At 38.7% G+C, this 57,671-nt stretch carries 43 protein-coding genes and 1 pseudogene (1 of these 44 running past the window's edge); 21 read left to right on the plus strand and 23 right to left on the minus strand.

What is annotated here, in order from left to right; all coding sequences use genetic code 11:
* Positions 1 to 270: pseudogene (locus H6F45_RS15170) on the minus strand (hypothetical protein); the annotation flags it as partial.
* Between the two features lie 238 nt (positions 271 to 508).
* Between H6F45_RS15170 and H6F45_RS15175 the strand changes: the two are divergent.
* Positions 509 to 4,876 (plus strand): calcium-binding protein, encoded by a 4,368-nt coding sequence (locus H6F45_RS15175; RefSeq protein WP_190347596.1) that lies wholly within the window; start codon positions 509 to 511, stop codon positions 4,874 to 4,876.
* A 1,166-nt stretch (positions 4,877 to 6,042) separates the two neighbouring features.
* Here H6F45_RS15175 and H6F45_RS15180 read toward each other — a convergent pair.
* Positions 6,043 to 6,393, minus strand: a complete 351-nt coding sequence (locus H6F45_RS15180; protein WP_096569112.1) for a YbaB/EbfC family nucleoid-associated protein — start codon at positions 6,391 to 6,393, stop codon at positions 6,043 to 6,045.
* A gap of 104 nt (positions 6,394 to 6,497) precedes the next feature.
* On the opposite strand from H6F45_RS15180, the gene H6F45_RS15185 reads away from it, so the two are divergent.
* The gene (locus H6F45_RS15185; protein WP_242052636.1) at positions 6,498 to 6,671 is read left to right on the plus strand and encodes an alpha/beta hydrolase; all 174 of its coding nucleotides are present in this window, start codon (positions 6,498 to 6,500) and stop codon (positions 6,669 to 6,671) included.
* Here H6F45_RS15185 and murB read toward each other — a convergent pair.
* Positions 6,637 to 7,635, minus strand: coding sequence for a UDP-N-acetylmuramate dehydrogenase (gene murB / locus H6F45_RS15190; protein WP_096569109.1), 999 nt, complete (start codon positions 7,633 to 7,635; stop codon positions 6,637 to 6,639). The genes H6F45_RS15185 and murB overlap by 35 nt on opposite strands.
* 133 nt (positions 7,636 to 7,768) lie before the next feature.
* Positions 7,769 to 9,229, minus strand: coding sequence for a UDP-N-acetylmuramate--L-alanine ligase (murC, locus tag H6F45_RS15195; RefSeq protein WP_096569106.1), 1,461 nt, complete (start codon positions 9,227 to 9,229; stop codon positions 7,769 to 7,771).
* Positions 9,230 to 9,833: 604 nt separating this feature from the next.
* Here murC and nadD point away from each other — a divergent pair.
* Both nadD and H6F45_RS15205 read left to right on the plus strand, forming a co-directional pair.
* Positions 9,834 to 10,460: a nicotinate (nicotinamide) nucleotide adenylyltransferase gene (gene nadD, locus H6F45_RS15200; RefSeq protein ID WP_096569102.1), complete on the plus strand. Its 627-nt coding sequence runs from the start codon at positions 9,834 to 9,836 to the stop codon at positions 10,458 to 10,460.
* A 358-nt stretch (positions 10,461 to 10,818) separates the two neighbouring features.
* Positions 10,819 to 11,832, plus strand: a complete 1,014-nt coding sequence (locus H6F45_RS15205; protein ID WP_096569099.1) for a type I glyceraldehyde-3-phosphate dehydrogenase — start codon at positions 10,819 to 10,821, stop codon at positions 11,830 to 11,832.
* Between the two features lie 93 nt (positions 11,833 to 11,925).
* On the opposite strand, the gene thiL is transcribed toward H6F45_RS15205, so the two are convergent.
* Positions 11,926 to 12,963, minus strand: coding sequence for a thiamine-phosphate kinase (gene thiL, locus H6F45_RS15210; RefSeq protein ID WP_190347598.1), 1,038 nt, complete (start codon positions 12,961 to 12,963; stop codon positions 11,926 to 11,928).
* A gap of 150 nt (positions 12,964 to 13,113) precedes the next feature.
* Between thiL and H6F45_RS15215 the strand changes: the two genes are divergently transcribed.
* Together H6F45_RS15215 and H6F45_RS27050 are read left to right on the plus strand one after the other, a co-directional pair.
* Positions 13,114 to 14,283: a homocysteine biosynthesis protein gene (locus tag H6F45_RS15215; RefSeq protein WP_190347599.1), complete on the plus strand. Its 1,170-nt coding sequence runs from the start codon at positions 13,114 to 13,116 to the stop codon at positions 14,281 to 14,283.
* A 52-nt stretch (positions 14,284 to 14,335) separates the two neighbouring features.
* Positions 14,336 to 14,464 carry a hypothetical protein gene (locus H6F45_RS27050; RefSeq protein ID WP_277876983.1) on the plus strand — a complete coding sequence of 43 codons (129 nt, stop codon included), beginning with the start codon at positions 14,336 to 14,338 and terminating at the stop codon, positions 14,462 to 14,464.
* On the opposite strand, the gene H6F45_RS15220 is transcribed toward H6F45_RS27050, so the two are convergent.
* Positions 14,455 to 15,456 (minus strand): hypothetical protein, encoded by a 1,002-nt coding sequence (locus H6F45_RS15220; protein ID WP_190347600.1) that lies wholly within the window; start codon positions 15,454 to 15,456, stop codon positions 14,455 to 14,457. The two genes, H6F45_RS27050 and H6F45_RS15220, sit on opposite strands and share 10 nt — an antisense overlap.
* Before the next feature lie 398 nt (positions 15,457 to 15,854).
* Between H6F45_RS15220 and H6F45_RS15225 the strand changes: the two genes are divergently transcribed.
* The gene (locus H6F45_RS15225; RefSeq protein ID WP_190347601.1) at positions 15,855 to 16,733 is read left to right on the plus strand and encodes a tetratricopeptide repeat protein; all 879 of its coding nucleotides are present in this window, start codon (positions 15,855 to 15,857) and stop codon (positions 16,731 to 16,733) included.
* A 104-nt stretch (positions 16,734 to 16,837) separates the two neighbouring features.
* Here the strand turns inward: H6F45_RS15225 and H6F45_RS15230 are convergent, their stop codons facing one another.
* On the minus strand, positions 16,838 to 17,461 hold the full coding sequence (locus H6F45_RS15230; RefSeq protein WP_096569084.1) for a TMEM165/GDT1 family protein: 624 nt from the start codon (positions 17,459 to 17,461) through the stop codon (positions 16,838 to 16,840).
* 544 nt (positions 17,462 to 18,005) lie between these two features.
* On the opposite strand from H6F45_RS15230, the gene H6F45_RS15235 reads away from it, so the two are divergent.
* Both H6F45_RS15235 and H6F45_RS15240 read left to right on the plus strand, forming a co-directional pair.
* Positions 18,006 to 18,305, plus strand: a complete 300-nt coding sequence (locus tag H6F45_RS15235; RefSeq protein WP_187039016.1) for a type II toxin-antitoxin system HigB family toxin — start codon at positions 18,006 to 18,008, stop codon at positions 18,303 to 18,305.
* The gene (locus tag H6F45_RS15240) at positions 18,289 to 18,690 is read left to right on the plus strand and encodes a helix-turn-helix domain-containing protein (RefSeq protein ID WP_190347602.1); all 402 of its coding nucleotides are present in this window, start codon (positions 18,289 to 18,291) and stop codon (positions 18,688 to 18,690) included. Before H6F45_RS15235 ends, H6F45_RS15240 begins: the two co-directional genes overlap by 17 nt.
* Positions 18,691 to 19,002: 312 nt before the next feature.
* On the opposite strand, the gene miaA is transcribed toward H6F45_RS15240, so the two are convergent.
* Positions 19,003 to 19,893 (minus strand): tRNA (adenosine(37)-N6)-dimethylallyltransferase MiaA, encoded by an 891-nt coding sequence (gene miaA, locus H6F45_RS15245; protein ID WP_190347603.1) that lies wholly within the window; start codon positions 19,891 to 19,893, stop codon positions 19,003 to 19,005.
* A 209-nt stretch (positions 19,894 to 20,102) separates the two neighbouring features.
* Here miaA and gyrB point away from each other — a divergent pair, with 209 nt between their 5' ends.
* Complete coding sequence (gene gyrB / locus H6F45_RS15250) at positions 20,103 to 22,040, plus strand: DNA topoisomerase (ATP-hydrolyzing) subunit B (RefSeq protein WP_137668426.1); 1,938 nt, start codon at positions 20,103 to 20,105, stop codon at positions 22,038 to 22,040.
* A gap of 1,460 nt (positions 22,041 to 23,500) precedes the next feature.
* Positions 23,501 to 24,670, plus strand: a complete 1,170-nt coding sequence (gene rpoD / locus H6F45_RS15255; RefSeq protein ID WP_096569065.1) for an RNA polymerase sigma factor RpoD — start codon at positions 23,501 to 23,503, stop codon at positions 24,668 to 24,670.
* On the opposite strand, the gene H6F45_RS15260 is transcribed toward rpoD, so the two are convergent.
* The 3 genes from H6F45_RS15260 to gyrA form a co-directional block, all read right to left on the minus strand.
* A complete protein-coding gene (locus H6F45_RS15260) occupies positions 24,651 to 24,956 on the minus strand; it encodes a hypothetical protein (RefSeq protein WP_190347604.1) in 306 nt (101 codons plus the stop codon). The genes rpoD and H6F45_RS15260 overlap by 20 nt on opposite strands.
* A 39-nt stretch (positions 24,957 to 24,995) precedes the next feature.
* Entirely contained in the window at positions 24,996 to 25,175 is a 180-nt protein-coding gene (locus H6F45_RS15265; protein ID WP_096569061.1) for a chlorophyll a/b-binding protein, read from the minus strand.
* A gap of 195 nt (positions 25,176 to 25,370) precedes the next feature.
* Positions 25,371 to 27,857 (minus strand): DNA gyrase subunit A, encoded by a 2,487-nt coding sequence (gene gyrA / locus H6F45_RS15270; RefSeq protein ID WP_190347605.1) that lies wholly within the window; start codon positions 27,855 to 27,857, stop codon positions 25,371 to 25,373.
* Between the two features lie 342 nt (positions 27,858 to 28,199).
* Here gyrA and H6F45_RS15275 point away from each other — a divergent pair, with 342 nt between their 5' ends.
* Positions 28,200 to 28,598, plus strand: a complete 399-nt coding sequence (locus H6F45_RS15275) for a response regulator (RefSeq protein ID WP_096569055.1) — start codon at positions 28,200 to 28,202, stop codon at positions 28,596 to 28,598.
* A 75-nt stretch (positions 28,599 to 28,673) separates the two neighbouring features.
* Here the strand turns inward: H6F45_RS15275 and H6F45_RS15280 are convergent, their stop codons facing one another.
* Positions 28,674 to 29,558 (minus strand): tetratricopeptide repeat protein, encoded by an 885-nt coding sequence (locus H6F45_RS15280; RefSeq protein WP_096569052.1) that lies wholly within the window; start codon positions 29,556 to 29,558, stop codon positions 28,674 to 28,676.
* A gap of 242 nt (positions 29,559 to 29,800) precedes the next feature.
* On the opposite strand from H6F45_RS15280, the gene H6F45_RS15285 reads away from it, so the two are divergent.
* The 4 genes from H6F45_RS15285 to H6F45_RS15300 all read left to right on the plus strand — a co-directional run bounded on the left by H6F45_RS15285 (position 29,801) and on the right by H6F45_RS15300 (position 34,631).
* On the plus strand, positions 29,801 to 30,388 hold the full coding sequence (locus H6F45_RS15285; RefSeq protein ID WP_137667783.1) for a TetR/AcrR family transcriptional regulator: 588 nt from the start codon (positions 29,801 to 29,803) through the stop codon (positions 30,386 to 30,388).
* Between the two features lie 486 nt (positions 30,389 to 30,874).
* Positions 30,875 to 32,335 (plus strand): efflux RND transporter periplasmic adaptor subunit, encoded by a 1,461-nt coding sequence (locus H6F45_RS15290; RefSeq protein WP_096569046.1) that lies wholly within the window; start codon positions 30,875 to 30,877, stop codon positions 32,333 to 32,335.
* A gap of 174 nt (positions 32,336 to 32,509) precedes the next feature.
* Positions 32,510 to 33,727, plus strand: a complete 1,218-nt coding sequence (locus H6F45_RS15295) for an ABC transporter permease (RefSeq protein ID WP_190347606.1) — start codon at positions 32,510 to 32,512, stop codon at positions 33,725 to 33,727.
* Between the two features lie 139 nt (positions 33,728 to 33,866).
* The gene (locus H6F45_RS15300; protein ID WP_199301828.1) at positions 33,867 to 34,631 is read left to right on the plus strand and encodes an ABC transporter ATP-binding protein; all 765 of its coding nucleotides are present in this window, start codon (positions 33,867 to 33,869) and stop codon (positions 34,629 to 34,631) included.
* Positions 34,632 to 34,760: 129 nt separating this feature from the next.
* Here H6F45_RS15300 and H6F45_RS15305 read toward each other — a convergent pair whose 3' ends face one another.
* From H6F45_RS15305 to H6F45_RS15330, 6 genes are all read right to left on the minus strand, one after another.
* Complete coding sequence (locus H6F45_RS15305; protein WP_190347607.1) at positions 34,761 to 36,857, minus strand: TonB-dependent receptor; 2,097 nt, start codon at positions 36,855 to 36,857, stop codon at positions 34,761 to 34,763.
* Positions 36,858 to 36,950: 93 nt separating this feature from the next.
* Positions 36,951 to 38,486: an energy transducer TonB gene (locus H6F45_RS15310; protein WP_190347608.1), complete on the minus strand. Its 1,536-nt coding sequence runs from the start codon at positions 38,484 to 38,486 to the stop codon at positions 36,951 to 36,953.
* Positions 38,487 to 38,607: 121 nt separating this feature from the next.
* Positions 38,608 to 38,943 (minus strand): cytochrome c6 PetJ, encoded by a 336-nt coding sequence (gene petJ / locus H6F45_RS15315; RefSeq protein WP_137667788.1) that lies wholly within the window; start codon positions 38,941 to 38,943, stop codon positions 38,608 to 38,610.
* Positions 38,944 to 39,285: 342 nt separating this feature from the next.
* Positions 39,286 to 39,618: a cytochrome c6 PetJ gene (gene petJ / locus H6F45_RS15320; protein ID WP_096569028.1), complete on the minus strand. Its 333-nt coding sequence runs from the start codon at positions 39,616 to 39,618 to the stop codon at positions 39,286 to 39,288.
* Positions 39,619 to 40,335: 717 nt separating this feature from the next.
* Positions 40,336 to 40,827, minus strand: a complete 492-nt coding sequence (locus H6F45_RS15325) for a GNAT family N-acetyltransferase (RefSeq protein WP_096569025.1) — start codon at positions 40,825 to 40,827, stop codon at positions 40,336 to 40,338.
* Between the two features lie 117 nt (positions 40,828 to 40,944).
* Positions 40,945 to 42,114, minus strand: a complete 1,170-nt coding sequence (locus H6F45_RS15330; RefSeq protein ID WP_096569022.1) for an RpoD/SigA family RNA polymerase sigma factor — start codon at positions 42,112 to 42,114, stop codon at positions 40,945 to 40,947.
* 752 nt (positions 42,115 to 42,866) lie between these two features.
* Here H6F45_RS15330 and priA point away from each other — a divergent pair.
* On the plus strand, positions 42,867 to 45,518 hold the full coding sequence (priA, locus tag H6F45_RS15335; protein WP_096569019.1) for a primosomal protein N': 2,652 nt from the start codon (positions 42,867 to 42,869) through the stop codon (positions 45,516 to 45,518).
* 182 nt (positions 45,519 to 45,700) lie between these two features.
* On the opposite strand, the gene H6F45_RS15340 is transcribed toward priA, so the two are convergent.
* The 5 genes from H6F45_RS15340 to kdpA (H6F45_RS15360) form a co-directional block, all read right to left on the minus strand.
* A complete protein-coding gene (locus H6F45_RS15340; protein WP_190347609.1) occupies positions 45,701 to 46,822 on the minus strand; it encodes a universal stress protein in 1,122 nt (373 codons plus the stop codon).
* 179 nt (positions 46,823 to 47,001) lie between these two features.
* Positions 47,002 to 47,610: a K(+)-transporting ATPase subunit C gene (gene kdpC, locus H6F45_RS15345; protein WP_190347610.1), complete on the minus strand. Its 609-nt coding sequence runs from the start codon at positions 47,608 to 47,610 to the stop codon at positions 47,002 to 47,004.
* An 86-nt stretch (positions 47,611 to 47,696) separates the two neighbouring features.
* A complete protein-coding gene (locus H6F45_RS15350; RefSeq protein ID WP_190347611.1) occupies positions 47,697 to 47,915 on the minus strand; it encodes a potassium-transporting ATPase subunit F in 219 nt (72 codons plus the stop codon).
* Between the two features lie 28 nt (positions 47,916 to 47,943).
* The gene (kdpB, locus tag H6F45_RS15355; RefSeq protein ID WP_190347612.1) at positions 47,944 to 50,010 is read right to left on the minus strand and encodes a potassium-transporting ATPase subunit KdpB; all 2,067 of its coding nucleotides are present in this window, start codon (positions 50,008 to 50,010) and stop codon (positions 47,944 to 47,946) included.
* 93 nt (positions 50,011 to 50,103) lie between these two features.
* Positions 50,104 to 51,783 (minus strand): potassium-transporting ATPase subunit KdpA, encoded by a 1,680-nt coding sequence (gene kdpA / locus H6F45_RS15360; protein ID WP_190347613.1) that lies wholly within the window; start codon positions 51,781 to 51,783, stop codon positions 50,104 to 50,106.
* A 444-nt stretch (positions 51,784 to 52,227) separates the two neighbouring features.
* On the opposite strand from kdpA (H6F45_RS15360), the gene H6F45_RS15365 reads away from it, so the two are divergent.
* The 4 genes from H6F45_RS15365 to kdpB (H6F45_RS15380) all read left to right on the plus strand — a co-directional run.
* Positions 52,228 to 53,352: a HAMP domain-containing sensor histidine kinase gene (locus H6F45_RS15365; protein ID WP_190347614.1), complete on the plus strand. Its 1,125-nt coding sequence runs from the start codon at positions 52,228 to 52,230 to the stop codon at positions 53,350 to 53,352.
* A 182-nt stretch (positions 53,353 to 53,534) separates the two neighbouring features.
* Positions 53,535 to 54,224, plus strand: a complete 690-nt coding sequence (locus tag H6F45_RS15370) for a response regulator transcription factor (RefSeq protein WP_137668036.1) — start codon at positions 53,535 to 53,537, stop codon at positions 54,222 to 54,224.
* Positions 54,225 to 54,738: 514 nt separating this feature from the next.
* Positions 54,739 to 56,424: a potassium-transporting ATPase subunit KdpA gene (kdpA, locus tag H6F45_RS15375; protein WP_137668037.1), complete on the plus strand. Its 1,686-nt coding sequence runs from the start codon at positions 54,739 to 54,741 to the stop codon at positions 56,422 to 56,424.
* A 189-nt stretch (positions 56,425 to 56,613) separates the two neighbouring features.
* On the plus strand, positions 56,614 to 57,671 hold the 5' portion of the coding sequence (gene kdpB, locus H6F45_RS15380; protein WP_190347615.1) for a potassium-transporting ATPase subunit KdpB. The gene runs 1,051 nt beyond the window's last position; 1,058 of the gene's 2,109 nt are visible here — the first part of the coding sequence; the start codon lies at positions 56,614 to 56,616; its stop codon lies beyond the right edge, outside the window.

Here is a 57,671-nt window from a genome sequence, read left to right on the forward strand (position 1 = left end):
TTGTGGTCTGGTATCCTGTGTTGTTTCATAAATACTTGACCACTTACGACGAAATACTGGAGACAGTGATAAGTCTGCCAGACTGTAGGCGTTGCGTGTCAGCAATATTGCATCCGTCATTTCAAATATTGCGTCTTTTGCCCTACATAAACAATCATAAGCTGCTTGACGGAATTCCATAAGTTGTGTAAAAACATCCATAGCGGTTATATGAGAATTAGTTGTGCTTTTTTCATTTTCCGCTATGGGGGTGTCTGTTCTTACAGGCATCCCTTAATTTTTTTGCAGTCCCTTTCACTAACGATCGCTCTCTTTTAGTCTAAAGTCCAGATCTAAAAATGCCAATCATGTACTAGATAGCGATCGCTTATTTTCCCGTCTGTTGCTTCTGATTTGTAATTTTGTTACGAATTGGGGGCAATTTGCGTAAAATCTCTGCTGAACGCAGTCTATTCTGTCTGTCCAAATACTCTATAACAGTAATTCATCTATATAGGAGCTAACATTTGTGAGTAACGTACAACTAAACAGCAATCAAACAGGTGGACTTTGGCGCGTCCAGAACAATCCAAACAATGATCAATTAGCTCAGGCTATCAACAAAATCAGAAACAGCGCATCTTCATTAGATCGGGGCGGTACATTAGGAGGAGAAACAGCTACTCAAATAGTATATAAAGATTATCTTGATAATCCAAAGATCACAAATGATCAAATTATCCAAATGGTACAACCGGGAAATGTATCAAAAATAACTACTGATCCTAACAATGCCGCAAAAATCAGACAAGAATACCCTGATTATGCCACATCTCGAAATCATCAAGTAGCAGTAGATGTGATGAGTATATTAATAGGTGCTTCGGTATCTGAAAGAGACACAATATCTCAGAATAATCCGGGTTTAGGGTTAACAGGTTCAGATTCAACCCCTTCACTTCTTTATCGTGCTGATCCTAATGGACTTTTAGCACGCAATACAGCTTCCCATGACGTTAGTAGTACCATAACTGATCAATTGGGTATTTCCGGTGTCAATAAAGCTATCTGGGATTTTGATAGCACTACTTTATCCGCAGTTGTGGTAGGGATAAAAAGTCTCTCCAACCGAGAACCCCTTTTCCTTGTTGGTACTAATGGCAATGATTACTTAGTTGGTGGGGCAGGAAATGAGTTTTTAATTGGTCTGAATGGCAATGATTACTTAGATGGTGGGGCAGGAAATGACGGACTTATTGGTGGTAGTGACAATGATTCCTTAGAGGGTGGGGCAGGAAATGACTTACTTAGTGGTGATAGTGGCAATGATTACTTAAATGGTGGGGCAGGAAATGACGGACTTAGTGGTGGTAGTGACAACGATTCCTTAGAGGGTGGGGCAGGAAATGACGGACTTGGTGGTGATAGTGGCAATGATTACTTAAATGGTGGGGCAGGAAATGACACCCTTTATGGTGATAATGGCAACGATTCTCTAGAGGGTAGTACAGGAAATGACATCCTTTTTGGTGGTAGTGGCAAGGATATCTACATCTTTAACAAAGGTGATGGTCAAGATACCATTTCTGATTGGGACACCGCTTCTGGTAATACTGATACTATCCGTTTTGGTACAGGAATTAATCCCACTGATATTACTTTAACTAGAGATCCACATAATCTTTATCTCAGTTATGGCACAACTGATAAAATTACTGTGAAAAATTGGGGTGGTGCTAGTTATCAAATCGAAAAAGTTGAATTTGCGAACGGAATAACTTGGGATAAAACTAAGTTATTAACAGCACCTTTTATGGGAACTGTTAATGATGATTATTTCTTTGGTACAGAGCGAAATGACACTTTTTACGGATTAGCAGGAAATGATTCCCTTTATGGTGGTAGTGGCAACGATATCTACATCTTTAACCAAGGTGATGGTCAAGATACCATTTCTGATTGGGACACCACTTCTGGTAATACTGATACTATCCGTTTTGGTATAGGAATTAATCCCACTGATATTACTTTAACTAGAGATCAAGATAATCTTTATCTCAGTTATGCTACAACTGATAAAATTACTGTGAAAAATTGGGGTAGTGCTAGTTATCAAATCGAAAAAGTTGAATTTGCGAACGGAATAACTTGGGATAAAACTAAGTTATTAACAGCACCTTTTATGGGAACTGTTAATAATGATTCTTTGTATGGTACAGAGGGAAATGACACTTTGTACGGATTAGCAGGAAATGACAACCTTTATGGTAATGATGGCAATGATTCCCTAGAGGGTGGTACAGGAAATGACAGCCTTGATGGTAATGATGGCAATGATTCCCTAGAGGGTGGTACAGGAAATGACAGCCTTGATGGTAATGATGGCAATGATTCCCTAGAGGGTGGTACAGGAAATGACAGCCTTGATGGTAATGATGGCAATGATTCCCTAGAGGGTGGTACAGGAAATGACAGCCTTGATGGTGGTAGTGGCAACGATATCTACATCTTTAACCAAGGTGATGGTCAAGATACCATTTCTGATTGGGACACCGCTTCTGGTAATACTGATACTATCCGTTTTGGTACAGGAATTAATCCCACTGATATTACTTTAACTAGAGATCAAGATAATCTTTATCTCAGTTATGCTACAACTGATAAAATTACTGTGAAAAATTGGGGTAGTGCTAGTTATCAAATCGAAAAAGTTGAATTTGCGAACGGAATAACTTGGGATAAAGCTAAGTTATTAACAGCAACTTTTATGGGAACTGTTAATGATGATTATAATTATGGTACAGAGGGAAATGAAACTTTTTATGGATTAGCAGGAAATGACATCCTTTCTGGTAATGATGGCAATGATTCCCTAGAGGGTGGTACAGGAAATGACATCCTTTTTGGTGGTAGTGGCAAGGATATCTACATCTTTAACAGAGGTGATGGTCAAGATACCATTGTTGATTTTGACAGCACTAGTGGTAATATTGACATCATCCGTTTTGGTACAGGAATTAATCCCACTGATATTACTTTAACTAGAGATCAAGATAATCTTTATATCAGTTATGGTACAACTGATAAAATTACTCTGCCAGATTGGGGTGGTGATGCTGATTATCAAATTGAAAAAATTGAATTTGCTAATGATAGCACCTGGCAAATCATTGATAATGCAAATGAATTAAAGATAGTTAGTTTAAATCAAGCACCGACTAACCTCACCCTCTCTAATACCAACATTGCAGAAAATCAAGCTATTGGTACTGTCATTGGTAATTTTAATACCACAGATCCCGATGCAAATAACACTTTTACCTATAGTTTAGTCTCAGGTACAGGTGCTACTGATAATGCTTTATTTACTATTAGCAATAATCAACTCAAAGCTAATAGTATTTTTGATTTTGAAACCAAAAATAGCTATAGTATTCGAGTCAGAACAACAGATCAAGGTGGTTTAACTTTTGAGAAACAATTAACTATTGGTGTTACTAATGTTAATGAATCTCCTACTAACCTCACCCTCTCTAATATCAACATTGCAGAAAATCAAGCTATTGGTACTGTCATTGGTAATTTTACTACCACAGATCCCGATGCAAATAACACTTTTACCTATAGTTTAGTCTCAGGTACAGGTGCTACTGATAATGCTTTATTTACTATTAGCAATAATCAACTCAAAGCTAATAGTATTTTTGATTTTGAAACCAAAAATAGCTATAGTATTCGAGTCAGAACAACAGATCAAGGTGGTTTAACTTTTGAGAAACAATTAACCATCGGTGTTACTAATGTTAATGAATCTCCTACTAACCTCACCCTCTCTAATACCAACATTGCAGAAAATCAAGCTATTGGTACTGTCATTGGTAATTTTACCAGCACAGATCCCGATGCAAATAACACTTTTACCTATAGTTTAGTCTCAGGTACAGGTGCTACTGATAATGCTTTATTCTCTATTAACAATAACCAACTCCGAGCTAATAGTAGTTTTAACTTTGAAACCAAAAATAGCTATAGTATTCGCGTCAGAACAACAGATAAAAATGGGTTATCTTTTGAGAAACAATTAACTATTGGTGTGACTAATGTAGATAACATTATCACAGGTAATGCTAATAATGAAAACTTTACTACCACAACCGAAAAAGATATCATAGATGCTCAAGGCGGAAATGATATTATTACCAGCGTCTTTGGCAACCTACAACAAAATGATATTATCAATGGAGGCGCAGGTTTTGATACTCTGAATATTACAGGAGGAAATGCCACAAATTCAATCTCTATTGATCTCAACAATACCACTAATCAAGTGAATATTACTGGCACAAAAATTACCAACTTTGAACAGTTTAATTTAAGCAACTTTGCAGGTCAAAGTAACTTCTTAGGTAACAGTGCAAATAATATCTTTAATGGTGGCAATGGTAATGATATTATCAATGGAGGAGATGGTAATGATACCTTAATTGGTGGAGCAGGAAATGATCTTCTCACTGGCGGAAAAGGCCAAGATATCTTAACTGGTGGTTTAGGAAGCGATCGTTTTGATTATCGCAATTTAACCGATTCTTTATTAAGTGGATTTGATATGATCACAGACTTTAACGCCACGACTGGTAATGATTTATTCCGTGTTTCCACCGCACGAGCCGGATTCGTGAATGTCGGAGCAGTAAATACCCTAAATGCAGCAGATATCGGAGCAAAATTAACAGCCACAGCTTTTAAATCTAACTTTGCAGCCCAATTCAGCTTTGGACAAAAAACCTTTGTCGCAATCAATGATACGACAGCAGGGTTTAATGCTGCCACAGATGCCATTATTGAAGTTACAGGATTAACAGGAACAGTGAATGTGAATAACTTTGTGATTAGTTAGAGGATGTTTGAACTCACATTCCACACCCCCGGTGTCACAATTGGTAATTTCGATTTTTTGAACCCTTTTGAAGATACTTTTTCTACAAAAGAGTCGAAATCTGAGGTAGCGATAGCAAAGCGTTACTGCAAGCAGTTCGCTAATCCCAAATCCCCAAACGACCATTTTTCGTTGTGTGACAGTTGAATGTGCGGAATGTGAGGTTCAAACTCACATTCCGCATAAGCGGAGAATAAAAAAATAATTATCTCCAAAAACATTGTTTGGTAAGGGTTTTCAGGATTTTAGTTCAAAGGAACTATAAAATGTTTATTAGGAATTTATCTCATTTATTGAGAATATTTTTGGAGTAAAGTTTGTACAACCCTGAATCTTTCGTGATAATTATTCAGAATTGGATTTTATCTGCGGAATGTGGGTTCAAATCATATGTAGCTATCAAAAAAAGCTAACGCTTTTCTGGAAGTAAAAAATTTAACTTCTAAAACAATATGCTACAAGCAGTGCTTCCCAACTCAAATAGACCTGTCCGAAAATTAAAAAGGCAGTCTGTGTATGGCTTTGAGGATGTTCTCATTTCAGCCAGACTTGACGTAATCATCAGGGCTAGAGATAGTTACTGTTAGTATAGCCCGGAAAAAATGCCGATGGTTATTTCATCATCTGCATACTTTTAACCCACCTTCCGCACCCTAAACTGTCACACAACGAAAAATGGTCATTTGGGGATTTGAGATTGGCGAACGCTACCTAAACTTTAGACCATTTTGTATTAAAATTATCCTCAAAGGTCTTCAAAAATCCGAAATTACCGATTGTGACACTGGGGGGTGCGGAATGTGGGTTTTAACACATATCATAAATAGACATTTCCGGGAATTACAGCTATTTTCAGGTAAATAAACCACATTTTGATTTAGGTTTCGCGTCAACAATGTAGGGGCGTTCGCGAAGCGTGCTGGAAGCATCAGCATTCGGACAATTAATTATCGGTTTTTACCTAAGACTATCATCCGAATGCTTCGCTCTGACTGTGGTCTAAAGACATGAAAACTGCTGTAATGTAGAGACGTTCTATAGAACGTCTCTACAAGGGTTTTAGAAAACGCACATTTAATTTTCGGACAAGTCTAATGACTAATAACTAACGACTAATGACTAATTGACTATAATCCAGGCAGTTCTAGTCCACTAGTCAAATCTTCCATACGTTCCCGCATAGTCGCAGTAGACTTGTTGTAGGCATCTTTCATAGCTGCTGTTACGAGGTCGGAAAGTAGCTCTGAACCTTGTGCTATTGCGTCTGGGGAAATTTCTACTCTTCTGGGTTCTTGGTTGCCACTAACAATTACTTTAACCAGTCCACCACCAGATTCTCCTTGAATTTCCATTTGCTCTAATTCTTCTTGGAGACGCTTTGCACCTTCTTGAACCTGCTGTGCTTTTTTAAAAGCGTCCGCAAGTTCTTTCATTTTTCCTAGGCCAAAACCAAATCCCTGTCCTTTTCCTGCTGTCATAACAAATTTTCCACTTATGCTTTGAATAACAAATCAAATTCAATTATAGTTGGGTTGGGTAATTGGTAATGGGTAATGGGTAATTGGTAATTGGTAATTGGTAATTGGTAATTGGGAAAAATAAAATTGATTACCCAGTCACCAGTCACCAGTCACCAGTCACCAGTCACCAGTCACCAGTCACCAGTCACCAGTCACCAGTCACCAGTCACCAGTCCCCAGTCACCAGTCCCCAGTCCCCTATCAACAAACTGCTTGAAACTCGCCAATCATTTTAACCTCTGGTTCTAACCAAATTGACCAACGTTCTTGTACTTCACGTTGAATATGATTAATGAGACAGAAAATATCGCTGGCTTTAGCTCCACCACGATTAACGATAAAATTAGCATGAAGTTGTGCAACTTGCGCTCCACCGATTTGATAGCCTTTTAAACCAGCTTGTTCAATTAACCATCCAGCAGTGTAAGGCTTAGGATTGCGGAAAACACTGCCACAACTGGGAAAATTATAAGGTTGGGTAGAAAGGCGATGTTGTTTATGTTGTTTGGTTGTAGCTATAACTTGTGCTGGATCTGCACCGGGTTGAAGTTGCAAGGTTGCTTGAGTAACTATCCGTTTTCCCCCTTGCAATAATGAAGTCCGATATTTGTAACCTAATTCCGCTGGGGTGAGAGTTTCTAATGTACCATCAGGAGAGAGCAATTCCGCGCTCACCAACATATCTGCAATACAGCTATTATGCGCCCCTGCATTCATCACAACTGCACCACCAACAGTTCCCGGAATACCCACAGCCCATTCTAACCCTTCCCATCCCAATTCTGCGGCTTCCCATGCCAAGCTAGGAATAGATTCGCCTGCGGCGACAGTTAATTGACCTGTTTCTAGGTCGAAGTGCTTGGAACGGAAATGACGAGTAGCAATCACTAAGCCTGGTATACCTTGATCGCTGACCAACAAATTAGAACCTGCTCCCAGGATTGTTATTGGTAAATCTTGTTCTTTTGCGTACTCAATACTTGCTTGTAATGCTTCTAAGTTGCGTGGAGCAACGTACCATTGGGCTTCTCCTCCAACTCTGTAGGAAGTAAATGCTGATAAAGAAGCCTGGGTTTTAATTACACAATCAGTACCGGGTAAGTAAATTACTTCACTATCAACAGAATTAGTTGTTTGCTGTTTATTTGTAGTCAAAGCAGAAATCTTACAGACGTTTCCAGCAGCCGGGGAAGTTATCATCGTTGCTTTAATTGGTAATTTTTATTACTCTTTTACCGTAAAATTCCGGCAATAAGTTTAACTAATGAAACTATTGCTAGATAGGAAATTCGCACAAGAAACAAAACCTAGAAAACCTAGAACTGTGCTTTGCTTAGGATGTGGCTTTAGCTGGTTCACGAAGTGTAGCAATTACTTCAGGAATCGCTTGATTCAGATTACCAGCACCTAAAAATAGCGCCAAATCACCAGAACGCAGGTTTGACAATAAAAACTCGCACACAGAGGATAAAGTCGGTTGATAAATAACCTGCTGATGCTGCTTCCCTATTTCTGCTGCTAATTGTTCACCATTAATCAGTCCTAAATCTGGTTCTCCGGCGCTGTAAATGTCAGTGAGAACTACTAAATCAGCATGGGTAAAGGATTCGGAAAATTCTTCTAAAAAGGTAAGTGTCCGACTATAACGATGGGGTTGGAAGATGGCAACTACCCTTTGTCCTGGTCTAGCCTGAAGACGTGCTGCGGCCAAAGTAGCACGAATTTCGCTAGGGTGATGGGCATAATCATCAATAAAAGTAATACCAGCCGCTTCTCCCCGGAACTCAAAGCGCCGTCTTGCTCCTTCAAAGGTAGCAATACCTTTAGCAATTTCCCCAAATTCTAAACCCAGGGCGCGTCCTACGGCTACTGCGGCTAGAGCATTGCTGAGGTTATGCCGACTCAAAAGTTGTAGATTTAATACACCCAAGGCTTTACCTTTTTCCCAAACCAAAGCTGTTGTACCATCAGCACGATAGTCAATGTTGGTGACAGTATAGTCAGCGCCGGTATCTGGATGTAGACTATAGCTGATGTTTGGGTTAAGGCGATCGCGCACTGTGTCACAATCAATGCTACCTACTAAAATTTGGCAACCCTCGGCAAATTTTTGGAAAGTCTCAACTACTTCGTCTAATGTTTCGTAGTGGTCAGGATGATCGAGTTCAATATTGGTAATTATCCCGATAGCTGGGGCGTGTTTCACCAGAGAACCGTCAGATTCATCTGCTTCAGCCACTAGATACTTGCTTTCCCCTAATCTAGCATTCCCTTCCCAGGCATTTACTTCTCCACCGACTAAAATGGTCGGGTCAAGACCAGCTTGCCATAGCATATAACCAATCATGCTACTGGTTGTAGTTTTGCCGTGAGTTCCTGCTACAGCAATGCTATAATAATCAGCAATCAAGGCAGCTAAGACATCAGAACGGTGTAAAATTGGACAACCTAATTCTATGGCAGCTTTATATTCCAAATTATTGGTATTAATAGCTGTTGAACAAATTACTTGAGGTAAGTTAGACTTATCAACGGGCAATTTTTCTGGTGAATTTAATACTATTCCATCAGCCGATTCTTGAGGACGAAAGAACTCCAGATTGCTGGCTTCTTGTCTACTAAAAATGTGAGCGCCCAGGGATTCTAACTTGCGTGTAATCTGATTAGGTCGCAGATCAGAACCTGATACTGGTAATTGCCGTTTTGTCAACACATAAGCTAGAGCCGACATTCCTATACCGCCAATCCCAATGAAATGAAATGGTCTACCGCTAAAATCTATCTGACTATTCATCTTTTGTTCCTCTTACACCACACCACAAAATCTTTACATAAGACACGCGTATCATAACAGGATTTGGATTTTTACAGATACTGCTCCTGTAGGATTTTCATATCTGAATAAAGGGTTAATTTTTTACTTTGTTTTTGCTTGTTCAGAAAGATATTACCCTGACGAGAGAGTTTCTCTATTTCTGATATCTTTTTATGATTATTCTGAAAACTGGGGTAACATCGGGAAAAAAATCCTGTAATGTTAAATACATATCGTTGATGGCTTTACTAAAAGTGGCTACGGAAGTCCTTGAGTTACAAACATAATTTGACACTAAGTAGGTAGGCGTTAAAAATGGTCGTTATGGCAAGGCAGGAGGCAGGAGGCAGAAGGCAGGAGGGAAGAGACTTTTAGGTAACTTTACTTTTCGTTACATACGTCTGTTTTTTTGTGCTTTTCTACTTATATCCAGCCAGCAGGTGAATTGACTACAATAATACATTGGTAGGGAAAAGATTATTCAACTAGTTGCAGTAGGAAATTTTAGGAGGCAGGAGGTAGGAAGTAAGAGACAAAACTTTAGCAGTGTGCTTTACTTTACCTGAATATTCCCGCACATCAAATGCAGAAACTAGCAATTTTTGGAGGTACATTTGACCCAGTTCACTGGGGACACCTACTCGTAGCCAAAATGGCTTTGACGCAATTACATCTGGAACAAATAATTTGGATACCTTCAAAAAATCCTCCTCATAAACAAGCCGCACTGTTTGAACATCGAGTAGCAATGCTGGATATAGCTACTAAAAATAACCCAGCTTTTACAGTCTCACTGATTGAGAGAGAATGCTCTGGGACTTCATACTCTATTAACACCCTGATTGATTTATCTGCTTTTTACCCAAATACTCATTGGTACTGGATTATCGGTTTGGATGCTTTCCAAACTTTACCTCGTTGGTATCGTGGATATGAACTAGCACAAATGTGTGATTGGTTAATTGCCCCCCGACAGGTCGGTGGTGAGACTATAGCTCAAACTGAGTCAATCTGCAACCAAGTAGAAAAAAAATTTAGAGAAAAATCACATACAATCAATTGGCAGTTACTGCATACACCTTTAGTAAGAGTTTCGTCAAGTATCATCCGTGAACTTTGTCGCCAAGGCTGTTCCATTGATGATTTAGTACCGAAATCAGTCGGCTTGTACATCGCCACTCACAATCTTTACACTCATAATTCTGAATAAATTCTGTATTTTTTTTGGGATAGAACACTTTATAGTTATAAATACTCCTCCCCTTTGCGATATGATTGGGGTCTGGAACAGAATCAAAACATTTACTCCAATCTACTCATTGAGCGAAAAAATCTAGACTTCAACACTCAAAGGTGTGATAATTACCCTGTTTTTAGGTAATAACCAAGCCTAAAGCATTTGCACAGTAGGGTGAGTTACACCCAATCTTAAAGCCTGTGGACTGGGTAGTGCCGACACTTCCAGAGTGAAGCAGGAAGTAAACAAAGCTCATGAGTAATTTTGAGTAGGTTTTATATAACGGTCAACGATATCAATTTATAGGCATAAATACAGAGGGCAAGACACTGTGATTAGAGTTGCAATCAACGGTTTCGGGCGCATTGGACGGAACTTCGCACGCTGCTGGATAGGTAGAGAGAATAGCCCAGTTGAACTTGTGGGTATCAATGACACTTCCGATCCTAGAACCAATGCTCACCTGCTCAGATATGACTCGATGCTGGGAAGGTTACAAAATGCGGATATTACTGCTGATGATAATTCCATTACTGTCAACGGTAAGACCATTAAATGCGTATCTGATCGCAACCCAGATAACTTGCCCTGGAAAGAATGGGAAATTGATCTGATTATTGAATCCACTGGTGTTTTTACCAGTAAGGAAGGGGCAATGCGCCACGTTAATGCTGGTGCTAAAAAGGTGCTGATTACTGCTCCTGGTAAAAATGAAGATGGTACTTTTGTGATGGGTGTGAATGATGAAGATTATGATCACAACGTACATCACATTATCAGTAACGCCAGCTGTACCACTAACTGTTTAGCTCCTATTGCCAAGGTGCTGCATGAAAAATTTGGCATCATCAAAGGCACAATGACCACTACTCACAGCTACACAGGAGATCAGCGCATCTTAGATGCTTCTCACCGTGATTTGCGTCGCGCTAGAGCGGCTGGTATTAACATTGTTCCCACTTCTACTGGTGCGGCTAAAGCGGTGGCTCTGGTACTCCCAGCTTTAAAAGGTAAGCTGAATGGTACAGCTTTGCGTGTACCCACCCCTAATGTTTCAATGGTGGATTTTGTAGTTCAGGTTGAAAAACCCACTATTACAGAAGAAGTTAACCAAGTCCTCAAAGATGCTTCTCAAACCTATCTCAAAGGCATTTTAGGTTATAGCGAACTTCCTCTAGTATCTTCTGATTATCAAGGTACAAATGAATCTTCCATTGTTGATGCCAACTTAACTTTGGTTATGGGCAATGACATGGTAAAAGTGATGGCTTGGTATGACAATGAGTGGGGTTATAGCCAACGCGTTTTAGACTTAGCTGAGTTAGTAGCCAATAAATGGGCATAATTTAGGTGACAGGTGACAGTAAGAAGGCAAAAGGCAAAAGGCAAAAGGCAAGAGTTTATTCTTTCCAATTACCAATTACCAATTACCAATCACCTAACTAAAATGCTGAAATCCCTGGCTAAGTGTTAAAACTTGGTCGGGGATTTTTTCGTTTTCATGTTGTAAAATTACTGTTGAGCCTGGTGTAATTTTACCGACAATGGCTGCACCTGCACCTAGTTTTTTTACTAATTCTAATGCGGTTTGTGGTGGTAAACAGAGGACTAATTCAAAATCTTCGCCCCCGTATAGTGCATAATTGAGCGATCGCTGTAGTGTGAGCCAATGATTAAATGTTGATGGTAGAGGAATTTTACTTGCTTCTAAAATAGCGCCTACTTTACTAGCACGGCAAATTTGTAATACTGCATCGGCTAAACCATCACTGCTATCCATCCCAGATATGAGGCAGGGAGCAGAGGGCAGGGAGCAGGGAGAGAAAAGTATTTCTTTGAGAATGGGTATGACATCTAAACGTGGTCTGGGACGCTGGTGTGCGGTGATTAAAGCCACCTTTTCTTCTGATTTGAGGTTTTGACCTATTTCGGGATTTAAGAGCAGTTCTAAGCCCCCACGAGAAGCACCATGAATACCTGTAACGACTATGGCATCACCTATTTGAGCGGTGGAACGATGGATAATAAAATCAGGGTTGGCTTGACCAAAGGCGGTTATGGATAAAGTGGTAATGGGCGATCGCACTATATCACCACCAACTATAGGAACGTTATATTTTTGCAAGCATTCTGTCATGCCCTGATACATTCTTTCAACCCATTCAACGCTTAAATCTCCTGGTAAACCCAGTCCAACGGTGATACCCAAGGGAAAAGCCCCCATAGCTGCTAAATCGGATAAATTAGCAGCAGCAGCACGCCAACCAGCATCCTCTGGAGCAGTGGTAACATCACTAAAATGTACACCATCAACTAACATATCTGTAGTTACTACCAAAGATTGCTTTGATTCTGTCGCCAAAACTGCCGCATCATCACCTATCACCTCTGAAGGACAAAAGCGTTGTAATCTCTCTAAAAGACCTTGTTCGCCAATATCTCGAACTTGTAAATGTTCTGCTGGTAAATTAGACATAATTTTGTATTAATTGAAGAGGCAGGAGGCAGGAGGCAGAAGGCAGAAGGCTGAAGGCAGGAGGCAGAAGGCTGAAATTTTGAATATTTGTATTTTCCTATTCCCACTGATAACTGATAACTAATAACTAATAACTAATAACTAATAAAAATGCGAACTATTGCGGAAATTAATGAAAAAATCAACCAAAAACGCGCCGTAGTTTGGACGGTTGAAGAACTGAAAAAACGAGTAGCGGAAATCGGTATCACCAAAGCTACTAAAGCAGTTGATGTTATTACCACCGGCACTTTTGAACCAATGGAGTCTAGCGGTGCAATTATTAATTTAGGACATACTGACCCACCGATCAAAATTCGCCGCTGTTGGTTAGATGGTGTACCAGCATATTCTGGATTTGGTGCAGTAGATTTATACTTGGGTGCTAGTTGTGCTGTGGAAACGACAGAGGGTGAAGAACTGAGAGAACGTGGCGGAGGCCATGTAATTGAAGATTTAATAGCAGGTAAACCTATACAAGTAAGGGCTTTAGGACAAGTTACCGACTGTTACCCCAGAGCAACTTTTGAAACTACTATCACCTGTGACACTATCAACCAATTTTATTTATTTAATCCGCGCAATCTTTATCAAAACTTTATTATTGGGGTAAATGGAGGCGATCGCCCACTGCATACCTATCTAGGACCCCTCCAACCCCGTTTAGGTAATGCAGTTTACTCCAACCCTGGGGCAATTTCTCCCTTATTCAATGATCCCGATTTACAACTTGTGGGAATTGGGACAAAAATCTTCTTAGGTGGTGGAATAGGTTATGTAGCGTGGGAAGGTACGCAGCATTTCCCCTTACAAAAGCGGTTAGCTAATCGAACACCCATTGGACCATCGGCCACTTTAGCCTTAATTGGTGATGCCAAACAAATGGATGCGCGGTGGGTGCGGGGTTGTTACTTCAAAAGTTATGGACCATCTTTGATGTTAGGTGTGGGTGTGCCACTTCCGGTTTTAAACGAAACAGTAATTGAACGTTGTGCAGTCCAAGATCAAGATTTAGTAGCGCCAATAGTAGACTTTTCTATTCCCCGTCGTGTCCGTCCCACCTTTGGTTTAGTTAGTTATGCTCAACTAAAATCGGGAAAAATTCCCATAGAGGGTAAAGCGGTGCGAGTTGCTCCTTTAGCCAGTATGTTTCTCTCACGACAAGTAGCCGTAGAGTTGAAACAATGGATAGAAGCCGGCACATTTACCCTCACAGAATCAGTTGCTCCCATTCCTAGTGAACGAGCTTTTCTACCCCAGGACAGATGGACAGACTTTTAATGGTGATTGGTGATGGGTGATTGGTAGATTGGTGATTGGTGATTAGTGATTAGTGATTGGTGATTGGGAAAATACAAATAATTTTCCCCCTGCTCCCTGCTCCCTGCTCCCTGCTCCCCTGCTTCTTCCCCAGTCCCCAGTCCCCAGTCCCCAGTCCCCAGTCCCCAGTTTCTATTCTTGAGGTTTCGGCTTTTTCACTGGCTTAGGAGCAGGTGTTTTTGGTACAGGTTTAGACACCGCAGAGGTTTCCCCACCTATTTTCTTGATGGGACGTGGAGTTTCTCCATCGCGTCTGGGGGGAAATGGTTTTCTGCCACCAGCACGGGGTCCACCTTTGAATGGTGGTTTGCGTTTTTTGGGTAAATCAGCGATCGCTTCAGCAGTTTCTACTATCAATACATCAGCTTCGCGCTTGACTTTGAAATCCCAAAATTTGCCCACAGCTTTGGTAGCCAGCACACCCCGCATTTTCAACTTAAAATACTTGGGTTTGTCAGTTGGTTTCCGTGGAGCTTGCTTGATTTTAACTACCAAACTCTTAGCGTCAAAAGATTGGTAAACTACCTCACCACGCACAGAAAATTCTCCATCAGGAATTTCTGATGAAGCTTTTACGGGCTGGGAAATTTCTTCTTTAGCAGCAGTTTGGCGAGTAGATTTCTTGGCAGCACCATTTTCGGGTCTCTCTAAAGCTTGTGAACCCGATTTTTTGCCATCCTCATCTGGGGAATTTTTAGCCAGATTTTCTGGTTCCCAAACTCCAACAATTTGGATGTGTAGTGAGTCATTTTCTTGTCTGGTGCGGGGATAAACTACCCAGAGATGTTGTTTTTCTAAGTCCAGGTGATTTTTGACTAAACTCATAATCCGCCCTAAAAGGACGGCATTTAGCTCCACACCATCAGATGTGATCAGTGTTCCTTGGGTAAACTGTTCACTGCTGGGAGAGTAGCGCCCCCGGACTAAACCAATGGCTCGGTATTGCAATGGTTCGCTTGGAGGTGGGATCGGTTGTTGGCGATGAGCCAAATTCCCATTAATATCACTCTCGTTAGGTTTAACAGGTGAACTATCCGGTTTTGATGACTTAGCTGTTAAGTCAATTTTAGCTGGAGCCTGGTTAGAGGCTGTAGAATTGGAAGATTCAGGAGACGGCATCAGGTCGGAATTCATAAAAACTCCTTGCGGCGGAGACACATCCCATTATGGGATTTGACAAAAGCAGATGGAAAGAGCGTTTTTATGGCTGATAAAAGTATATTTCCTTTTAATCTGGCCATTATAGAGTGGGTTGTGCGAACACAAAGGCGCGAAATTTCTCATTTAGAGACTAAATGTGTCATTTAGCGCCTTTACTCTAGTTTCGGAAGCATAGCATAGCTATAATTCTGAATGCTCCTCCTAAAGTCATCACTTACTTTAACAGTCTAGATAGTTTTTTGTTATAAAATTCACAGTGAAATAACCGTATTCCGCAAAGTTTTGGAAAATTTTAACTTTGTGCTTTGTGTAAATATTAATTTCATTAATTTCGATTTATTTCCCTCAAATTTACCAAAAGGAAAAAAATTGTGTCTCAACCACGTAATCGGTGGATAATTCAGGTTGTCTTACTTCTGGCAGTTGCGGCGTTTATTGGGGTTTCTATTATACCCATCATTGGGGCTTTCAATGATTCTCAACCCTTAGCACAAAATACTAGCAGCAACTCTACTAATTCTAGTTTATCTCAGCAAAAGTCAAAGTTAGCAGATGAAATTCGCGGTTTGGAGCTAGTTTTGCAACGAGAACCTGAAAATCAAGCTGCACTTAAAGGTCTTTTACAAGCAAGGTTACAATTACTCAATCAAAAAGGCAGAGGTGAAGTTAAAAATGCTGATATCCAAGCGGTAATTGAACCTTTGGAAAAGTTGGCTAAATTGAATCCACAGCAGTCGGAGTATGCGGTTTTACTAGCACAAGCAAAGCAGCAAATGGGCGATAATGAAGGAGCAGCCCAAACTTATCGCTCTATTTTAGCAACCAAACCCGGTGATCTCAAGGCTTTACAGGGAATGGTAAATTTACAACTCAGTCAAGAGCGCCCAGAAGCTGCTATTGGCTTGTTACAAGAAACTTTATCTACAGCAACTCAAGCAAATTCCATTCAGTCTGGAAGTGTTGATGTTGTTGCTGTACAGATACTTTTAGGCAATGTTTACGCTTTACAGAAAAATGAGACTCAAGCTATCTCTTTATACGAGCAAGCAATTAAAAAAGATCCTCAAGATTTTCGTCCTGTGTTAGCAAAGGCGATGCTTTTAAAAGAACAGGGTAAGCTCGATGAAGCAAAACCTTTGTTTGATAGTGCTACGGCTTTAGCTCCTGCTCAGTATAAAGATGAAATTAACAAGGCAGCAGCGCCTAGTCCTACCCCCGCAGCATCACCGGAAAGTACACCGAGTCCATGAGGATGGGCATTGGGCATTGGGAAAAATACAAATAATTTCCCCCTGCTCCCTGCTCCCTGCTCCCTGCTCCCCTGCTTCTTCCCCTGCCTTTTGCCTCCTGTCTCCTAGTTTCCTTCTATGGCGGCGACGATACCGAAGATAATAAATAAAATGCCTCCCAGGAGGGTTATTTGTTTTTCGGAAATTCTACCTGCAATTAATTTACCACCAATGACGGCGATCGCTGCACAAATTGAATGTCCTAATATTGCTCCTGCTGTGACACCGATGGCGTTGTTACTTGCTGCTAGGGCTATGGTGGCTATTTGTGTGCGATCGCCCCATTCGGCTATAAATGTTAATACAAAGGATTTCAGTAATATTGACCAGGTACTTTTCTGCTTACTGTCTAACTCCGCCTTTTCTACTGCTTCTTTTGCCTCGTCCATCACTTCTTCATCGGCTTTAGCTGGCATTTTCCAAGCATCGTAAAGCAGTTTTAAGCCAAAAGCGATAAATAATACTATTTCTGCATAGTGTACATATATTTTTGAACCTTGTGTTAAAACTGACAGTATTTGCCCAAATATCACTGATAATACTGTCATTGCTGCTAAGGCTGCTGTTACCCCTGCAAACACTATTTTTCTGGAGTGCTGCATAGAGAGAATGACGGCGATAAAAAAGGTTTTATCACCTAGTTCGGATATGGTAATTAATAATAAACCTGCGGTGAAGGCTGTTAACACTCTCTGTTGCTCCTGTAGGATTTTTTACCTGTGTGGAGCTTCTAATGAGAGTTTTTATGACCTCACTGAAGCTCACACACTGTTTTTGTGTGAACTCAGTGAAGGTCTCGCTTTCAAATACTTTTTTATTCGCCATCTGAACCAGGCTCATCACCAGTATGTTGATTCAGATGCACTGGCTTTTGCCAGCAGCTACTCCCCTTCTATTTGATGTGTATTATACCTTGATTGTCGTTGGGTGTCAAGGGTTTTGGAGGAATGAACCGCAGAGGCGCTGAGGAAGCGAAGGGAAGAGGGTTTTAGGGTTTTTTTTGGAGTTTTTCGAGATTTAACCACGTTCACCGGAGGTGTTACCGAAGGATAGAAGCGAAGGACACGAAGAGAAGAGGGTTTAAGAGAGATTTTTCGTCAGGTTTGATAGACTATTGACATTTTGCTTTCATTTTGAGAGTATAATGAGTTTCGTTATAAACCAAAAGTGAAAGCGGAACGATGATCTACACATACACAAATCAGAAAAAGTTAAAAACTAAACCCAAAATCTATGCACTTAATTTCCATTCGCACCCTCCGCAATGATGCAGCAAAATATCCTGATATCAAAAAACAAATTGAAGATTGGAATACAACTGTTAAAAAAGCTGAATGGCAAAATTTAGAGGATGTGCGTAAAGTTTACCGTGATACTGAAGCAGTTGGTAATTTCACTGTTTTCAATATCAAAGGTAATGATTACCGTTTAATTGTCGGGATTAATTATGCAACACAAAAGGTTTTCTACAAATACTTGCTAACTCACGCTGAATATAGTAAAGAGAAATGGAAAAATGATGATTACTTTTGATAATAAAACCTATAGTCAATTACTAGCAGAGGTCGCTCCTCAAGTAATTGAAACTGAGGAAGAGTATGAACGTCTTTTAAAAGTTGCTGAATTTCTAACTTTTAAGAAAAATCTGACTCCAGAAGAGCGAAAATTAGATAAATTGCTTGTGAAATTAATTGAAGATTATGAGGAAGAAAATTATCCAATGGATAAATCTACACCTCATGAAATATTACAACACATCATGGAATCTAGTGGCCTTCGTCAAGCTGACTTAGTGCGTATTCTCGGTTCTAGTAGTGGTGTGGTTTCGGAAATGGTTAATGGTAAACGTTCCATTAGTAAAGCACAAGCTAAAGCTTTGGGAGAATATTTTAAGGTTTCTCCTAGTTTGTTTATTTGAATTTCGGTTTTTTAGGATTTTTGTCTGAATCAGGATGTCCAGGATTTAAGGATTTTCAGGATTTTTATTCAGGGATTTTTTAATGATGTAATTTGCAAAAATACAAAGATTCACAAAATATCATAGTAGAATAGTCAAATGCTGAAAATTCTTAAATCTTATAAATTTTAAATCTGCCGAAAACTCACATCCTTAAATCCTGTATGTCCTGATTCTGACAATCACAACATTATGAAAATTCGGGAATTTGATAAATCCTGAATCCTACTAAAAATCACATCCTGTAAATCCTTAAATCCTGGATATCCTGATTCAGACAAACTCATTTATTCTTTCCCAAACTTGTTCTAATAAATCAGAATCCGCAACATTAAAATATTCCAAATTAGAAGTTTGTCTAAACCAAGTGCGTTGACGTTTGGCAAATTGTCGTGTGTGCAAAGCTATTAAATCTGTTGCTTCCTCTAAATTAATTTCTCCTGCTAAATATTGTTTGATTTCTTGATAACCTAAAGTATTCAATAATGGCAAATCAACACCATATTTTTGACATAAATCTTTAACTTCTGCCACTAAACCATCTGCTATCATTTGTTCTGTACGTTGGCGAATCCTTACATCTAAAATTTCTGGTTCACAATCTAAATAAATTTGTAAAATTGGATAATTTGGGGGGTTTTCTCCCTGTTGCTCAGACATGGGACAGCCCGTGACATAATATACTTCTAATGCTCTTAATGTCCGCACTAAATCGTTAGCATGAATTTTTTGCACTGCTATAGGATCAACTTGTTTTAACATCTGGTAAAGTTGATGTTGACCTAATGATTCTAGTTGCGATCGCAATTCTGGTTGTGGTGCAACTCTGGGGATTTTCATTCCCTGCACTATAGCACGTATATATAAACCTGTCCCACCTACCAACAATAATGGAGAAACTCCCAAATTATCTATTAACTGTTGTGTCTGTTCCTGATAATCTGCTACTGTCATTGTTTCAGTCGGTTCACAGATATCAATCAAATAATGGGGGATTAATTTCTGTTCTTCCCGCGTTGGTTTAGCGGTTCCAATGTCAAACTCGCGGTATACTTGACGGGAATCAGCACTGAGAATGACAGAACCTAATCTTTCTGCTAAACTTAACGCTAATCCAGATTTTCCTGTAGCTGTCGCACCACAAATCACAATTAATTTAGTCATTAGTAATTAGTTATTAGTCATTGGGTTATATTAATCTTCATCAGTCCCCAATCACTAGTCCCCAGTCCCCAGCCTATTCCACCCCCTATATAAATTTGCTATTAAATTGCTCTAGAGACGGCATTAAGGCTTTTGTGTTATAATTTTGGGGTGATTTTACTTTTTTAGCCTTTTGGCGAATTAAACCCCTTTTTATCAGGAGAATTTTCATGACGAGCAGTTACAGTGCCGATCAGATTCAAGTTCTGGAAGGTCTGGAAGCCGTCCGTAAACGACCAGGGATGTACATTGGTTCTACAGGGCCGCGAGGACTACATCATTTAGTTTACGAGGTAGTGGACAACTCTGTTGATGAAGCTTTGGCTGGTTATTGTACTCATGTTGAAGTGGATATCAATGCTGATGGTTCTGTTACAGTTACAGATGATGGTCGGGGTATTCCTACGGATATTCACCCGAAAACTGGAAAATCAGCTTTGGAAACGGTGTTAACTGTTCTTCATGCTGGTGGTAAGTTTGGTGGCGGTGGCTACAAAGTATCTGGTGGTTTACACGGTGTGGGTATTTCTGTTGTTAACGCCCTTTCTGAGTTTGTAGAAGTAACTGTTTGGCGTGATCACAAGGTACACAACCAACGCTATGAAAGGGGTATACCTGTTACTGATCTGCAAGCAAAACCACATAAAGAACCCCAGACCGGTACTTCTGTTACTTTTAAACCAGATGAGCAAATTTTTACTACTGGTACTGAATTTGATTATATCACTTTAGCAGGTCGTCTGCGGGAGTTAGCCTATCTCAACGCAGGTGTAAAAATTACCTTTACAGATCATCGTTTAGAAGTTATCAAAAGTGATGCACCCAAGGTAGAAACTTATGAATACAAAGGCGGTATTAAAGAATACGTCGCCTACATGAACCGGGAAAAACAACCTTTACACGAAGAAATTATTTATGTGCAAGGGGAAAGGAATAATGTTCAGGTGGAAGTTGCCTTACAATGGTGTACTGATGCCTATACTGATAATGTCTTAGGTTTTGCTAATAATATCCGTACTATTGACGGCGGTACTCATTTAGAAGGTTTAAAAACTGTTCTGACTAGAACTTTAAATGCGATCGCCCGCAAGCGGAATAAAATTAAAGAAAATGAATCTAATCTCAGTGGTGAACACGTCCGCGAAGGTTTAACCGCAGTTATTTCCGTTAAAGTCCCTGATCCTGAGTTTGAAGGACAAACTAAAACTAAACTTGGTAATACGGAAGTCCGGGGTATTGTTGATTCTTTCGTAGGAGAGGTTCTGACTGAATACCTAGAATTTCATCCTACTGTCGCTGATTCTATTCTAGATAAGGCTATTCAAGCTTTTAAAGCCGCAGAAGCAGCACGTCACGCAAGAGAGTTAGTTAGAAGAAAATCTGTACTGGAATCATCCCCTTTACCCGGTAAATTAGCAGATTGTAGTTCTCGTGACCCCGCTGAATCGGAGATATTCATCGTGGAAGGTGATTCAGCGGGTGGAAGCGCGAAACAAGGACGCGATCGCCGAACTCAAGCTATCCTGCCCCTACGTGGTAAAATTCTCAACATTGAAAAAACCGACGACGCAAAAATCTACAAAAACAACGAAGTTCAATCTTTAATTACAGCATTGGGTTTAGGCGTTAAAGGTGAAGAATTTGATGCCTCACAATTACGCTATCATCGTGTGGTAATTATGACTGATGCTGACGTAGATGGGGCGCACATCCGAACTTTGTTGTTAACATTCTTCTATCGTTATCAGCGATCGCTCATTGAACAAGGTTTCATCTATATTGCTTGTCCACCACTATATAAAGTAGAACGGGGCAAAAACTACCAGTATTGTTATAGCGATCGCGAATTACAACAACACATTGCCACCTTACCAGCTAACGCTAACTATACCATCCAGCGTTTTAAAGGTTTAGGGGAAATGATGCCCGAACAACTGTGGACAACAACCATGAACCCAGAAACCAGGACACTAAAACAAGTAGAGATAGAAGACGCAGCGGAAGCAGATCGAATATTTACCATTTTAATGGGCGATCGCGTTGCACCCAGACGGGAGTTTATTGAAACCTATGGTTCTAAACTAAACCTCACAGATCTAGATATCTAATTTGTTATCTTGAATCTAGTTATAGAACTCGCCCTACATCCAATGGATGTATGGGTGAGATTAATTACTAATAGCTGTGTTAAAATACTAGTATTTAACAAGCCGTTCGCCTACATCCACCGCATCAAGTACGATCAAGTATCTCCACCAAGTTCCGATACTTTATCGGGCGTGGTTTTGGCTCACTCGATTTTCTTATAATGAAGCAAGTTTTGGAAAATAAATGTAGTATACTTATAAAATACTTATAAAACAAGTAAAAATACCCTGCTTGGCAAATAAAAATAGCAGTCATTTAAAATATTAAGGTGCTAATATATACCTTTATCCGGTGAAACTACTAACAATATATTTGCCAATATTGTCATATACCGCTATGGTAAAGAATATAGATTTGCTGTTAGCGTATCGAAGACAGCGAAAGCTCCGAAGGCAGCATAGCGTCGCCACTTACTGATAGCTGAAAGCTGGCGATTTGTATTATGTATCCTATGCACTTTTTTCATAAGTAGGTAAATTGTTTAGCATATCCAATGACAAATTATTTCTCGACTGATTAAAATATCTTTGTATACAATAGGAACAGTTTGTCAAGCTGCATAGGGTTGAAATCTTCACATTGCGCTAATGTGTTAATAAGGCCGAAAAGAGAAAACTCTAAATTCATCTGTCAATCGGCTTATTCTCCCAAAACCTTAACTCCTTAGTTGAGGTTATGAACATAGCATATACAAGGCTTGGTGTCTGGAAACAAGCACCACCACTGTTACACTATTGCCCTATATACTCAGCGGTTAGCCTAGTTTTGCTATCTCAAATAAGTAATTTATGAAGGAATGGTAAACATGGGGGTGCATCAATAACTGCTAACTTGAGTGAACCTCCAATGTGCTGTTGCCAGGAAACTCAGAAAACTATTGTTTTACTTGGGGTTGAAAATCTCCCCATAGCAAGTGCGCCTACCTTTTAATCTAATGAGAATGCCACTGCAAATTCAAAAAGTTTCCAACAAGATTTAATGGTGTGACTACCGTTTTTAATGTCTTTTTGATAAAAGTGGCTTCATCTTGGTAAATGAGTTCGTTATTAACACACAAAAAGATTACAATTTCTGTGAAACAGGCTACAATCAGAACAGTCTTAACAGGTAAATCTGCCCGCAGTCATATCCATTATGTCTGAAGTGGTTAATTTATTGATTAAGGTGTATCTGGTTATAGACCAGTGAATCAGAAGTTCTGTATAACGGCAACAGCGATTAGTTTTACTTTTTCAGAGCAACTCACATAAAAGTGATTTTTTGCCATTAAAGTAAACAACTGCGCCTCCATTGAGAGGAAATGGGAAAGATCATAGGCAAATTAGCCAAAAGCCTATATTTCGGTGAAAAAAAGCTCGATCACAAGAGCAGTAACCACATTTTGAGTAATTGATTCTGCAAGGAGCATGAGGAACGCGGCATGAACCAGGCTAACAACGTACTCGATATTGATTATCGGCCTGACCTAGAAATAAATACGCCTGATATCGAAGAAGAACTCTTATTAATCGAGGATGAAGAGGACTTACTGCTAGTTGATGACGGCGATATTGATGATTTTTTAGAGCCTCAGACTGATGAGGACGACGCAAAGTCTGGAAAAGCCGCTAAATCGCGTCGTCGGACACAAAGCAAGAAAAAACACTTTACCGAAGACTCGATTCGCCTTTACCTGCAAGAAATCGGTCGGATTCGTTTATTACGCGCAGACGAAGAAATTGAACTGGCGCGGAAAATCGCTGATTTACTGGAATTAGAAAGAGTAAGGGATCATCTGTACGAACAGTTAGAACGAGAACCCGAATTTAAGGAATGGGCAGAAGCGGTACAACTGCCATTACCAACTTTCCGTTATCGTCTGCACGTAGGCCGTCGGGCGAAAGATAAAATGGTGCAATCGAATCTGCGGCTTGTGGTTTCTATTGCTAAAAAATATATGAATCGTGGCTTATCCTTCCAAGACTTAATTCAAGAAGGTAGCCTGGGTTTGATTCGGGCAGCAGAAAAATTTGACCATGAGAAAGGTTATAAGTTTTCTACCTACGCTACATGGTGGATTAGACAAGCAATTACAAGAGCGATCGCTGATCAATCTCGTACTATTCGTCTACCAGTTCACCTCTACGAAACTATATCACGGATCAAGAAAACTACCAAGCTATTATCTCAAGAAATGGGTCGCAAACCTACGGAAGAAGAAATTGCGACTCGCATGGAAATGACTATTGAGAAACTGCGGTTTATTGCTAAGTCAGCCCAGTTGCCCATTTCATTAGAAACACCCATTGGTAAAGAAGAAGATTCCCGTTTAGGCGATTTTATTGAATCTGATGGCGAAACACCAGAAGATCAAGTTTCTAAGAACTTACTCCGTGAAGACCTAGAAAAAGTCCTCGATAGTCTCAGTCCTCGTGAAAGAGATGTGTTGAGATTACGCTACGGCTTAGATGATGGTCGCATGAAAACCTTGGAAGAAATCGGACAGATTTTCAACGTTACCCGTGAACGCATCCGCCAAATAGAGGCCAAAGCACTCCGCAAGTTACGTCACCCCAATCGTAACAGCGTCCTCAAGGAGTATATTCGGTAAGGGGACTGGGGACTGGTGACTGGTGACTGGTGACTGGTGACTGGTGACTGGTGACTGGTGACTGGTGACTGGTGACTGGTGACTGGTGACTGGGGACTGGTGACTGGTGACTGGTGACTGGTGACTGGTGACTGGTGACTGGTGACTGGTGACTGGTGACTGGTGACTGTGAAAACAAGAAACAGGAAATATTTATCTTTCTCCTGACTCCTTGAACTTCTGACTCCTTGAACTCCTGCCTTCTGACTCCTAAAAACTGAAAAACCTGGTAGTTAATTACAACCACCAGGTTTTTTAGTTTACAGAAAAATTTGCATTTCAAAATTTACAGAATACCCCAGAAGTGCAGGAAGCCTTGGCCAGAGAACAACTCAATTAAAGTTGCTGCTAAAAAGCCAATCATTGCCAAGCGACCATTCCAAATTTCAGCTTGGGGAGTAAAGCCCCAACGCCAAGCATTGCGATCTTCAGGTACAGAAGTAATAGTTTTTGTTGCATTAGTCATGGTTCGCACTCCAAACTATATTTACTAAGCTTTATTGCCTTATGTAAACTAATATAACAATTTTTTTCAGAAATGCAATATTGATTTATGTTTGTGTAGAGATTTGTGAACATAATTTAACAAATCTTATAAATTGATTAGCCAACAGGTGACAAGAATGTTGTCACCCTGAACTTCCAAGCTAAACTTCTAAATTTATGATCGCACCTCAAAAACGCTGATAATTACCTCATCTCGGTTGACTTGTAAAACACTTTCACCCTTAGCATCTCTATCTAGCATCGGCACAGAGTCCACAGGTATTCTGACCACTCGCTCCTTATTAGTAACTATTGCCACCTCTGTACCAGGGATAGCACGTACCATTCCCGCCAAATGATCAGTTTTGTTATGAAACTTGAGGATTTGTAGACCTAAATCACCACGATTAGCTGCTCTTAAATTGCTGGCGGGTATTCGCTTGGCGTATCCTTCTTGAGTAACCAGCAATAACTGATCATCTTTACCAACATTCGCACAGCCGACCATTTGCTGATTTTTTACCAAGCGAAAAGCTTGTAAACCCATTGCCGCACGTCCCATAAGAGGTAACTGTTCATCATTAACGGCAAATCGCAACAAGCGGCCGCCAGAACTAGCTAAAATCAGATGTTGACCTGTGGTGGTAAACTCAGTAAAAGACAATTCATCATTATCTTTGAGTTTTAAAATCGTAATTCCGCGCCGACTGAGATTAGCAAATTCCTCCAAAGCCAGACGCTTAATGCGCCCTTGTTTTGTCAGCAGTACAATTTGATTAATTTCAGGATCTTCTGGCAGCACAAAGCGGCTAACAATACCTTCTACATTGGCTTGAGCCGTACTGGTAAGCATGGTAATTAATGGTGTTCCCCGTGGAGAACGTCCAGTTGTGGCGGGAATATCTCCCACTTTCACAGGGTAAACTTTGCCCCCAGTATTGAGGATGAGCAAATCTTGATTGGTATCAGTTACCGCTGTTTGAATAATGAAGTCATTTTCATGCAAACTGTTTTCAGTTTTTGGTTTCTTCCCATGAGGAGAAAGACGACGTACATAACCGCGTTGAGTAAATTCTAAAATAGCTTCTTCTGAGGGTTGTTCAGATTTGGAATTTTCCTCTGTTTCTGTTTTGCCCTTTTCTTGTTTAACTGGGATATCGCTGATGGAAGAAATTTTAGTTCTTCTAGCATCTTCATATTTGCGTTTGAGAGTTCGCAAATCCTTTTTCAAAGACTTCAGTAATTCCCGTCGGTCTTCCAGTAATCTCCGCAATGAGGTAATTTGCGCGTTGAGGTCACTAAATTCCTGCTGTAAATTTTGTTGTTCTAAACTGGTGAGACGGCGTAATGGCATGGCTAAAATGGCATCCGCTTGTACTTCACTCAAATCTAATTGGCTACAAAGAGTCATTTTGGCTGTACTACCATCGGTAGCTTGCCTTAAAATAGCAATTACTTCATCTAAGTTAGATAAAGCTGTTAATAAACCAGTGACGATATTTAAACGATTTTCAGCTTTACCTAACTCATAACTGTAGCGACGATTAAGGGTATGTTCTCGGAAATTGAGAAATTCCTGTAACATTTGCCGCAAGCTTAACTGGCGGGGTTGTCCATCCACCAAAGCCAAAAGAATTGCGCCAAAGGTAGTTTGTAGGGCTGTTTGGTGGTAGAGATGTTGGAGGACATCCTGGGGGTTGGTATCGCGTTTGAGTTCAATGACTACTCGCATTCCTTCACGATCGCTCTCATCTCGCAAATCAGAAATGCCGTGTAAACGACCTTGATTGACCAAATCAGCGACTTTTTCAATCCAGCCAGCTTTATTCACTTGATACGGTAATTCTGTGACGATAATCGCTGTCCGGCGCTTACTTCCCCTAGTTGGCATAACTTCTTCTAGGGTAGCTACACCCCGGAGAACGATCCCACCTTTACCGGTAGTGTATGCTTCTCGAATGCCTGAGTTACCAACAATTTCCCCACCTGTAGGAAAGTCAGGTCCAGGAATTAGCTCAAATAACTTCTCATCCTTTAAATCTGGATTATCAATTAAAGCTATTAAACCATCGACTATTTCCCCTAAATTATGGGGTGGAATATTTGTAGCCATTCCCACAGCAATACCAGCACAGCCATTAAGTAAGAGAAATGGTAACTGAGCAGGTAATACTGTGGGTTCTTGTTGTGAATTATCGAAATTTCCGATAAATTCTACAGTTTCTTCGCCAATTTCTGCCAGCATTCCTTCATGACTCACTGGTGCAAGGCGCGTCTCTGTATAACGCATTGCTGCTGGTGGGTCATTATCCACACTGCCAAAATTACCATGTCCGGCTAGTAAGGGGTAACGGCTGGAAAAATCTTGTACTAACCTGACCAAAGCATCATAAACAGCTTGATCCCCGTGGGGATGGTATTTACCTAATACGTCACCAACTACGCGAGCGCATTTGCGATAAGGTCTATCTGGTGTTAAACCGAGTTCGTGCATGGCATACAAAATCCGCCGATGCACAGGCTTTAAGCCATCACGCACGTCCGGTAATGCTCGCCCAACTATCACACTCATGGCATATTCTAGATAAGACCGTTGCATCTCGGTGTGCAGGGGTGTTGGAATTACCTGTCCCGTGGAGAGAAGGTTTAACTGTTGTGCCATGAGTTTTTTCCCTGAATTCTAACTATACAAAAATCGCTGTAACTTACCACTGTAACAACCACAGCATTACCAATGAAATAGCATTCCTCACACAATTTTGATTCTCAGAGGATAAAAAACCGTAGTATTATCCTTGATGTTGGGGATACACATTGATTATTAAACGGGTGGCAAATATTATTTGCTGCATAACGTCTTATACCAAATTGGTAGCGGTTATACTGTTTCAAATTGTGGAAACACCTTAACCATCAACACTTTCCCATCGAAAATCCCAAAGCAGAAATCCAATATTGCTTGTAATCCTCCCATATTCACCCTAATTTAAATTCTTAAATTCTCATGAAAACAGTTTTGATTGTCGAAGATGATCTGATTAATGCTCGTGTTTTTTCCAAGATTTTGACCAAACGTGGTGGCTTGGGGGTAAAACACACGGAAGATGTGGAAGAAGTAATAAAAATTGCCCAAGCTGGGGAAGCTGATTTGATTTTAATGGATGTTTCTCTGTCACGTAGTATTTATCAAGGCAAGTCTGTTGATGGTATCAAAATTACACAAATGTTAAAATCTGACCCACAAACCGCAAATTTACCTGTGATTTTAGTGACTGCACACGCTATGGAAGGCGACCGCGAGAACTTTCTTAAACAAAGTGGTGCTGATGGCTACATCTCAAAACCAGTTGTTGACCATCAGCAATTTGTTGAGCAAATCATGGAACTTCTCCCCAAAAACTAGCTTTGAGTATTGATAACTGATATTAGCAACGTTCACCCATCAAGATTTGGCAATATTTGTATTTTGGGAAAGAATCTACTGTGCAGTCGGTGGATCGGGGATGATTACATCTTCCTGTGGATATAGGGCTGATTGCATTTGAGGTAAATCCAAGAACTTTTTGGCATCTAGTAACAGGCGTGTACCCCAAAGGTTTTGTTTAAGAAAGTCTAATTCTGCATAGCGTTGGTCTATGCGGAGTGCTTCTTGCCCTATTGCTAAACCTTGTTGGCTATCGCCTTTAGTATACAGTGCTACTGCTAGTGCTAATAAAGGTTCTGCTGCTTTTTTGTCAATAGCAATTGCCTCTTGCCATTTCTTTATTGCGCCTTCAACATCCCCTTGTTCGTATTTAATTAAGCCAATGTTGTTAACTGCTGGCCAGAATTTTTTATCCTGGGATACAGATTCATTAAATTTGGCGATCGCCTCTGGTAAACGACCGAGCATATAATAAGCATTACCCAGATCAAACAACCCTTCTGGATCATTGGGTTGTAACTTCAACCCAGCTTGATAATAGTTGGCTGAAGCTTGATAATTTTCTTTCTGAAAATTAGCTGAACCTATAGCAAAAAGAACATCCGCATTTTTGGGATTGAGAGTTTGTGCCTTTTTCAAAGCTGCGATCGCTGCATCAAACTCTTTTGTTTGCAGATGTAATCCACCTAACAGGAACCATACTTTATCATTTTTAGGAGCTAGTTGAGTCGCCAGCCTCGCTCTTGGCAAGGCCATATCAATTTGCTGAAACTGAGCTAATTGAGCAGCTTCTTGAGCCAAGCTCAAACCCTGCTTCTCTAACTTAGCTGTATCAATCTCTACTGTATGAGGTATTAGCGCCTGTGCGTGAACTGCTTGGGGCAGATTCCATAAACCACAGACAATTAGAAAAGAAATAAAATTAAGGTGTTTTGGCACACTACCGCCTCTTAGCCACAAATCAATTTATCTTTACCGTTAGCTTAGACGATTTCCACTGTAGACGACAGGTAAATTTTACAGAATAGTGGTGATTGGTGATTGGTGATTGGTGATTGGTGATTGGTGATTGGTGATTGGTGATTGGTGATTGGTGATTGGTGATTGGATGAATAACCCAATTCCCAATTGACATTAATTGTGAAAATTTGTTATATTAATAAGTAATAACATACTTATTTATGCCACGGACACCAAAAATTACCAATGAGCAAATATTAGATGCAGCCCGTGAAATATTTCTTGAGCAAGGTTTTGGGGCTTCAACCTTGGAAATTGCTCAAAAAGCTGGAATTTCAGAAGCGTCTATTTTCAAACGCTTTTCCACTAAAGAAGAACTTTTCTTTGCATCAATGGGTATTCCTGAAAAATCACCTTGGGGAAAGAAACTTGACGCTTTGGTGGGAAAAGGAAATCTGAAACAAAATCTTATAGATTTGAGTCTAGAGATTCTAGAATTTAATCGTCAAGTAATGCCACGTTTGATGATGTTGCGATCGCGTGGTAATTTAATCCCAGAAATGTTCAACCGCGCAGATTCTAGACCTAGCCGAGATTTGAAAACATTTACCAATTTTCTAGAAAGGGAAATAGCACAAGGAAGACTGCGCCCCTGCGATCCCCAAACTATTGCTATGATATTGTTAGGATCACTGATGAATTATGTTTTCTTAGAGCATATACACCCCACAGGAGAACGACCTACAGATGAACTCTTATTTGTCCAGAATCTCATAGAGATAGTTTGGCAGGGAATTTCACCTACTTAATCTCAATATTAATTGCACAAGTGAGTGTAATATTTTTAGCCAATTAATTTGGGCAATTATTCAACAATGGACAATTAACAATGAACAATTGACAATTACCTTTCCCTGAAAGTCAGAGTCTTGAAAAAGCGGAATTTTTGGCTTTTTTACCCTGTAAAGAGGAGGTGTTAAACCTTGAATGAAACAATTGTCAATTATCAACTGTCAATTATCAATTAATAAGTGATTACTTACATTTTATTGTTGTGGTTTGAGATTGGTGATTAGTGATTACACCCACGTTTCGTCTTTCCTCAACACCAGTAAAATTCACCCTATGATGTGAGGGCGCACCATTCTCTAAACTTTTAGTATAAATAAGAACTTACATCTATTCATCTTAGTTATTTGTCAGTTAATAGCAAAAGATTGTTTAGTATTGAGATCAAAACTTGATAAATTGGGTAATTTACGAAATTTTAGACAAATAAGAAGGCAAATAATAATATGACTAGCTACACAGAAATTCCACTGATAGGCAAAAAAGTTAAGTATCCATTACGCTGGCTGATGGGTTTAGTCGCTGCTGGTGTTTTCGTTGTGGGGACAACAACAGTCCTAAAAGTAGTAAACCGGGAAAACAGCAAACAAGACATTTCTCAACTCACTGTTCCCGTGGAAGCAAAAAGCGTCACAGTGAGAATTACAGCGAGTGGGAAAGTGCAACCAGTACAAAGCGTGAATATTAGCCCGAAAAGTCCGGGATTATTAGCAGAATTAAACGTTGAACAGGGAGAAACAGTCCAAAAGGGGCAAATTATAGCCCGCATGGATAATTCCGAAATCAAGATGCGGATACTTCAGTATCAAGCTAACTTAGAACAGGCCAAGGCACAACTAGCAGAAAGCGAAGCAGGGAGTCGTCCTGAAGAAATTGCCCAAGCAAAAGCGAGATTAGCACAAGCGCAAGCTCAACTAGCTGTAATTCGTGCTGGTAATCGTTCGCAGGAAATTGATCAAGCTAGGGCGGCTGTAGATGCTGCTAACGCTCAGGTAGAACTAACTCAATCCAGGGTAAAGCGTTACCAAGCTTTAGCTAAAGAAGGTGCTATTTCTCAAGATACTTTAGACCAGTACATTACTGAAGATAGAAGAGCAAAAGCCAGTTTAGAAGAAGCAAAAAAGCGATTATCTTTGCAAAAAGCTGGAAACCGTGATGAAGATATCAAAAGACAACAAGCAGTTGTTACCCAAGAAAGGGAAGCATTGCGAAAGTTAGAAAATGGTAGTCGTCCTGAAGAAATTGCTCGTTTGAGAGCAGCTGTAACAGCTGCCAATGCTCAATTAAGACAGCAACAAGTACAGTTAGAAGATACAATTATCCGCGCTCCCTTTTCTGGAATTGTTACCCAAAGATATGCCACATTAGGAGGTTATGTTAGTCCTGCTATTTCTGCTTCTAGTAATGCTTCTGCTACTTCCACTTCAATTATTGCTTTAGCTAGAGGTTTAGAAATTTTGGCGAATGTTCCTGAAACTGATATTGGGAGAATTAAACAAGGACAAGAAGTAGAAATTGTCGCTGATGCTTATCCTGATCAGGTGTTTAAAGGGAGTGTACGTTTAATTGCTCCTGAAGCAGTTGTAGAACAAGGTGTAACATCATTTCAGGTGCGGATAAATATTGATAGTGGTGTGGATAAATTGCGTTCTGGTTTAAATGTGGATGTGACATTTTTGGGCGATCGCATTAATGACGCTTTAACTATACCCACTGTCGCTATTCTCACGGAAAATGGCAAAACAGGGGTATTAGTACCAGATGAAAATAATAAACCCCAGTTTCGAGAAATTACTATTGGTACACAAATTAAAAATGAAACTCAAGTTTTAGAGGGTGTAAAAACAGGTGATTTAATATTTATTAATCCTCCAAAAGATTACAAGATTAAAAAAGAGAAAAAATAGGTGACAGGAGTCAGGAGTCGTAGGGGCGAAGCATTCGGAAAATAACCTGTGATAAAAATTGATAATTGATCGCCCGAATGCTTCGCCCTTACAGGAATCAGGAGTTAGGAGTTAAATAGAGAAAGAAGAATAATTCTGAAAATCCAAAATCTAAAATCCAAAATCAAACGTCTTATGAATTTTCTAGAAAGTGTACAAATGGCAGGTAAAACCCTGATATCTAATAAACTGAGAAGTGTTTTAACAATGCTGGGGATTATTATTGGCAATAGCTCAGTAATTGCGATGATTGGTATTGGTGAAGGTGGACAAAAATTTGTATCTGACCAATTAAATTCCTTAGGTCCAAATGTTGTATTTGTGATTCCTGGTAATGAAGAAGTTCAGCGAGTTTCTAGGGATGTTGTGAGAACTTTAGTTTTAGAAGATGCGAATGCAATTGATACTCAAGTACCGACCATAGCAGAAACAACAGCAGAATTAAATAGTAGACAGGTTGTTACTTATAAAAACAGAAATACCAATGTGAATATTATTGGTACAACTCCTAGTTTTTTGAAAGTACGTGATTTTGAAGTAGCAACAGGAAGATTTTTCACCGACATAGATATGAAGCGCAGTAACCAAGTTGTGGTTTTAGGTGGGAAATTAAAAGAAAAACTTTTTGGTGATAAAAATCCTATTAGTCAACCAATTAGAATCAAAAATACCAGCTTTCAAGTAATTGGTGTTTTAACAGAAAAAGGTTCAAATTTGGGTGTAAATTATGATGATTCTGCATTAGTGCCCATTATGACAGCAGCAAATCGTTTAGTGGGTAAAACCTCACCTTATGGTTTAGAAGTAACTTATATTGTTGCTTCTGCTAAAGATGCTGATAGTGTGGATGCAGCAGAATTTCAAATTACTAATTTACTGCGACAAAGACATAAATTAGTGGGGGAAAATGACTTTACTATTCGTACCCAAAAAGATGCTTTAGAAACAGTCGGTCAAATTTCCGGTGCTTTGACAATTATGTTAACAGGAATTGCGGCTATTTCCTTATTTGTTGGTGGTATTGGAATTATGAATATTATGTTGGTTTCTGTAACTGAACGTACCCAAGAAATTGGTTTAAGAAAAGCGATAGGTGCTACCCAACAAGATATTTTACTTCAGTTCATGATTGAAGCAGTTATTGTTTCTGTCATTGGTGGTGTAGTTGGTACTGCTGTGGGAGTTGGGAGTATAATGTTAGTCGCTGCTGTAAGTCCTTTAGAAGCAAGTATTTCTTTTGTTTCTATTACTATGGCGGTGGGTATTTCTGGGGGTATTGGTTTATTTTTTGGGGTTGTTCCTGCGCGTCGTGCTGCACAACTTGATCCTATTGTGGCGTTGAGGAGTGCGTGAGTAATTGAAAATGTCTGAATCAAGATTTCCAGGATTTAAGGATTTACAAATTATCAATGAATTCTGCAAGAGTTCTATTATAATATTGTAATTACAAAAAACTACTTTTGTAAACTAATCATTAGAAAATTAAATCTCTATGTCTAACACTCTCACTCTTAACGATTCTCTTTCTCCTAACTCTGAACCCAAACCAGAAATTATCCGTTTAGAAAATATCTTTAAAGTCTACGGAATGGGAGAAACAGAAGTACAAGCATTAAATGATATCAACTTGGCAATTAATGAAGGTGAATATTGTGCCATTATGGGTCCTTCTGGTTCGGGAAAATCAACAGCGATGAATATTATCGGTTGTTTAGATCGTTCCAGTTCGGGTAATTATTATTTAGATAATATCAATGTTGCCCAAATGAATGATCAGGACTTAGCACACATTAGAAATAAAAAGCTGGGTTTTGTATTTCAACAATTTCATTTATTACCCCAACTTACAGCTTTAGAAAATGTGATGTTACCAATGGTTTATGCTGGGGTAAAACCCAGTGAAAGAAAAGAACGTGCTGCGGAAGCATTAATAAAAGTAGGGTTAGAAAAACGTTTAAATAATAAACCTACTCAGTTATCAGGAGGACAACAACAAAGAGTAGCGATCGCTCGTGCAATTGTCAACCGTCCTGTTGTACTCTTAGCAGATGAACCTACCGGTGCTTTAGACTCTCGCACAACTCAAGAAGTTTTAGATATTTTTGGTGAATTAAATAGCACGGGAATTACAGTTGTGATGGTGACTCATGAAACGGAAGTTGCTAGTCAAACCAATCGCATTGTTTGGTTTCGTGATGGAAAAGTTGTACACTCTCACTTAACACCAGAAGAGTTACATCAACTGGTAGCTTCTTAGAGGATGTTTGAAAAGTCTCTCATGATGTATCAAATATTTTCAGATCCCCCTAAAACCTCATTGAAAAGGGGGACTTTAAAGAATTTAGTCCCCCCTTTTTAAGGGGGGTTGGGGGAATCTAAAAATCAACTATATACTAGAAGTTAACCCCAAACGAAAAGTAAAACCAGGACTATAGATACGATTCACCTTTTCATATTGTTCACCGAACAAATTTTCCAAGTAAAAAGTCAATCCTAAATTTTGACTCACAGGAATACGACCACTCAAATCTAAATTTACAAAAGAAGGTGAAAAATCTGTAGGTCTCTCACCAGCAGCGGTATTAGCAAACACAGCCCGACGAGTACCACTATTATAAGTCAGATACAAATTAGCTTCCCATCCATGCTTTTGATAACCAATTCCACCTTGCAGCAAAGAATAAGGAATCAAACCTAATTGTAACCCTTTTTCCGTTCCCGTTTTAATTTCGGCATCTGTATAAGTGTAGTTGATAAAAGTAGACCAATCACGAGCTAATTTTAATTGCAAAGCAGCTTCTAAACCATTAGTATCTACCAAACCCACATTTGTCCATGTTCTAGTACGATTATCAATAGCCAAACGATTATCCAAACTACTACCAAAATAAGTCAACTGCGCCAGCAAATTACTAGATAAATTAAAATCCACTCCCGCAGTCCAAGTAGAACCAGTTTCGGGTTTTAAATTTGGGTTTGGATTCCAATTATGAACATTATCAAAAACATATAATTGATCTAAACCAGGATTACGTTGCGCCCCTGCCCAACTGCCACGGACAGCAACCACAGGATTCATGGCATAACGGAAACCAAAACTAGGATTGAAATAACTATCAAACTGACTGTCAAAGCTTTGTCTTAAACCCAAATCAATCAGAAAATCATCACTAACTTTCCAAGTATTTACCGCAAACAAAGCCGTATTTAAAACACTTCTATCTTCCTTTTCATTTTGATCAGCAAGACGACCTATACTGACAACATCACCATTTAAATCAGTGTTTTTTAAATCTAAACCCCAACGCAATTGATTATTGTCGCTCAGTTTCCACTCATGATCTACCCTAGTAGTAATTTGTTTAGTATCTAAAATTCCTGTACGATAAACTGTTCCTCCTGTTCCCGGTCCGTATGTACTAAAGTAATTTTGATTATAACCGATAGTAGTTGTTAAATTTGAATCGTTATCTTTACCCAGTCGAGTTTTCCAGGATAACCCAATATTTAAACTATCATGATCTAATCTATCTCTTTGTAAAGGAAAACCAAAATAAATTAAACCCCTACGACTACTGAGGGTCTTAAAATCTAAATTCACAGAATTTTTAGCATCTAAATCTAAACCAATACTACCAAAATAGGTACTGGTGGCAGTATCAGCATTAAATAAATAACCATCCGCAGGATTACGATTTGCTGCACCCACAGGAACACGATAACGGTTGTCTATAAAGAATCTTTCAAAACTGAAATTGTATTTGACTTTATTAGCAGAACCAGAATAAGTAACCTGTTGATTATTTAAATTTAAAGATCCAAATTCTGCACTACCAGTTAATTTTGGTTTACTAAAACCTGCTTTGGTGATAATATTTACAATCCCACCAAAAGCCGAAGAACCATATAAAGATGAAGCCGCACCGCTATATAATTCTACCCTTTCAATTGCCTCTACAGGAATACTATTTAAGTCAGTAGCACCATGATAGGTGCTAATATCATTATTAAATGGTCTGCCATTAATTAAGAATACAGATTGATTAATCGAAGCACCGCGATAATATGTTCCGGTGTGAATATCAGCACCATGTCCCACATTATTAATAGCAAAACCAGGCATTTTTTTTAAAACATCAGCAACGCTAGTAGCACCTTGTTTTGCGATTTCTTCTTTTTCAATTACATGAGTTGGTGTAGATTCGGGTAAAGCGTCTTTTTCTCCTATCGCTTCAATGGAAATATCTGTATCCTCTGTAGGTTCTGTAGGACTTAAATCTGTTTCTGTGTTTTTTTTAACTTCGGTTTCCGCAGGTTGTTGAGTTAATAAGTTCGCATTTGTGGCAGGTAGTTGAATTTCATTTAAACTAGGAATATCTGAATTTACTACCTGATCTTTAGTTTTATTATTATTAGCGACAGCAGGAAAAGCTACCAGTAAACTCAGTAAAAAAACTGGCAGGAAAACAAAATTATTATTCATCTTTCTCAACTCACACTTGGTAAAAACAAATGTAGGTATTCTCTCTGTTTATATAAAAACTGTCAAAAGACAAGCTGTCATATTTCAGATCACCTAATTATTTTCTAAATCACTATTAGACTCAGAAGAGGTAGAATCAGGTGGTGTTACTTCCTGGGTTTTACTTTCATCAACCTGATTTTCTGTATCAGATTTGACTGGTTCTAGTGAAGATGTAGATTCTTGAGGATTGGTAATTTTTGGTTTTGGTTGAGAAGCTTCTCTCTGTCTTTCTCTTTGTCTTTCTTTGATTTGACGATGACGCTGTGACCCTTGGATTGCAAAATTAATTGATGCTGTCACACCTTGTCTACCACCATCTAAAGGTGTTAATTTCCACTCTTGTACAGCTTGTTGAGCAGCTTCATCTAGTTCACTATCACCACTAGAACGAATTAACCGCACAAAGGTAACATTACCATTAGCATCCGTATCAAGAGCAACTTCAGCACGACCTTCTATACCCCGCCTTCTGGCTTTATTGGGATATTTGATATCACATCTAATACAATCTGCACGATTTAATTTTGTCCCATTGACAGGACGTGGTTTTGGTGCGATCGCAATATTTCTCTCACCATTTCCAATACCATTTCCAGTACCTTTACCTGCACCATTTCCAATACCATTTCCAGTGCCATTTCCAGTACCTTTACCTGCACTATTTCCAATACCATCTCCAGTACCGCTACCCTCACCATTTCCAGTCCCATTTTCTGTACCTTTACTTAAACCAGACCGCAAACGATTACCTAAATTACTTAAACTATTTTGACTAGATGAAGTAGTAAAAGTATTGTTGGAACTAACACTAACACTGCTAGGAGTTATTAACTTTGGTGCTGGAACATTTGAAAGTTTTGTATCTGGTATGACAGTTTGTTCAGGTTGTTCAACTGTGGGTTGAGTGGTTGTTTCAGTTTCTACTTTTTCAGTTATTTTTTCAGTTATTTTTGAAATAGGTGTAGTTGTTAAACTTGGTTGTGTTGTCGTCGGTTCAGGAATAGTTTTAGCAATAGGTGTAGTTGTTAAACTTGGTTGTGTTGTCGTCGGTTCAGGAATAGTTTTAGTAATAGGTGTAGTTGTTAAACTTGGTTGTGTTATCGTCGGTTCAGGAATAGTTTTAGTAATAGGTGTAGTTGTTAAACTTGGTTGTGTTATCGTCTTTTCAGGAATAGTTAGTGTTTGGCGTTGTTTGACAACAAAATTTTGAGTAGTTTTCAGTTGGGTTTGTTTAACTACAGGTTGAATAGCAGCATTACTCACGCTCAAGGTAGTTTTTTCTGGAAGAGAACTTTTAAAATTGTTATTACCACCACTACCACCACTACCACCACTAGCAGAATTTATCTTTGGTTGAGAGTTTTTTATCTCTTGTGGTTTGGCTATTATTTCCGGAACAGTTTCCACAATTGTGATTTCAATTGGTTCTTCTTGAGTTTGAGAAACTCTTTGTATAAATTTGCCAATCCCTAAAGCTAAAACCCCAATATGAAATACTAAAGAAGCGATGAGACTACAAAATAAAAAAGATTTAAGTGCTTTAGCTTCTTTTTCTCGCTGCTCTACAATTACAATCGAAAAACCCATATTTTAATTATTGTTTATGTTTTTATAATTTATTAGTTGTTTCTACTTATCTAATAATTGGATTAATTAGCGAGACAAAAAGCCCCGCCAATAATTATTTCAATTCAGAAAGTAAATTGTATTACTTCCAATTTTTATCTGCTTGTTCCAACACATAAGCAGCTACATTTTCAATGTTTTCGGTTTTTATGCGCTTACCAAAGGCTGGCATCGCACCCTTGCCGTTTGTAATTTGAGTAATAATAGCTTCATCAGAGTACATACCGTACTTTTCCAAAGCTTCTTTTTTCAAGCTTTTAGCAGCATTAACTAAATTTTTACCCCCCGCATGACATTGAGCGCAATTAGCTGTAAATACTGCTTTTCCAGCAACTGTATCTGCTGCTAAAGCGGGACTACTGAAGGCAAAAGTGAAGATGGTTATGCCTAACAGTAATACGGAAATTATCTTTTTCATCTCGTGTTCTCTCTACAACAATCGTTGAGTTGGTGCAATATGCTTCATAATTTTCTTTGGATTCTGTTGTATCAGTCAAACGACAAGCTGTAAAACTTGGAGGTCATTTTGGCAAAATTTACCTGACGTTCTTTTTATATCACGGGTTTGCAGTAAATGTAAATTTATGTAAAGGTCAGTGTTTCCTAGCCTCTACAGATCACTTTTTCAGCAACCGCTAAATAGTAATTCTGATTCATAATTTTTGAATTATCAAGCATTATTCCCAACTGCCAAAACAGTTGGGAATCTCTTGTCTTACCCTTTCAGGTATAACTATTATTAACTCACTGACAAATCTATTTACCAGCCAGCTTCCGCTTTTTCCATGACGTAAGCAGCTACATTGGCAATATCATCAGCTGACAAATTATTTTTGAAAGCTGGCATAGCATTTTTACCGTTTGTAACTTGAGCAATAATAGCAGATTCAGAGTAAATATTGTACTCTTCTAAGTCTGCCTTACTCAAACTTTTAGCAGCATTAACTAAATTTTTACCACCTGCATGACAAGAAGCACAATTAGCTGTAAATATTTTTTCTCCAGCACCAGTGTCAGCAGCGAAAGCAGGATTAATGAAGGCAAAGGTGAAGATAGTGATGCCTAATAGTAATACAGAAATAATCTTTTTCATTTTGTGTTCTCTCTACAACAATTGCTGATTAGGAGGTACTTGCTCCATAATTCTCTTTTTATTGTCTTGTATAAATCAAAAGAATAACTGTAAAAATTGAACTAAATTATTGAGCATAATAGATGTAATACTTATTATTGCAATGGTTGGGAATATATATTAATTTATATTAAACATAAATTTAAGTCACAAAAAAATCATTCTTAACTAAAAATTAAAAATTCATATCTAAAAAATGCTAAGATTAATGCTAATAATTATGTCAAAATAATTAAACATAAAATAGGGTTTGCTGATAGCGTAGCGTGGCGTTAGCCATATAAATCAGAAAACTTTACAGGTAAAGGGTTTTAGCTATTTTGACTTGTACTGAGCGACTTGTACTGAGCGCAGTCGAAGTAAGCCGAAGTGCTTTCAAAAAGTGCCAGCTTTTATGAGGTGGCAAGTGAAAAACCCTGCACTTAATTCCTACTTAAAGAAAAAATCCTTCCTATCCAACTCTTGAAACTGTCACCGTGGCGTAGTACCTGTCACCTGTCACCTAGCCTTCACAGATAACTTTTTCAGCAAACCCTAGTTAGAACATCAATTTATCATGAAAATCTTAGTACACAAGGGTTTTACTCTGACTCCTGACTCCTGACTCCTGCTATATTTTTCAGGCTTTTACTGACGGAAATCGACTGATGAAGGCTGAATGCTTAGGTGAAAAGATGTTTATTGATTCGCTAATCTAGTAATTGCTGGTTCACTGACTCGGCAAATTCGCCAATCTTCTAAAATATCAGCCCCCATAGTCCGGTAAAATTCCTGTGCAGAAACATTCCAATCTAAAACACTCCATTCTAAGCGCCCACAATTTCTTTCAACAGCTATTTTTGCTAATTTAGTCAGCAGTGCTTTACCAATACCTTGACGACGATATTCAGGTAAAACAAAAATATCTTCTAAATAAATTCCTGGCTTGGTGAGAAATGTAGAATAATTGTGAAAAAATAAAGCAAAACCCACAGCTTTACCTGTGACTTCTGCTAAAATCGCCTCTATATATTTTCGTTCACCAAATAAATGCTCATTTAATGCTTGAGCATTACCAGTGACAGCAGCAGATAATTTTTCATATTCTGCCAAGCCCTGAATTAATTCAAATAATACAGCACTATCACCAGGTTCAGCAAACCGGATAATTAAATCACTATCAAAAGTCATGAGTCTTATTCTCTAGTCCACAATCTCTAGTTTACAGGGGACTGGGGACTGGGGACTGGGGACTGGGTTAACCTCTCCTGCCTCCTGCCTCCTGCCTCCTGCCTCCTGCCTCCTGCTTTAAATTAACCAACCTTTTAAACGTTTAGCGATATGAGGACGGCGTAATTTTCGCATCGCTTTACTTTGAATTTGCCGTACTCGTTCACGGGAAAGGTTAAACATATTCCCCACTTCTTCCAGAGTACAGGGTTCGCTGGTTGTCAGTCCATAGCGTAAAGAAATTACGTCTTTTTCCCTGGGGGTGAGAACATCACCTAAAACCTCCCATATCTCCTGACGCATCATATTTTCATTCATTTTTGCTTCTGGAGATTGGTTATCTTCATCTTCCAACAAGTCCATCAATTCTGTATCTTCTTCTTTACCAACACGGTGATTTAAAGATAATGCTTGCCGGCGTAGTTGTTGCAGTTGACGCAGTTGTTGAACGCTTATTTCCAACGACTCGGCCATTTCCGCTTCTGTCGGGTTGCGAGCGAGTTTTTGTTTAAGTTCTCTTTGGGCTTTTTTAAGTTTGTTGAGTTTTTCAACAATGTGAATTGGTAGGCGGATAGTGCGGGCATCATTAGCTATAGCCCGTGTAATCGCCTGTCGAATCCACCAATAAGCATAAGTCGAAAACTTATAGCCCTTATCGGGATCAAACTTCTCTGTAGCGCGATTTAAACCCATAGCCCCTTCTTGAATTAGATCTAGAAAAGGCACTCCCCGATTAAGATATCGTTTAGCAATAGATACTACTAATCTCAAGTTAGAGCGAATCATTTTCCGCTTCGCTACCCTACCTTGATACAACCGACTTTCCAGTTGTTTTTCCGTCATATCAAACTTAGCAGCTACCTCGCTTTTGCTGGGGTTGTGTCCCAGTTCTGCTTCTAAAGCAGCTTGTAAGTCTTTTACTTCTTCTAAAAATCTTACCCTATGCGCCAACTCTACTTCTTCGTCAGGTTTCAGGAGAGGATAACGCGCCATTTCCTTAAAAAACGCGCCCACAGCATCGTCATGTTCGGTTTTATTATATCCCGAAGGACGTGCCGCTGCCATTTCATCCCCATCTCGTTCATCTGACTCCAAATTTTCCACAATTGAAGAGTCTTCAAATACTACTGCATCTAAACTATCAAGTGATGGTTCTTCATGATCAGCAGCGTTATCCAGTATTTCCATTGTTCCCAATTCAGCAAGATTCATAGTTTCCTTTTGGGATAGTTGCTTGGTTTGGTACATAAATTTAGTGACAGCTGCTCGTTTGAGAATAGTTAGTTTTTACCGACATATACACCCATTTACCCAGCCAAATACAATCTTCTTGAAAATTCTTGATTCGGAAAGAAAATATGTATCTGTCTGCCATATTTTGGTTACATCTAGATACAATTTATATGGTCTTTGCACCCAAAATACCATCTTTCCCCACTACCAGCAGACATATTTCTAATTTTTTTCTTCATCACCAAATATGTCAAACCCCCCTCAAACATTCTCCAGCTTAACAAATATAAAAATTCCATCTAAAGACCCTATACGTTAAATTTTTATGTATTTCCATGAAGTTTTGTTTGATTTGGAGTAAAAAAGTTAAAGCTTCCTAAGTTAAAGCTTCCCAAATGATCCAAATTACAAAAATGGTAGCTTAAAATCCGGACAATCTTGATTGTATCAAAGCATCTCACATACAAAAACTATTGAATATCTATCAATAGGTGGAAAAACTCTACTACCTATTTAGTAGACAAAAACAACTCATTATTATCGGATATACTTTCATTTGTGTAGTTAGCATAAAATATTTATTGCACGTATTGTAGAAATTATTTTGTCTATAAGATGACATATAAACAAAGTTATCAACTATCATGAGTAATAAAAGTATTGCGAAATACAGTTTGTTTGTAGTAAAATAGTAGTTAAACGTTAAGTGCGTCTGGTGAATTTGATTCATTCAGATGAGCAAATATCTATTAAAAAAGCCAAAAATTATGTATATTCAGGATGTAAGTTTATCCTCTCTATTGGTAGCTGAACCAGGATCATCATACCAGTCCAAAACAAATCTTTATCCTTGGATTGAAGTATTGGTAGATTTGTCAAAAACTTTAGCGCCGACGACAAATAAAACACCAGAAGAGAATGTAGCAATTGATGAAACAGTAGAAAAAGATTTATTAAATGATGCCATACCAGAACAGGAATTATCAGTTGATGAACTATCTAACAAGGAGCTATTGATTTATAAGATACCAGAACATTTAGATATTAAACCGGGTGATATTTTAACAGTTCCCTGGAGGACACAACTGTTAGGAGGAATAGCGATTCGTTTATTATCCCAACCACCAGCAAATTTAGGACTAGAGAAAATTCGGGAAGTACAAGATGTAGTCAGCAAAGAATTTTTCTCTAGCACCTATTGGGAATTACTGAATCGCATCGCCGCCTATTACTACACACCATTAATTCAAGTCATTCGGGTAGCATTACCACCAGGATTATTAGGGCGATCGCAAAGTCGTCTGCGACTAAAACCAGAAAATATTCCCAATGGTGCAGCCGAATTTTTACGTTCTCAAGCTGCCAAAGAAATACTGACAATACTTGAATCGCAACCAGATGGAGATTACAGTTTTCAATACCTCAAACGTCAAGTCAAAGGTTTTTATTGGGCAAAAAAACAATTAATAGATAGAAACTGGGCAGAAAGCTATTTCAAATTCACTCAATCTAAACCACAAATGAAACTAGCAGTAACGCTAGTTGATCATGGAAGATACATGAATCTCACTAAACGGCAACAAGAAATATTGAAAATACTGGGAGATCATGGTGGTGAATTATGGGTGACAGAGTGTGTAGAGATATGTCAAACTACACTACCTACTTTAAGAGGATTAGAACAAAAAGGTTGTATTGTCATTGAAGAACGGGAAAAACTACGCAGAGAACAAGGACCCAAAATAGCCGGGGATCAAGCCAAATTATTAACACCAGCCCAAACTAATGCTTTAGAAACCATCAAATCATTAAACGGATTTGCTCAAATTTTATTACATGGGGTAACAGGTTCAGGAAAAACCGAAGTTTACCTACAGGCGATCGCCCCCCTACTCAACCAAGGAAAATCAGCCCTAGTATTAGTCCCAGAAATTGGCCTCACACCCCAACTCACAGATAGATTTCGCGCCCGTTTTGGTAACAAAGTGCAAGTTTATCACAGCGCCCTTTCCGACGGTGAACGCTACGACACCTGGCGACAAATGTTTACCGGAGAAGCCCAAGTAGTCATAGGAACACGCAGCGCCATCTTTTCCCCCTTACCCAACCTGGGATTAATTATCCTCGACGAAGAACACGACAGCAGCTTTAAACAAGACTCACCCATCCCCACTTACAACGCCCGCACAGTAGCCCAATGGCGTGCAGAACTAGAAAACTGCCCCCTAATTTTAGGTTCTGCTACCCCCTCCCTTGAAAGTTGGGTAAGTATCAAAGAAAGCAGGGGAGCAGGAAGCAGGGAGCAGGGAGAGATCAACAACCCAATCACCAATCACCAATACCTCTCCCTTCCTGAACGCATCAACTCCAAACCCCTACCACCTATAGAAATAGTGGATATGCGTCAAGAGTTGAAAGAAGGAAATAGATCAATATTTAGTAGATCCCTACAACAAGCTTTAGAAGAATTAAAACAAAGGAAACAACAGGGAATATTATTTATTCATCGTCGGGGACATAGCACCTTTGTTTCCTGTCGTAGCTGTGGTTATGTGCTGGAATGTCCCAACTGTGATGTATCCTTGGCTTATCATCATGTAGAAGAAGGCGCACCCCAGTTATTAAAATGTCATTATTGTAATTATGGTCAACCACACCCTAAAAACTGTCCTCAATGTAGTTCACCCTACCTCAAATTCTTTGGTAGTGGTACTCAAAGAGTAACCCAGGAACTACAACGCCAATTTCCCCACATTAAACCAATTCGTTTTGATAGCGACACCACCCGCAAAAAAGGCGCACATCGCACCCTGATCAGCCAATTTGCCAACGGTGAAGCAGACTTATTAGTGGGTACACAAATGCTCACCAAAGGTTTAGACTTACCCCAAGTTACCCTTGTAGGAGTAGTTGCGGCTGATGGGTTGCTACATTTATCAGATTATCGCGCTAGTGAACGAGCTTTTCAAACCTTAACCCAAGTTGCAGGAAGGGCGGGAAGAGGAGAAGATCCCGGTAGAGTAATTATCCAAACATACACCCCAGAACATCCAGTTATTGAAGCAGTGAAAACCCATGATTATCAATCTTTTTGTGATGCAGAATTAGAACAAAGGGAAGCACTTAATTATCCCCCCTATGGCAGATTAATATTATTACGTTTGAGTAGTTCTGATCCCATAAAAGTGGAAAATATAGCCCAACTCATAGCGACAAATTTTAGCGAACAAGAAGGACTAGAGATATTAGGACCAGCACCAGCTAGTATTTTACGAGTAGCTAATCGTTATCGCTGGCAAATACTATTAAAATTTGCTCCTGATGCACTGCCTAATTTACCAGATTGGGAAGAAATCAGAAAACTTTGTCCTGCTTCAGTCAGCTTAACTATTGATGTCGATCCCATTAATATTATGTAGGGGTTACTGAGAAAGTCTTTCCGTTGAGGTAGGGAATAGGGAATAGGGAATAGGGAGGAAAATTTTAGATTGTAGATTTTAGATTTTAGATTGAAGTTGACAAAAACAATCCAAAATCCAAAATCCAAAATCAATAACTCCTGACTCCTGACTCCTGACTCCTGACTCCTGCTATATTGTTATCATTTTTCAGTAGCAATAATATGTAAATCTATTTTTTTATCTCTGATTAAATCCATTAATCGCTGAGTAAAAGAACCTTTAATAAATCTTTTCCATTTAGGTTGTTGACTTTCACCAATAACGATTTGTGTAATGTGATGGGTAGCAGCAACCTGAGCTATTTCTTTAGGAACATTACTACTTTTAACGTGCAGAAACTCACCACCAAACTCTCGACAAAGTTTTTCACAAGTATCAATGTGTAAACTTTCTTGTTTAGTCAAAAAACGTTCAGTATCAGCAACAAATACAGTATAAAGTGGGGCATTCATATAATTAGCAAGTCGCGCCCCCCGACGTAATAATTGCAAAGAATTAGGATAAGTAGAAACACAAACTAAAACCCGTTCATGAATATTATAAACTTGTCCAGTAGTAATTGAAGTATTTGCCTCCTCCTCTACCGTATCTGCAACTTCTCTTAATGCTAATTCTCGCAAAGCTATTAAATTTCGACGTTGAAAAAAGTTTTCTAAAGACTGTTCAATTTTATCAGCAGCATAGATTTTTCCTTCAAGCAAACGCTCTTCCAAAGTTTCTGGAGTCACATCAATTACAACCACCTCATCCGCTTCATCCAGTACCCGATCTGGTATACGTTCTCTAACTACAATACCTGTAATTCTAGCAACTAAATCATTTAAACTTTCCAAATGTTGAATATTCACAGTAGAATAAACATCTATGCCAGATGCTAAAATTTCTTCTACATCTTGATAGCGTTTTTCTCGTTCAGAACCCGGTATATTTGTGTGAGCCAATTCATCAATTAACACCAGTTGGGGAGAGCGTTCTAAAATTGCCTCCGTGTCCATTTCTTGCAGTTTAATATTCTCTTTAATAATGGATTTTCTAGCAATAACTTCTAATCCTTCAGCTTTGAGAGCAGTTTCTTTGCGTCCATGAGTTTCTAAAATGCCAATAACAACATCAATCCCCTCTTGTTTCAGTTGATGTGCTTCCTCTAGCATTTTATAAGTTTTACCCACACCGGGAGCCATGCCAATAAAAATTTTATGTTTCCCTCGACGAGCAGGACGGATATAATGACTATCAGGGGATCGAGTAGAAGAATAAAACATGAGTTAATTTCTTAATAATTAGAGACTTTCAAATAAAAAAATATTCTATTCAATTCAATTAATTTATGTGGGGTAGGCATACTTCGACACGCTCAGTACAAGTCTTGCCTGCCCTTAAATTCCGACGGGCTATCAGCCCATCCCACAAGATTGAGGATAATTTATTTTCTGGAAATACCTTACCTGATTTTATCTAATGCTAGATTTAACTTAAAAACATTCACTCCTGGTTCACCAAATATATCTAAAAAACGCCCATCTGTGTTTTGAGAAATTAAAGTTTCTAATTGCTGGGGTTCAATTCCTCTAGCTTTAGCTATTCTGGGAATTTGCACCTTTGCACTTTCAGGAGTAATGTGAGGATCAAGACTAGAACCAGAAGTGTAAACTAAATCAGCCGTCGGTTGAATTTCTGCTTTTCTTAGTTTATTAATTTCACCTTCATTACCATTAATTCTTACTAACAATGCGGGATTACTAGGAGCTAAATTACTAGCACCAGATACACCAGTTTTCAAAATACCAGCCTCATCATTTTTGGGGTCAGCAGTGCTATAGTTAGTAGTGCTAGGACGACTCCAGAAATACTTTTCACTGGTAAAAGGTTGACCAATCAAAGCAGAACCAATCACCACACCTTGGGAATTTGTAATTAAACTGCCATTTGCTTGAAAAGAAAAAGCAACCTGTCCTGAAATTAACATAAATAAGGGATAGATAAAGGTTGTTAGCACCCATAAAACTAAAGTTGCACGAATCGCTTTACTAACTTGAAATCTCTGACGCATATTAAAACCTCTCCATTTCAAAAATATTAAAGTTTTTGTTGGGTTGCGCTATCGCTTAACTCAACTTACGAATTACAAATTAGTAATTAAAACCTCTCAGGTTGAAAAATCACAACAAATAAATAAACACAAAAACTGAGGGTGACAAGTCCTAATAAAGTAATTGTGTAAGCAAAAAAACGTGATTCTGCTCCCGGTGTTGCTGCTCGTACTATTGGTGCTAATAAGACATTAACGCAAAGTAATAAAAACAAAATCAGAGGAAAACGATTACGTTTAGAAAATGCCAGTGATAAATATTCCATAATTCTCAAATCCCAAATCTAAAATTGATTAAGCTAAACCCACAGACACAATTAAAACATCAATAATTTTGATAGCGATAAAAGGAGCAACCACACCACCCAAACCATAAATAAAGATATTTCTTTGCAAAAGTTGATCAGCAGTTAAAGGACGAAATTTCACACCAGTTAATGCTAAAGGAATCAAAGCCGGAATAATTAAAGCATTATAAATTAAAGCTGATAACACAGCAGATTGGGTACTTGCTAAACCCATAATATTTAATCCATTCACACCAATACCAGGAAAAATCGCCGGAATAATTGCAAAGTATTTAGCGACATCATTAGCAATAGAAAAAGTTGTTAATGCTCCGCGAGTAATGAGTAATTGTTTGCCAATAGTAACGATATCAATTAATTTTGTAGGATCAGAATCTAAATCTACCATATTAGCAGCTTCCTTTGCCGCTTGTGTACCAGAATTCATCGCCACACCCACATTTGCTTGAGCTAAAGCTGGTGCATCATTCGTACCATCTCCAGTCATAGCAACTAATTTTCCTTGAGCTTGTTCACTGCGAATGACTTCAATTTTATCCTCTGGAGTTGCTTCCGCAATAAAATCATCAACCCCTGCTTCTTGGGCAATAACTGAAGCTGTAAGGCGGTTATCTCCTGTTAACATTACAGTTTTAATACCCATTTTTCGCATTTGTGCAAATCGTTCTTTAATCCCTGGTTTGATAATATCTTTGAGGTAAATTACACCGTAAATTTCATCATTTTGACAAACTGCTAAGGGTGTACCACCTAATTTAGAAACTCGCTCATAGGCTACATCAAGTTCTGGTGTTAATTGCCCATTTCGAGAACGCACAAATCCTTTAATTGCATCTACCGCACCTTTGCGAATTTCCACACCATTGGGTAAATTAATTCCACTCATGCGCGTCTTGGCAGAAAATTCTATACCCTCCGCAGTTTGGGGGTTAAAATCTAATTTTGCTCCTAATGATTCTGCTAATTTAACAATAGATTTTCCTTCGGGAGTTTCATCAAAAATACTGGATGCTAAACAAATTTTCGCAATTTCATCTAAAGGATGATTTTGGATGGGAATAAATTCTTCAGCCATGCGGTTGCCTAAAGTAATAGTTCCCGTTTTATCTAAAACCAAAGTATTAATATCTCCACAGGCTTCTACAGCCCTTCCAGAAGTAGCTATGACGTTAAATTGAGCGACTCTATCCATACCCGCAATACCAATGGCACTCAGTAAACCGCCAATTGTAGTAGGAATTAATGCCACTAATAAAGCAATTAATACCGCAATACTCACAGGTGATTTAACATAAACTGACACGGTAGGTAAAGTGGCAATTACCACTAAAAAAACTTGAGTTAAAACTGCTAAAAGCACAGTTAAAGCAATTTCATTAGGGGTTTTAGTTCTCGCTGCACCCTCAACTAAAGAAATCATTCGATCAATAAAACTTTGTCCCGGATCTGATGTAACTTTAATGATTAATTCATCAGAAGTAATGCGTGTTCCTCCAGTGACAGAACTAGCAATATCTGTTCCTGGTTGTTTTAATACTGGTGCAGATTCTCCAGTAATAGCAGATTCATCAACAGAAGCTACTCCAGAAATTACTTCTCCATCTGCGGGGATCACATCACCGGAAATAACTTTAATTTGATCACCACGACGTAAAAGACTAGAATTAATTTCTTGAATAGAACCATCAGGAAGAAGTTTTCTAGCTGTAACATCTGATTTTGTCGCTCTTAAAGAATCAGCTTGAGCTTTTCCTCTACCTTCAGCAACAGCTTCTGCAAAGTTAGCAAAAACAAGAGTGAAGAATAAAATTATGGTAATTAAACCATTAAAAAATCGCGGATTATTCCCAGAAGTAACACCAAAAAGATGAGGATCAATAGTTACCAAAGCTGTAATAATTGTCCCTACCCACACCAAAAACATCACGGGATTTTTGATTAGATGGCGGGGGTTTAGTTTAACAAATGCTTGTTTAAATGCGCTAGGATAAAGCCCAGAAATTTTAATTTTGGGTGTATGTTTACGTTCTTGTCGGGTTTTTGTAATTTTCATATCTTTTTTATTGGTGAGGTTAAGATCCCCGACTTCTTGATTAAATCTTTTCTATAAATTCTGATTTTTTCTCAGAAGTCGGGGATCTGAAGTTTATTTACTAATCAAAAACCATTCAGCAATCGGACCTAAAACTAATACAGGAAAAAAAGTTAACGCCCCCAGAATTAAAATTACTCCCCCTGTAACTCCAGTAAATAAACGAGTGTCAGTTCTCAAAGTACCGGCAGTTATGGGTACTGGTTGTTTTCTAGAAATACCATCTGCTAATAACAATAATGCGATAATGGGAATATAACGACCGACTAAAATACTGACGCTAGTGCTAAGATTCCACCACAGGGTATTATCCGCCAAACCTTCAAACCCAGAACCATTATTTGCAGCAGCAGAAGCATATTCATAAACTACTTGAGAAACACCATGAAATCCTGGGTTACTAATACCTGAAATAGCATCAGGAAAGGCAAAAACTATCGCCCAAGGAATTAAAACAGCAAAAGGATGAACTAATAACACTACGCTGGATAAAACTATTTCTTGTTTTTCAATTTTTCGCCCTAAAAATTCCGGTGTTCTCCCTACCATTAATCCTGTGAGAAATACTGCCAAAATTAAGTAGATAAATAAATAAGCTGTACCTGTTCCCTGTCCTCCCCAAATAATTTGTAAAAACATATTTACAAGGGTAGAAAATCCCCCAGTAGGCATTAATGAGTCGTGCATTCCGTTAACTGCGCCACACATTGTTGCTGTTGTCATCACTGCCCAAAGTGCTGTTTGCGCGAAACCAAATCTTACTTCTTTTCCTTCTAAATTAGGTTGTTGTAATCCTAATACAGAATTAACAAGAGGATTACCTTGATATTCACCAATAGCTGTGATCATGACTAAGAAAACAAAGATGATAAATACCATCCAATATACTAACCATCCTTGTTTGATATTATTAGCAAATACCCCATAGGTGTAAATCAAGGCTGAAGGAATAGAAATCATTGCCCAAGTTTCTAATAAGTTAGAAAAACCATTGGGATTTTCAAAGGGATGGGCTGAGTTAACACCAAAAAAACCACCCCCATTTTCACCAATTTGTTTTATAATTTCCAGGTGGGCAACTGGTCCGCGAGCTATAGCTTGTGTTAATCCTTCTAATGTTGTTGCTGTTGCTACTCCTGCTATGGTTTCTGGTACACCAGCTATGATTAATAATAATCCCCCTACAATAGATAGAGGTAATAAAATTCGGGTAATTGATTTGGTTAAATCAATATAAAAATTACCTAATTTTCTGCCTGTTAAACCGCGAATAAAGGCAATTCCTACCGATAAACCTGTAGCTGCTGATGTGAACATTAAAAAACCTATAGCGAAGGTTTGACTGGCATAACTAAAGGTTGTTTCTCCAGAGTAATGTTGTTGATCTGTGTTAGTTAAAAATGAGATGGTAGTGTGTAATGCTAAATCCCAACTTGGTGCTTTTAATCCTGTAGGATTAAGCGGTAAAAATCCTTGAGTAATAAATATACAAAATACCAAAATTGCCATGACAATATTGCTATAAAGTACGGCTTTTGCATATTGCCAACCTGTCATTTTATCTTCAATAGTAACTCCAATCAATTTGTAAATTATTCTTTCTATGGGATTTAAAACTTTGTCTAATACTGTTCTTTGTTCTAGAAAAACATGAGCAATATATTTTCCTAGTAAGGGAGTGGTGGCAATGACAATTATTAATGTCAATGCTATTTGTAATAAACCTTGTATCATGAATGATTAAAACTCCTTAAAGACTAAATCAAATAGCTGTGATCTGGGGAGCATCCCAATTAAAAAAATGAACACAGCGATACTAAAAACTCTCTTAAACCTTCTTACCTTTGTGTCCTTTGCGTTCTTTGCGTTCTTTGCGGTTCAATCGTATCAAGTAGTAATTTCAAGATTCCAAAACAATAAACTTACACATTTGGGATACTGCCGTGATCTGGGCTTGATGAATTTATATGATTATTGATTTTGAGGTAGAAAACAAGGGATACAAGGATATAAAAAATGTTTATTTTTTCTATTTATGTGTTTATTGCCAGGTATATATCATTGTTTAGGGCGTTTAGTTAAAATCTAAACGCTACAGCAGAATTCAGGAGTCAGGAGTAAAAAGGGTCGTTTTTATATAAAATGTAAATTAATATCATGATGTCATTTGGGTGCAAAATGAAAAATTTACAGCTTAAATTATTAACTAATAAATTGTATACGGGGAAAATTTTGATAATTATTACTATATTTATCTGTTTAGTGTTGTTAGAATATTCTACCCCCAATGATTATGTTTTTGGCTATCTTTATAGTGGATCAATTGTCTTAGTTAATTATTGGTTTAGAGGAATAGCAACAATAGGTGCTACATTTTTGGCTGTTTTTTTAACTATCTTCAATATTTGGATACCTGGAAATGAATCAATTCAGTTTTTTACTATTGCTAATCGGGTAATTGCAGCTATAGCATTGATAGTTACAGGATTTTTAAGTCAAAGATTGAGAATCACACAACAAGCTGTTTCACTCACTCAAACCCAATTAGAAAATCAAGCACAATTAATGAGACTACGAGAAGATTTCGCCTCTACACTTACCCATGATTTAAAAACTCCACTTTTAGGGGCAATTGAAACTATAAAAGCTTTTCAACAAGAAAAATTTGGTGCGGTTTCACCAAGTCAAGAAAAAGTTTTAGCAACAATGGCACGTAGTCATCAAACATCTTTGGTTTTATTGGAAACTTTGTTAGATGTTTATCGTAATGATATTGACGGATTAAAGCTAAATTTAGCACCTGTGGATTTAGCTGTTTTGGCGGAAACAGCAGTTTCTACTTTGATGGAATTAGCAGCAAATCGTCGTATTCATATATCATTAAACTATGGTGATTCTGATTGGAAGCGATCGCTCTGGGTGCTTGGTGATGCACTACAATTACAACGGGTTATTGATAACCTGTTAATTAATGCTATTAATCATTCCCGAAGAGGCGATCGCGTTGAAGTGGTCTTAGAATCCCTACTTTCCTATCAAGTTGTAAAAATTATGGATACGGGCGCTGGTATCCCTCCAGAACATTTTTCCCACTTGTTTGAGCGATTTTATCAAGTACATGATGATTATGGCAGTCTTTCCCAACGTCAAGCTAAAGGTTCAGGATTAGGACTTTATTTATCTAGACAAATTATTGAAGCCCATCACGGTATAATATGGGCAGAAAACAGAGTTCCCAATGGAGCTATTTTTGGCTTCAAGCTCCCTGTTTTACCATTTCAGGGGAGCATCCCAAATGTGTAAGTTTATTTTTCACTGGGGAAATAAAGTGATCCAAAACTTGATATGAACCGCAAAGAACGCAAAGGACACAAAGGTAAGAGGTTGTGAGAGATTTTTTAGTGTTGCTGCGTTTATTTCCCAAAATTGGGATACTCTCTATTTCAGTCTGCTGAAGTTTTAAATATATCTAATATCTAGGTAAAATGTCTTCTACCACTATTAAAATTCTGCTTGTTGAAGATGATGAACTTTTTCGTTTAGGTTTGCGTGTACGATTGCAACAGGAAATTGGTTTGGAGATTATCGCTGAAGCTGAAGATGGAGAAACAGCTATTGATTTAGTTAATAAATATTCCCTGGATGTGGTATTATTAGATATTGGTTTACCAGGAATTGGCGGTCTTGATGCTTGTTATCAAATTAAACAAAAATACCCTAATTTACCAGTTTTAGTTCTTACTTCCCATTCTCAAAAATCTCTAATTACACAGTTAATTACTGCGGGCGCTCAAGGTTATTGTCTCAAAGGTGTAGCTGCGGAAACATTGATTTTAGCTCTCCGTTCTGTCGCGGCTGGTGCATCTTGGTGGGATGAAATAGCAACTCAAGCAATTCGTTCTTCCTTGACTTTAAATTCTGCTCATTTATCTTCAGAAAATAACTCAAAAACTCTCAATCCTCTCACCCATCGAGAAATAGAAATTCTCCAACTTTTAGTGGCAGGAAAAACTAACCATCAAATAGCAGAAATTCTTTATATTACCACCGGTACTGTGAGGGTTCATGTTCATGCTATTTTACATAAATTGGGAGTTGGCGATCGCCAGACTGCTGTTACCGTAGCTTTACAAAAACAGTTAATTAGTCATCCAGTAAAAATTCAGAATTTATAACAATAATCAAATCTAAAATCAAAAATCAACATTGGCATAACCAATAACCCTTGTATTCCTGTTTACAATCTCTATGTGCCAACATATATAATTTCCCTATATCTTCTTGCACAACTAATAATTTTTACCAAAACTCGGAAATAGAGAATATAATTATCTGCTAACCTTTGTTATGGTTGGCATCCGATATATTAAAAGTGTAGTCTTATACTAGGAACCAATAAAGATGTAATAAAATTATCAGGAGTTTTTATATTTTTGAAAGTATAAGCTTACTGCATTTTTTGTATAAAAAAATATCAGTAATATAACCAGCAAAATAGATGAGTAATAGTAAAAATGAAATATTCTTAATACTAAATCCCACAAACATCCAGAAAATAGTAAAACAAGATTGATAAATTGAGGTGATATTGAGACATTATCCAAACCTAGCAATCTAATGTAAGAGTAACTTCGGTGATTTTTTCAATATTGACTGGCTATAACTTCAGTGTAATCGAGTAATAAATAAATGGGACAAGGTTTTTTACAAATTGCGTTAACCCTATGTATTGTCATAGCTATCACACCCCGATTGGGACAATACATAGCCCGTGTTTTTTTGGGAGAAAGCACAATACTTGATCCCATCATGAACCCGATAGAAAAAATTTTCTACCTAGTGGGGGGTGTAAGTAAAAAAGAGGAGATGACAGCTTGGCAGTATATCCGGGCAGTCATCAGTAGTAACTTAATCATGGCAATTTCTGTGTATTTACTAATCTCTTTTCAGGGAATACTGCCTTGGAATCCCAACGGTTTAGTAATGCCTACATGGGATACAGTGCTACATACTACCATATCCTTTTTGACTAACACTGACCAGCAACATTACATAGGGGAAACAACATTAAGCTATTTTAGCCAAACAGCAGCTTTAGGCTTTTTAATGTTCACCTCAGCAGCAACTGGTTTAGCAGTAGGAATAGCATTTATTCGGGGGTTAACAGGTCGAAAGTTAGGGAATTTTTACGTTGATATTACCCTTGCCATTACTAGGATATTGTTGCCCCTTTCAATTATTGGGGCGATCGCTCTCCTGGCTTTAGGTGTACCACAAACATTAGAAGGTACTTTAGTTGTCCAAACCCTAGACGGAGGAACACAGTACATAGCCAGAGGTCCTGTTGCTTCCTTTGAAATTATCAAACTGTTAGGCAACAACGGCGGCGGCTTTTTTGCAGCTAACTCAGCCCATCCCTTTGAAAATCCCAATGGTGCTTCTAATTTACTAGAAATCATTGCCATGATGGCAATTCCCTCATCCTTAATTTATACCTACGGTGTATTTGCCAATAACCAGAAACAAACTTGGTTACTGTTTTGGATGGTGTTTGTAATCTTCATAGTTATGATCTGGGTTACAGCAGTGGGTGAACTGCAAGGAAATCCCATTATTAACCAAGCTTTAAATACAGAACTACCGAATTTAGAAGGAAAAGAAGTAAGATTTGGCTGGGCAGAAACAGCATTTTGGGCGGTGACAACCACCGCTACCATGACCGGTGCAATTAACGGAATGCACGATTCCTTAATGCCCCAAGGTATATTTTCTAGCTTATTCAATTTATTTGTACAGATAATCTGGGGAGGACAAGGAACAGGAACAGCCTACCTATTTATTTATCTGATCCTGACCGTCTTTATAACTGGGTTAATGGTAGGACGCACCCCCGAATTTTTAGGACGCAAAATAGAACAACGGGAAATATTTCTGGCCAGCGTCGTCCTACTGATTCATCCGATCATAGTATTAGTGCCTAGTGCGATCGCCCTAGCTTATCCCATATCCCTATCAGGAATCAGTAACCCCGGTTTTCACGGTATTTCCCAAGTAGTTTATGAATACGCATCAGCGGCAGCTAACAATGGTTCTGGACTAGAGGGGTTGAAAGACAACTCTTTATGGTGGAACTTGAGTAGCAGTTTCAGCATATTAGCAGGGCGTTACATTCCCATTATTGCCCTGATCCTATTAGCTGATAGTATGTCCCGTAAACCAAAAGTTCCCCAAACTCGTGGTACTCTCAAAACCGACTCTTTCCTATTTACCAGCGTTACAGCTTTTGTAGCCATAATTTTAGCCGTCCTCACTTTCTTCCCAGTTTTAGCCCTTGGTCCAGTCGCCGAAGGTTTAAAATTAGCATCTGGAAGTTAGGGTACTGGGGACTGGTGACTGGTGACTGGGGACTGGGAGAAAAATTTTAGATTTTAGATTTTAGATTTTAGATTGGGGATAACAAAAACAATCCAAAATCCAAAATCCAAAATCCAAAATTGAATTACCAATCACCAATTACCAATCACCAATTACCAATCACCAATCACCAATCACCAATCACCCTTTATGAACTCTGCTGCAACTACCCCAAGACCGAAATCTTCTCGTTTGCGTCCCCGCGATCGACGTATCAAACGTAAAAAAACACGGCGGATTAGTACCAAAGGACTCTACATCAGGGCAATCAGAGATACCTTTGTGAAGCTATCTCCCCAATATGCCATTAAAAATCCCATCATGTTTTTGGTGTGGTTGGGAACAGTCATTACCCTAGCTGCCACAATTTATCCCCCCATATTTGGACCCGTCACCCAGAAAAACCCCCAGCTTTTCAACGGTTTAGTTACAGTTATCTTATTTTTCACTGTGCTTTTTGCCAATTTCGCCGAAGCATTGGCACAAGGAAGAGGTAAAGCCCAAGCCGATGCTTTACGATCTACCCGTTCAGAAACCATAGCCAAAAAAATTGTCGTCGATGGCACAATCACAGAAATCCCTTCCACGGAACTGAAAAAAGGCGATACCGTTCATGTAGTTGCTGGTGATATCATCCCCGCCGATGGGGAAGTGATTATGGGTGTCGCTTCTGTTGATGAATCAGCCATTACCGGTGAATCAGCCCCAGTCCTCAAAGAATCAGGTTCAGATGTTGCCAGTTCTGTAACCGGTGGGACGCGCATTATCTCCGATGAATTAATCATCCGTATTACTGCTGACCCCGGTAAAGGATTTATTGACCGGATGATCAACTTAGTAGAAGGGGCAGAACGCACTAAAACAGCTAATGAAATTGCTTTAACAATTTTACTGTCAGTGCTGACCTTGGCATTTTTGTTTGTAGTCGCCACCTTGCCCGCCTTTGCCTACTATGTCAACAGTCCTGTGAGCGTTACCGTATTAATTGCCCTTTTGGTTGCACTTATACCTACCACCATTGGCAGTTTACTTAGTGCTATTGGTATTGCGGGTATGGATAGAGTCGCCCAATTTAACATCATTGCTACTTCAGGACAGGCAGTGGAAGTCTGTGGAGATATAAATACTTTAGTCTTAGATAAAACAGGTACAATCACTTTGGGAAACCGTTTAGCAGAAGCTTTTATACCCATCAACGGTCACTCAAT

Source organism: Sphaerospermopsis sp. FACHB-1194 (assembly GCF_014696235.1).
Classification (GTDB): Bacteria; Cyanobacteriota; Cyanobacteriia; order Cyanobacteriales; family Nostocaceae; genus Sphaerospermopsis; species Sphaerospermopsis kisseleviana.

Coding starts and splice junctions, on each gene's coding strand:
- H6F45_RS15180 (WP_096569112.1), bottom strand. CDS start 6,393: ATGACAGCAGGAAAAGGACAGGGATTTGGTTTTGGCCTAGGAAAAATG.
- murB (WP_096569109.1), bottom strand. CDS start 7,635: ATGATAACTTCCCCGGCTGCTGGAAACGTCTGTAAGATTTCTGCTTTG.
- murC (WP_096569106.1), bottom strand. CDS start 9,229: ATGAATAGTCAGATAGATTTTAGCGGTAGACCATTTCATTTCATTGGG.
- nadD (WP_096569102.1), top strand. CDS start 9,834: ATGCAGAAACTAGCAATTTTTGGAGGTACATTTGACCCAGTTCACTGG.
- thiL (WP_190347598.1), bottom strand. CDS start 12,963: ATGTCTAATTTACCAGCAGAACATTTACAAGTTCGAGATATTGGCGAA.
- H6F45_RS15215 (WP_190347599.1), top strand. CDS start 13,114: ATGCGAACTATTGCGGAAATTAATGAAAAAATCAACCAAAAACGCGCC.
- H6F45_RS15220 (WP_190347600.1), bottom strand. CDS start 15,456: ATGAATTCCGACCTGATGCCGTCTCCTGAATCTTCCAATTCTACAGCC.
- H6F45_RS15235 (WP_187039016.1), top strand. CDS start 18,006: ATGCACTTAATTTCCATTCGCACCCTCCGCAATGATGCAGCAAAATAT.
- H6F45_RS15240 (WP_190347602.1), top strand. CDS start 18,289: ATGATGATTACTTTTGATAATAAAACCTATAGTCAATTACTAGCAGAG.
- miaA (WP_190347603.1), bottom strand. CDS start 19,893: ATGACTAAATTAATTGTGATTTGTGGTGCGACAGCTACAGGAAAATCT.
- gyrB (WP_137668426.1), top strand. CDS start 20,103: ATGACGAGCAGTTACAGTGCCGATCAGATTCAAGTTCTGGAAGGTCTG.
- rpoD (WP_096569065.1), top strand. CDS start 23,501: ATGAACCAGGCTAACAACGTACTCGATATTGATTATCGGCCTGACCTA.
- H6F45_RS15265 (WP_096569061.1), bottom strand. CDS start 25,175: ATGACTAATGCAACAAAAACTATTACTTCTGTACCTGAAGATCGCAAT.
- gyrA (WP_190347605.1), bottom strand. CDS start 27,857: ATGGCACAACAGTTAAACCTTCTCTCCACGGGACAGGTAATTCCAACA.
- H6F45_RS15275 (WP_096569055.1), top strand. CDS start 28,200: ATGAAAACAGTTTTGATTGTCGAAGATGATCTGATTAATGCTCGTGTT.
- H6F45_RS15285 (WP_137667783.1), top strand. CDS start 29,801: ATGCCACGGACACCAAAAATTACCAATGAGCAAATATTAGATGCAGCC.
- H6F45_RS15290 (WP_096569046.1), top strand. CDS start 30,875: ATGACTAGCTACACAGAAATTCCACTGATAGGCAAAAAAGTTAAGTAT.
- H6F45_RS15295 (WP_190347606.1), top strand. CDS start 32,510: ATGAATTTTCTAGAAAGTGTACAAATGGCAGGTAAAACCCTGATATCT.
- H6F45_RS15300 (WP_199301828.1), top strand. CDS start 33,867: ATGTCTAACACTCTCACTCTTAACGATTCTCTTTCTCCTAACTCTGAA.
- H6F45_RS15305 (WP_190347607.1), bottom strand. CDS start 36,857: ATGAATAATAATTTTGTTTTCCTGCCAGTTTTTTTACTGAGTTTACTG.
- H6F45_RS15310 (WP_190347608.1), bottom strand. CDS start 38,486: ATGGGTTTTTCGATTGTAATTGTAGAGCAGCGAGAAAAAGAAGCTAAA.
- petJ (WP_137667788.1), bottom strand. CDS start 38,943: ATGAAAAAGATAATTTCCGTATTACTGTTAGGCATAACCATCTTCACT.
- petJ (WP_096569028.1), bottom strand. CDS start 39,618: ATGAAAAAGATTATTTCTGTATTACTATTAGGCATCACTATCTTCACC.
- H6F45_RS15325 (WP_096569025.1), bottom strand. CDS start 40,827: ATGACTTTTGATAGTGATTTAATTATCCGGTTTGCTGAACCTGGTGAT.
- H6F45_RS15330 (WP_096569022.1), bottom strand. CDS start 42,114: ATGTACCAAACCAAGCAACTATCCCAAAAGGAAACTATGAATCTTGCT.
- priA (WP_096569019.1), top strand. CDS start 42,867: ATGTATATTCAGGATGTAAGTTTATCCTCTCTATTGGTAGCTGAACCA.
- H6F45_RS15340 (WP_190347609.1), bottom strand. CDS start 46,822: ATGTTTTATTCTTCTACTCGATCCCCTGATAGTCATTATATCCGTCCT.
- kdpC (WP_190347610.1), bottom strand. CDS start 47,610: ATGCGTCAGAGATTTCAAGTTAGTAAAGCGATTCGTGCAACTTTAGTT.
- H6F45_RS15350 (WP_190347611.1), bottom strand. CDS start 47,915: ATGGAATATTTATCACTGGCATTTTCTAAACGTAATCGTTTTCCTCTG.
- kdpB (WP_190347612.1), bottom strand. CDS start 50,010: ATGAAAATTACAAAAACCCGACAAGAACGTAAACATACACCCAAAATT.
- kdpA (WP_190347613.1), bottom strand. CDS start 51,783: ATGATACAAGGTTTATTACAAATAGCATTGACATTAATAATTGTCATT.
- H6F45_RS15365 (WP_190347614.1), top strand. CDS start 52,228: ATGAAAAATTTACAGCTTAAATTATTAACTAATAAATTGTATACGGGG.
- H6F45_RS15370 (WP_137668036.1), top strand. CDS start 53,535: ATGTCTTCTACCACTATTAAAATTCTGCTTGTTGAAGATGATGAACTT.
- kdpA (WP_137668037.1), top strand. CDS start 54,739: ATGGGACAAGGTTTTTTACAAATTGCGTTAACCCTATGTATTGTCATA.